We start from the raw sequence: 56,282 nt of genomic DNA on the forward strand, positions 1-56,282 counted from the left end.
CCCGGACGCGGGCCCGGCGCCGGACGGGCGCCCGGAGCCGACGCGGCCGCACGGGCGGCCGCGGCCTGGGCCTGCTGAGCCGCCTTCAGTTCGGCGGCGCGAGCCTGCTCGGCCTTGACTTCGATGTCCTGCGCGCTGGCCGTGCCCTGCGGGCGGGCCATCGACGCCGGAGACGGAATGTTACGGGGCGGCCGGGGGCCGCTGGGCGGACCGGGCTTGCGCCCTCCGCCATTGCCGCCGGATCCCGACGGCGAGGTGTATGCCTCCCGCAACCGACGCGCCACTGGCGCCTCGATCGTGGACGAGGCCGATTTCACGAATTCGCCGAGCTCTTTGAGCTTGTTCAGCACGTCCTTGCTGGGAATGCCGAGTTCCTTGGCGAGTTCGTGTACGCGGGCCTTGCCTGCCACTGCTCTCCTCTTCCGAGGCCGGGCGGCACGACCCGCTCGACCTACTAGTTACTCACGAAGCTTGCTCATCGCAGAGACTTCATCGCACGCTCATACCGGGAGACCTACTTTTCGTCCGTGGGTCCGGGCAGGGTGCCCAGTCCCGTCTCGAGCTGTGTCACATACTCACCGACCGCCTCGGCGTCGATGACACCGGGGACCCGGAGCGCACGCCCGAAAGCGCGGCGCCGTTCCGCTAGTACGAAACACGCTGGGTCGGGGTGCAGCCAAGCGCCCCTTCCCGGCAGCCGACGCGCCGGATCGGGAATCGTGACGCGGGTACCCCCACGTTCGATCGCGACGACGCGTAGCAGCTCAGTGGCTGCCGCTCGCTGCCGACATCCCACGCAGGTCCGCGTTGGGTAGCGGTCATGCGGGGACGGCGCCGGACGGGTGCGGCGAACCACAGGCCAGTCTACCCCGCGCTGCCTGGGACCGAAGCGTCCGGTTCCCCCACTGTTGCCGCAGTGGTCGCATCCGGCACATTCGCATCAGTCGTTTCGGCGTCGCTGTGGATGTCGATGCGCCAGCCGGTGAGGCGCGCGGCGAGGCGGGCGTTCTGGCCCTCCTTGCCGATCGCCAGCGACAGCTGGAAGTCCGGCACGGTCACCCGCGCCGAGCGGGCCTCCAGATCGACGACCTCGACCGACTTCACCTGCGCCGGCGACAGCGCCGCGGCGACGAAGCGCGCGGGGTCCTCGACCCAGTCGACGATGTCGATCTTCTCGCCGTGCAGCTCGCTCATGACCGCGCGGACCCGGGCCCCGAGCGGGCCGATGCAGGCACCCTTCGGGTTGACGCCGGCCACGGTGGCCCGTACCGCGATCTTCGAGCGGTGCCCGGCCTCCCTGGCCACCGCCGCGATCTCCACGGTGCCGTCGGCGATCTCCGGTACCTCCAGTGCGAACAGCTTGCGCACCAGGTTCGGGTGCGTCCGGCTCAACGTGACCTGCGGGCCACGCATTCCCTTCGCCACGTGGACGACGAGCGCCTTGATCCGCGCGCCGTGCTGGTAGGACTCCCCCGGCACCTGCTCGGCCGGCGGCAGCGTGGCCTCGATCTTGCCCAGGCTGACCGAGACGATGCCGCGCTCGGCCCGGGACTCGTGGGCCTGGATCACACCCGCGACGACCTCGCCCTCACGGGAGGCGAACTCGCCGAACGTCATCTCGTCCTGGGCGTCGCGCAGGCGCTGCAGGATGACCTGCTTGGCGGTCATCGTCGCGATCCGGCCGAAGTCGTCCGGGGTGTCGTCGAACTCGCGCTCGAGCGTGCCGTCCTCCGCGCGCTCGGCGGCCCACACCGTCGCCACGCCGGTCTTGCGGTCGACCTCGACGCGCGCGTCGGAATGGGCGTGACCGGTGTGCTTGTACGCGGTCAGCAGCGCGGTCTCGATCGCCTCGATGATCGTGTCGAAGGAGATCTCGCGCTCTCGCTCGACCGCGCGCAGGGCAGCGATGTCGATGTTCATCGGTCTCCTCCTTCTGTTTCGTCGTTCTTGGCCCGGCCGAACTCGACCTGGACCTTGCCCGGGCCGAGCTCGGTGAACGTGGCCGTGCGCTCGCCCTTGTCGTCGGTGAGGCGGACGCCCTGGTCGTCGACGGCGGTGATCCGCGCGGTGACGCTGCGGTCGCCGATGCGGACGGTGACCAGGCGCCCGACGTTGCGCCGCCAGTGGCGCGGGTCGGTCAGCGGCCGGTCGACGCCCGGCGAGGTGACCTCGAGGGTGTAGGGCCCGGTGCCGAACGAGTCGGTCTTGTCCAGGGCGGTGGAGACGTCCTTGGACACCGTCGCGATGTCGTCGAGCGTGATGCCCCCGTCGGTGTCGACCACGACACGCACCACCGTGCGGCGGCCGGCCTGGTTGACCGCGACCTCTTCCAGGTCGTACCCGGCGGCGCTGACCACGGGTTCGACCAACGCCACGATTCGGGAGCGCATCGCCTGCGGGGCTGGCATCCGACACCTCCGAACGGTGGTCACTGTGCAGTTGTTGGGGGTCCCCGAACACCTGGGAGACAGCCTAACGGTTCGTTCCGAGCGCCCCTCCATCCGGCACGCATGGGCTCGGCTGGGAAACTAACGGGCGTGCCCTTCGCAACGCGCCGTGTCGGCCCGCTCACTACGTTGAACAGACGCCAGGTGCTCGGGGGTCTGCTGGCCGCCGGTGCGGCCGGGTCGCTGGCGGGCTGCGGGCTGGTCGACCCGGGGCCGGCGGTACCGGCCGTGGCGGCCGACCCACTGGAGAAGCTGACCGTGGAGAAGCAGGGGCTGGTCGATCTGTACGACGCCACGATCAGCGCGCACTCCTCGCTCGCCGAGCGGCTGCGGCCGCTGCGTGAGGCCCACCGCGAACATCGGGACGCGCTGCTCGAGCTGCTGGACGCCCGGCGGCGGGCGGCGCTCGCGCGGGCCACTCCGGCGGTGCCGGGCCCGTCGGGGTCGGCGCCGAGCGCGCCGCGCGGCACGCCGGCCGGTGCGTCCCCGACCGCGGCGCTGACCGCGCTCCGGGCCGCGGAGAAGGCGGCGTCGGCGGCCTCGCGGGCGGCGTGCCTGGCCGAGACCGGAGGGAGCGAGCGGGTCACGGTGCTCGGAAGCATCTGCGCCGGGGAAGCGTCCCACGAGGTGGCCCTCGCATGACCGCACCCGAGGGTGGAGTCCGGACGGTGACCCGGGGTGGCTCGGCGTCGGGTGGCTCGGGCTGGGGCGGGAGGGTGGCATGAGCGGGGAAGCGGATCGGTTGCAGCTCGCGCTGGCCGCGGAGAACGCCAGCGTGTACGCCTACGGGGTGATCGGGGCCTGGCTGACCGGCGACGAGCTGGGCTGGGCCCGGGCGGGCGACCTCGCCCACCGCCGGCAACGCGACGCCGTCTCGGACCTGATCACCGCCTCCGGTGGCACACCGACACCGGCCGCGCCCGCCTACCAGCTGCCGAAGCCGGTGACCGGCCGGGCCGCAGCCGTGGTGCTCGCCGCGGAGATCGAGACCCGAGCGGCCGCGGTGTGGCGCTCGGCGCTCGGGTCGCTCACCGGTAACGGGCGCGAGGTGGCGCTGGACGCGCTCGTCGGCTCAGCCGTGCGAGCAGCCCAGTGGCGCACCGCCGCCAGCCCCGGCAAGCCCCCGGTCGTCCCCTGGCCCGGCGGATCGAGCTCGTAGTCCGCCGCCCGCGTTCTCAGCGGGCCGCCCGCCAGGAGTCGACCAGGGGCAGGAGTTCGGGGAGGCGCTGGATGACGGCGTCGGGGGTGCCTACGGTGTGGCCGACCTGGTGTGCCGGGACCGGGCTGTGGGGCACGTGGACCGCGCGCATCCCGGCGGCCTGGGCGCCGTAGATGTCGTCGAACAGGCGGTCCCCGACGAACACGCAGGACGCCGGGTCGTCGACGCCCACTGCTTCCATCGCGGCCCGGAACGCCTGCGGGTGCGGCTTGGTCCACGGGATCTCGCTGGTGTAGACGGCCCCGTCGAACAGGTCGAGCACACCGTCGCGTTCGAGGACGCGCTCGTGGTGATCACGCCCCCAGATCGTGTTCGACAGCAGCCCGACGCGCAGCCCGCGCTCGCGCAGCGCGGTGAGCATCGCGGCGGCCTCGGGATCGGTGTAGGTGTGCGGCGCCCAGTGCCGCTCGTGCGCGGTGAGCAGCTCGGCCGTGAGCGCGATGCCCGCGGCGGCGCACACGTCGGCCATCGTCGTCGACGTGTGCTCGTCGCGGGAGCGCTGCCAGGCCGCGTCCTCGGCGGCGAGCATCGCGTCGACCAGCTGTTCGGGGGTGGCCGCGCCCTCGAGCGCGGCCATTCCGCACTCGTCGGCGATCGTGCGCCAGAGGGCGCGGGCGTCGATCGTGTGCCAGGGGGTGAGCGTGCCGCCCCAATCGAAGAGAACCGCCTTCACCATGCCGACACTGTGCCACCACCCACCGACACTTTCCGGCCGGTCAGTCCAACGCGCGCAGCGGACGCAGCGCCGCCGCCGAGGCACCCAGTACGAGCAGCCCTCCGGCCAGGTAGGCCACGCCGTCGGAGCCCACCGCCACCGCCGCGAGGCTCAGCGCCAGCACACCGACGCCCTCCAGGAACACGTTCGACGCGATCATCGTCGCCTCGAGCTGCCCCATCCGGCCGGGCGGAGCGAGCCGCGCGAACGTCGCCTGGGCTCCGACCGTCCACCCGGTCGCGCCTCCGATGACCAGGTTCACCAGCACGAGCAGCAGCGGGTGCCCGCCGGCGAACAGCACCAGCGCGCCGACGACGAGCGCGATCCCGAGAACCGCGGACGTCCGCGCCTGGTTGAGCGGCCGCTCCAGGAACACGGTCCGGCCGGCCACGAACGTGAACGCCGCCCCGCCGAGCGCCGACGCCGCCATCACGGCCGGTATCCAGCCCTTCGGCGCGTTCGTCGCCACCGTCTCGGGCAGCACGCTGCACACCAGCGTGGCCCAGGTGAGCAGCGCGAGCACCCGCAGCGTCGGCTGGCGCCAGATCAGGACGAACCCCGCCCCGGGTGGCAGCCGGTCGCGCCGGGTGCGTTCCTCGGCGATCGGCAGCACGGCGAGGATCGCCGCGGCCAGGACGAACGACGCCAGGTCGACCAGGAGCGCCACCCGCGGCCCGAGCGCGATCGTCAGGGCGGAGCCGGCCGCGATGCCACCGACCTGCACGAGCAGGTTGATCACCGCGGCGAGGCCGAAGTACGGCAGCTGGATGTCGCGCTCGACCGACTCGGCGACGACCGCCGTCGTCACCGCCAGGTAGGCCGCACGCACCGCGCCGAGCAGCGCGGAGGCGGCCAGTGCCGTGGACGCCGACGGGAACGCCGACGGCAGGGCCAGCGCGCCGGCGCCGGCGAGCGCGAGCAGGCTCAGCGTCGGGCGGCGCGGTGGGACGTCGAGCCAACCGCCGAGCAGCGTGGCGACCAGGATCGCCGGCAGGGCCCGCGCGGTGTAGACCGCCGCCGCGCCCACCAGCGAACCGGTCTGCTGGTAGCCCAGCAGTAGGAGCGCGGCGAGCCCGACGAAGTCACCGAGCTCGGAGATCGCCTTGACGCCGATCAGACGCCCGGCGACCGGATGCCGAAGAACCGTGCGGTATCCGCGCCGCACGTCGGTGCGGGTCGCCCCGGATCCCGTCATAGTCCCCATATAGTGGGCACAATCGGTCGGGAACTCAAGCGGAACCCGAAACGGCCTCATATTTCGCCGAAGGGCGGTGAGGTGCTCCCGCGGAACAGGGGACACGGCAGGATATCGCTGTGGCCTCTCCCCACACCTCTGAGCAGGAGTCCCGCGCCGAACTCGCCGCCGATCTCGCCCGACGCGTCCGTCGTCGCTGGCGCGCCGACGTGGTGGCGATCGGTGCGACCGGCGCGCTGGCGCACGAGGACGACCGGCACGGCACCGGCGTCGAGATCGTCGTCGCGACGTACCGGCCGGGCGGTGGTCCCGCGCCGACCCGTCGCCGGCTGCGTGGGCACGTCGTCGATCTCACGGTCGCGTCGCAGCAGGACCTGCTGACCCGGGCCCGCGCGCTCACCCCGGACTGGCCGCTGCGTGCCGACGGCCACCTGCACGTCCGTCCGCTCGACGACGACAGCGGCTGGCTCGCCACGCTGCGCGACGCCCACCGCGCGCGGCTGGCGGAGGCCACCCTGCGCGAGTTCAGCGCGCTGGCCCAGGAGGCGTGGTGCGAGGCCTGGTCACTGCTCGACGCGGCCGCGCGCTCCGGTCAGTGGCACGACGACGACGGCGCGATCCTGCTGCTCGCCCGGGCCCGGCTGGCCACGGCCGTCACCGACGGTCTGCTCACCCGCACGTACTTCCGCGGCCCCGTCGACGCCGCCCGCCGCGCCGGCACCGTCGGGCTGGACCTGGTCGAGCTCCGCGCCCGGCTCACGCAACAGGCGACCGAACTGGAGAAACGCGGCTGCCCGGTGGACACGGAACCGTTCTAGGCCACGCCCGAGCCGATCACGGAGCCGACGCCGAACGTGATGGCGGCCGCGGCGGCGCCGAGCACCAGCTGCCGGAACCCGCCGAGCCACCAGCGCCCGGCGGTCGCGCGCGTCGCCAGCGCACCGGCGGCGAACAGACCGACACCACCGATCGCGAGGCCGAGCCAGAGCTGGTCGGAGCCGAGCAGGAACGAGAGCAGCGGGATCAGCGCACCGACCGAGAAGCAGACGAACGACGACACGGCCGCCGTCCAGGGCGACGGTTTCTCCTCCGGGATGACGCCGAGCTCGGTCAACGCGTGCAGCCGCAGCTGCAGGTCGGGTTTCTCGGCGGCCTCGGCCGCGATCCGCTCGGAGAGGTCCGGGGAGAGCCCGGCGCGCTGCAGCATCAGGACGAGCTCGCGCCGCTCGGCGGTGCCGTGCAGGGTCAGCTCGCGCCGTTCCTTCGCCACCTCGGCGTCGAGCTGTTCGTTCGCCGTCCGTACCGAGCTGTACTCGCCGAGCGCCATCGAGACCGCGCCGGCGACGAGGCCGGCCACGCCGGTCAGCACGATCGCCTGCCGCCCGACCCCTCCGCCGCCGACGCCGGCGATCAGCGAGATGTTCGTGACGAGCCCGTCCATCGCCCCGAACACCGCGGCCCGCAGCCAGCCGCCCGACACGTCACCGTGGTGCGTCACCAGCAGGAGTTCGTCGTCGTCCACGCCAGTAGTCTCGCTCCATGCCGCGCGCCACCCCGGAGAAGGCTCCCCTCACCCTGCTGCTGCCCCCGTCGGAGACGAAGCGGCCCGGCGGCGACGGACCGGCGCTCGATCTGTCCACGTTGGCCTTTCCACCGTTGCGCGACGTCCGGGAGCGCCTCCTGGACGCGCTGGTCCAGCTCGCCGGCGGTGACGAGGAGGCCGCGCGGAAAGCCCTCGGCCTCTCCCCCGGCCAACGCGACCAGCTCGACCTCGACGCCGCCCTGCGTACCGCGCCGACCGGTCCGGCGCTGACCCGCTACACCGGGGTGCTCTACGACGCGTTCGACGTCGCGGGGCTCACCCCGGCGCAGCGCAAACGGGCGGCCGACCGGGTCGTGATCGCGTCGGCGCTGTTCGGGGCGGTGCGTGGCGGGGATCTCATCCCGGCGTACCGGTTCTCGGCCGGTGCCCGGCTGCCCGGGTTCGGCACGCTCGGCGCGCTCTGGAAGCCGGTGCTCGGCCCGGTGCTGGCCGCGTTGCCCGGGCTGGTCGTCGACCTGCGTTCCGGGGCGTACGCGCAGCTGGCCCCGGTGCCGGGCGCGGTCACGGTCCGGGTGCTCTACGTCGCGCCCGACGGCGGCCGCTCGGTGGTCAGCCACTTCAACAAGCACGCCAAGGGCCTGCTCACCCGGGCGCTGGCCACCACGACCGCGAACGTGACCGACCCGGCCGGCGTGGTGCGGGTGGCCGCGAAGGCCGGCCTCGCGGCCGAACGTCACGGCCCCCACGGCGTTGACGTCCTGCTCTACGAACCCCCGGCGGGAACGCCGGCGGCGGCTAGGGCAGCGTCAAAATCTCCGCGCCCGTCTCGGTGACGACGAGGGTGTGCTCGAACTGGGCGGTCCACTTGCGGTCCTTGGTGAGGACCGTCCAGCGGTCGGGCCACATGTCCCACTGGTAGGTGCCGAGCGTGATCATCGGCTCGATCGTGAACGTCATCCCGGGCACGATCTCGACGTCCAGGTCGGGGTCGTCGAAGTGCGGCACGTGCAGGCCGGAGTGGAACGTCTCGCCGATGCCGTGCCCGGTGAAGTCACGCACGACGCCGTAGCCGAACCGCCGCGCGTAGGACTCGATGACCCGCCCGACGACGTTGAGCTGCCGCCCGGGCTTGACCGCGTTGATCGCCCGGCGGGTGGCCTCCTCGGTGCGCTCGACCAGCAGCCGCACCTCCTCGGCCGGCTCTCCGGCGAAGAACGTGGCGTTGCAGTCGCCGTGCACGCCCCCGATGAACGCGGTGACGTCGATGTTGACGATGTCGCCGTCCTCGATCACCGTGCTGTCGGGGATGCCGTGGCAGATCACCTCGTTCAGCGAGGTGCAGCACGACTTCGGGAACCCGCGGTAGCCGAGCGTCGAGGGGTACGCGTCGTGCTCGATCAGGAACTCGTGGACGACCCGGTCGATCTCGTCGGTGGTGACGCCCGGCGCGACGTGCTTGCCGCCCCACTGCAGCGCCTGGGCGGCGATCCGCCCGGCCACCCGCATCTTCTCGATCGTCTCGGGGGTCTGCACGTCCGAACCGGTCCACCGCTGCGGCGCGGGCTTCCCGACGTACTCGGGACGCGGGATCGACGCCGGGACCTCACGCCGAGGGGACTGCCGGCCGGGAACCAGGGGTGCACGCATGGGCCCAAGGTTAGGTCAGGACACGCCGGGCCGGGCGGGCCACGGCAACACCCCGGGCGTTAGCCGCGCGACACATCCGCCGGGTGCGTGTGCGGCTGCTGGAGCTGCCCGACCCTTTTCTCCCGCCCTGGCCACGGTGACCGGTATTGGCAGGTGTCGCAGTTCATCAGCACCGAGCGGCCGACCGCTTCGGTGTAGCGCTCGAGGATCAACCGGGCCACCGACGGGTGCGCGCCGAGCACCTCGGCCACCCGCGCCCCGGCGGCCAGCGCGTCCCGCCGCACCGCGCCCGGCAACCGTCCCGGCGCCAGGAAGTACGGCACGACGAGCACGTCGTCGTGGCCGAGGCGGTGCAGGCGGTCCACGGCCTCGGTGACGCTCGGCCGGGTGGCTCCGGCGTACGCGACCTCCACGGGGGCCTCGGCCCGCCGGTACTCCCAGAACAGCCGGGCCGCACGCCAGATCTCGGCGTTCGCGTCCGGGTCGTCGGCGCCGGCCGACGCCAGCACGAGAGCGGTCGACGGCCCGGCGCCGGCCTCGCGGACCCGGTCGGTCAACGCGTCGAGCAGCAGCGGATCCGGTCCGAGCGGCCGCCCGTAGTCGACGACCAGCCCGGAGTCCCGGGCGATCCGCACCGCTCCCGCGATGTCGCCCTTGCTGTGCGAGGCCGCGGTGAGCAGCAGCGGCAGCGTCGCCACCGGTTTCCCCTCGTCGGCGAACCGGCGCAGCGCCCCGGTCACCGACGGCGGCTCGTGGTCGACGAACGCCAGCTCGACCAGCAGCTCCGGAGCCAGTTCGCGGACCTGTTCCATCAGCGCGTGCAGCGTCGCGACGCCGGGCGGGTGCGACGTGCCGTGCGCCACCGCCAGCAGTACCGGTGCGTTCATACCCCGGCGGGCTGCTCGACCATGCCGGCCGCCACGGTGGCGCCGGTCGCCTCGTCGATCAGCAGGAACGACCCGGTTCCCCGGGAGAGGACGTACGGGTCGACGGCAACCGGCTCGGCCAGGCGCAGCGTCACGTCGCCGATGTCGTTCAGCTCCAGGGCGTCGGCGTCCTCGCGTTTGAGGGTGGTGACGACGAGCCGGTCCGCGACCGCACCGACGATCGCCCGGACCTCACGGGTGCCCGCGCGCAGGCGGAACCGGTCGCCGGCCCGCACCTGACGTTCGGCCAGCACGCAGACCCGGCCGGTGAGCTCGCGCACCGGCGCGGGGGCGTCGGGGGCGGCGGCGATCAGGTCACCGCGGGAGACGTCGACGTCGTCGGCCAGCCGGACCGAGACCGACCGGCCGGTCCCGGCCTCGGAGAGTTCACCGTCGTGGGTGTCGATGCCGGCGATGCGCGTGCGCCGCCCGGACGGGAGGACCACGATCTCGTCGCCCACCCGGAGCGTGCCCGCCGCCACCCGGCCCGCGTAGGCCCGGTAGTCGGGGTGCTCGGCCGAGCGCGGCCGGATCACCAGCTGCACCGGGAGCCGGGCCCCGACCTGCCCTCCGCGCGGCGGCACCGGCACGGTCTCCAGGTGGTCGAGCAGGGTTTGACCGGCGTACCAGCCGAGGTTCGTCGACGGCTCGACGACGTTGTCGCCGTGCAGCGCGGACACCGGGATCGCGGTGAGCGACCGCAGGCCCAGCTCGGACGCCAGCACGTCGAAGTCGGCCACGATGCGGTCGTAGACCTCCTCGGAGAAGTCCACCAGGTCCATCTTGTTCACGGCCAGCACGACGTGGCCGACGCCGAGCAGCGCGGCGACCGCGGCGTGCCGGTGCGACTGCTCCACCAGCCCGTGGCGTGCGTCGACCAGCACGACCGCGACGTCGGCGGTGGACGCGCCGGTCACCATGTTGCGCGTGTACTGGACGTGCCCGGGGGTGTCGGCGAGCACGAACGTGCGCTTGGGCGTCGCGAAATACCGGTAGGCGACGTCGATCGTGATGCCCTGCTCCCGCTCGGCCCGCAGACCGTCGGTGAGCAGGGCCAGGTCGGCCGCGTCCAGACCGCGCCGCTTGGACGCGGCCTCGACGGCGTCGAACTGGTCGGCGAAGACGTTCTTGGAGTCGTGGAGCAGGCGCCCGATCAGCGTGCTCTTGCCGTCGTCCACCGAACCCGCGGTGGCGACCCGCAACAGGTCGGACATGGTTAGAAGTATCCCTCGCGCTTGCGGTCCTCCATGGCGGCCTCGCTCGCGCGGTCGTCGGCGCGGGTGGCGCCGCGCTCGGTGAGGCGGCTGGTCGCGGTCTCCGCGATCACCTCTTCCACCGTCGACGCGGTCGAGCGCACCGCACCGGTGCAGGTGGCGTCGCCCACCGTGCGGTAGCGCACGGTCTCGACCCGCACCTGCTCGCCGGCCCGCGGCGGGGTGAACGGCGTCACCGCCAGCACCATGCCGTCCCGGTCGAAGACCTCGCGCTCGTGGGCGTAGTAGATGCTCGGCACCTCGATGCCGTCGCGGGCGATGTAGCGCCAGATGTCCAGCTCGGTCCAGTTGCTGAGCGGGAAGATCCGGACGTGCTCGCCGGGGGCGATCCGGCCGTTGTACAGGTCCCACAGCTCCGGACGCTGGTTGCGCGGGTCCCACTGGCCGAACTCGTCGCGGATCGAGAACACCCGCTCCTTGGCCCGTGCCTTCTCCTCGTCGCGGCGCGCGCCGCCGAGCACCGCGTCGAACCGGTGGTCGGCGATCGCGTCGAGCAGCGGAACCGTCTGCAGCGGGTTGCGCGACTGGCCCGGGCGCTCGGAGACGCGGCCGCGGTCGATCGCGTCCTGCACCGAGGCGACGACCAGGTCGAGGCCCAGTTCGGCGGCGCGGCGGTCGCGGAACTCGATGACCTCACCGAAGTTGTGGCCGGTATCGACGTGCATCACCGGGAACGGGATCCGGCCGGGCGAGAACGCCTTCTCGGCCAGGCGCAGCATGACGATCGAGTCCTTGCCGCCGGAGAACAGCAGCACCGGCCGCTCGAAGCTGCCCACCACCTCGCGCAGGATGTGGATCGACTCGTCCTCCAACGCGGTGAGGGCGGCGTCGTGGGCGTCGGTCAGGTGCTCGAGGTGCAGGTCGGAGATGGTGGTCACAGCAGACCCCTTTCGGACAACGCGGCGAGCACCGCGTCCACGGACGCGTCGAGACTTTCGGGCTGGAGCACGAGTTCGGGCGCGGTCGGCGCTTCGTAGACGTCGTCGACGCCGGTCAGGCCGGAGATCTCGCCGGCGCGCTGGCGGGCGTAGAGGCCCTTCACGTCGCGGACGCTGCAGATCTCGACCGGGGTGGCGACGTGGACCTCGAGGAACGGAGTGCCGCTCGCGACGTGCCGGGCGCGCACGGCGTCGCGGGCGGCGGCGTACGGCGAGATGACGGCGGCGAGCACGAGGACGCCGTTGCGGGCCAGCAGCTCGGCGACGAACCCGATGCGGGCGACGTTGGTGTCCCGGTCCGCCCGGCTGAAGCCGAGGCCGGCCGAGAGGTGCTCGCGCACGGCGTCGCCGTCGAGCACCTCGACCCGGCGTCCCTGGGCACGAAGCCGCTCGGCGACCGCATTTGCGGTGGTGGTCTTCCCGGCGCTGGGAAGGCCGGTCAGCCAGACGGTGGCGCCGGTCACTGTGGGATGCGCCACATCCACCGTGTCGGACGGACCACTCTGCGTAGGAGTGGCAGGCGCGCCAGTGGTGGCGGCGGAAACGATCGGCATCGCGCGATCTCTCCTGACCTCGGGGAGGAACTTCACGTCACGGGAGGAATTGTCCCGCCGGAAGCTCGGTGACGGGGGCACGACAGTCGGTCAGGGGCTCGCCGATGAGCCGCTGATCAGCGGTGGTACCAGGGGGTCCGTCTGCGCGGGCCGGTCGTGGCCGGTGCGGATGAGAGGCCGACCGAGGGCTGGAGACAGCCGTCGTGGGACGCCGGAGCCGCGCTCAGAGAGCGCGACACACTGCGCTGGAGACGCGCAGCAGGTCGACGTGCCGACGCGAGGTCAGCATCGCCGAAGCGGGGCGGGTACGGCCGGTCATGGTTGCCGATGATGACACAGCAAAGGGGCGCAGCCAACCAGGATCAGATTACCTACTATTCCAGTAGGTGAGCACCGTTTCCCAACATCTGGCTGGCGCCGCATCGCTGTGCGATGCTTTTGGACGTGACGACGCGAGGCACCCTCTTGGTCGCCCGCCTGCATGTCGACCTGCAGCGGGTGATCAGCGCTGCCTGTCCTAGCTGACAGGTCCGCCGCGCCCCTCGTCCGTCTCTTGACCGTTTTCGGCCTCCAGCTCCCCGATGTCACCCGGGTGAGCGCCGCAGGCTGCGGTCCGACTCCCCTGTGAGGTAACCAGAGATGCCTGCCCGTACCGCCAGTGGTCGACCTCGGGGTCAGGGCCAGTGGGCCCTCGGCTACCGCGAGCCACTCAACAAGAACGAGCAGATGAAGAAGGACTCGGACGGCCTGACCGTCCGGGACCGCATCATCAACATCTACGCACACGGCGGCTTCGACTCGATCGACCCGCAGGACCTGCGTGGACGGATGCGCTGGTACGGCCTCTATACCCAGCGCGCACCCGGCATCCCCGGCGGCAAGACCGCGGTGCTGGAGCCCGAGGAGCTCGACGACCGCTACTTCATGCTGCGCGTACGCATCGACGGCGGCCGGATGACGTCCGAGCAGCTGCGCACGATCGCCGGCATCTCCACCGAGTTCGGCCGCGATGTGGCCGACGTCACCGACCGGCAGAACATCCAGCTGCACTGGATCGCGATCGAGGACGTGCCGGAGATCTGGCGGCGGCTCGAGGGTGTCGGTCTCTCCACCACCGAGGCCTGCGGCGACACGCCGCGCGTCATCCTCGGCTGCCCGCTGGCCGGCGAACTCGAGACCGACGTGCTGGACGCGACCGAGCCGCTGCGCCGCGTCGTCGACCGCTACATCGGCGATCCCGCGTTCTCGAACCTGCCGCGCAAGTTCAAGAGCTCGATCTCCGGGTGCGCCGAGCACTGCACCAACCACGAGATCAACGACGTCGGCTTCGTCGGGGTCGTGAACGCCGACGGCGAGCGCGGCTACGACCTGTGGGTCGGCGGCGGGCTCTCCACCAACCCGCGCTTCGCCGAGCGGCTCGGGGTCTTCGTCCGGCCCGACCAGGTCGAAGCGGCCTGGGCCGGTGTCGTCGGCATCTTCCGCGACTACGGCTACCGCCGCTCACGCACCCACGCCCGGCTGAAGTTCCTGCTGGCCGACTGGGGCCCGGAGAAGTTCCGCGAGGTGCTCGAGACCGAGTACCTGAAGGAGGCGCTGCCCGACGGCCCGCCGCCGGCGCAGCCGATCCAGGACCAGCGTGACCACGTCGGGCTCACCCCGATGCGCAACGGGAAGCTGGCGGTGGGCTTCGCCCCGCGCGCCGGGCGGCTCTCCGGCTCGATGCTGACCGCGGTGGCCGACCTGGCCGACCGGCTCGGCGACGGGCGCATCGCCGCCACCGCCCAGCAGAAGCTCGTCGTGCTCGGCGTCGGGAGCGCCGACGTGGACGAGCTCACCGACGAGCTGGCCACCCACGACCTGCTGGTCAAGCCGAGCGCGTTCCGGCGCGGCACGATGGCCTGCACCGGGCTGGAGTTCTGCAAGCTGGCGATCGTCGAGACCAAGGCCCGCGCCGACGTGCTCTACCGGGAGCTGGAGAAGCGCCTGCCGGAGTTCGACGAGCCGATCACGATCAACATCAACGGCTGCCCGAACTCGTGCGCCCGGTTCCAGACCGCCGACGTCGGCTTCAAGGGCTCGATGGTCCGGGACGACGACGGCGCCATGGTCGAGGGCTTCCAGGTGCACCTCGGCGGGCACTACGGCGCCGAGGCGGCGTTCGGGCGGAAGTTCCGTGGCCTCAAGGTCACCGCGGACGGCATGCCCGACTACGTCGAGCGGATCCTGCGGGGCTACCTGGAGCGGCGCGAGCCCGGCGAGCGGTTCGCGGCCTACGTGGCCCGGGCCGAGGAAGCCTGGCTCCTGTGAGCGAGCGGGCCGCGCCGTTCTACTGCCCCTACTGCGGTGACGAGGACATCCGTCCCGACGGTGAGCACCACGGCCAGTGGCGGTGCGGTGCCTGCACGCGCGTGTGGACGTTGAAGTACGTCGGCTTGGGCCGTCCGTCGTTAGACCAGGAGGTGGCGCGATGACCCTCGAGGTCACTGATCTGCGTGGGTTCGCCGATTCCGCGGCGGCCGAGCTGGAGGGTGCGCACCCGATCGAGGTGCTGCGCTGGGCCGGCGAGACGTTCGGCGAGCGGCTCTGCCTGACCTCGTCGATGGGTGACGCGGTGCTCGCGACCCTGGCCGCGGAGGCGGTGCCCGGCATCGACGTGGTGTTCCTGGACACCGGGTACCACTTCGCCGAGACGCTGCAGACGCGTGACCGCGTCGCCGCGACCCTGGACGTGAACGTGGTGACGGTGAAGCCGGAACTCACCGTCGCGCAGCAGAACATCCGGTACGGGCAGAGCCTGTACGCGCGTGATTCGGACGCCTGCTGCGGGATGCGCAAGGTCGAGCCGCTCGACCGCGGGCTGGCGCCGTACGACGCCTGGGCCTCCGGGCTGCGCCGGGACGAGTCGTACGCCCGACGCCACACGCCCGTGGTCGGCGTCGACGCCCGGCGCGACAAGATCAAGGTGAACCCGCTGGCGTGCTGGACGCAGGCCGACGTGGACCGGTTCGTCGCCGAGCGGAACGTGATCATCAACCCGCTGGTGGAGCGGGGATTCCTGTCGATCGGGTGCGCGCCCTGCACGCGTCCGGTGCAGCTCGGGGAGGACTCGCGGGCCGGTCGCTGGTCCGGGTCCGAGAAGACGGAGTGCGGGATCCACCTCTGAGTCATCCCTCAGGGAGGGCACAGGGAGCTCACAGTTTCGCGAGCGATCGTTGCAGACATGGACGAATCGCACCGCTCCCCCGCAGCCGGCGGTGACCAGGCCGGCACCCCGTCGACCCCCACCCCGGGGACTCCGCACTCGATCGGGACCCCGCGCCCCTCGGACGCGTCCTCCCCCTGGGCGGCTCCCCAGCCGCCCGCTTCTCCTGCTCCCCCCGTCGACGACACCGCGGCCGACGGGGCGACGCCCTCGGCTCCGGGCGAGCCGGCCGGGTACTACAGCGGGCCGGCGGCTTTCACGTCGGGGCCGCACCCCGGGACCGGCACCCACGCCGGTGCGGCGTACGACTCCGGCACACCGTGGTCCGGCGCCCACCCGACCGGGCCGCACCCGACCGGGCCGCACCAGACCGGGCCGTTTCCGGCCTGGAGCTCGGGGGGTGCGCACGGGCAGCCGGTCGGAACGGTGACGCCGCCGGCCCGGCGCCGGGGTCCGCTGGCCGTGGCGATCGCCGGTGGCGCGCTGGTCCTCGCGCTGGTCGCCGGCGGCACCGGGGCCGTGGTCGGCGTCGCGGTGAGCGACCACTCCGGCACCGGGGTCACGATCAACCAGGAGTCCGGCACCGCGGTGACGAAGGCCGGCGAGGCCGGCACCGTGGAGGCCGCCGCCGCGACCGCGCTCAAGAGCGTCGTCACGATCCTGGTGACCACCGACTCGGGTTCCGGCTCCGGCTCGGGTGTCGTCCTCGACACGTCCGGCCACATCCTCACGAACAACCACGTGGTCGAGGAAGCGGCCCAGGGCGGCACGATCACGGTCATGCTGCCGGGCGGCGAGACCCGTCCCGCGACGATCGTCGGCCGCGACCCCTCGTCGGACATCGCCGTGATCAAGATCGGCGACGCGAGCGGGATCGTCCCCGCGACGTTCGCGCAGTCCTCGACGCTCAAGACCGGCCAGACGGTGCTCGCCGTCGGTGCCCCGCTCGGTCTGTCGAACACCGTCACCGAGGGCATCGTCAGCGCCCTCAACCGCCCGGTGCGCACCGGCTCCTCGGCCGACCAGAACACCGTCCTCGACGCCGTGCAGACCGACGCCGCGATCAACCCGGGCAACTCCGGTGGCGCGCTCGTCGACCTGTCCGGCCGGGTGATCGGCATCAACTCGGCGATCGCCACCGTGAGCGGCTCGTCCGGCGGCGGGCAGGACGCCCAGTCCGGCAACATCGGCGTCGGGTTCGCGATCCCCTCCGACACCGCGCTGAACGTGGCCAAGCAGCTGATCCAGGACGGCACCGCCGAGCACGCGACGCTGGGCGTCAGCGCCCAGGACACGCAGAGCGGCACCGGCGCGCAGATCGCCCAGGTCAGCAGCGGCTCGGCGGCCGACAAGGCCGGGCTGAAGGCCGGCGACGTGGTCACCGCGATCGACGACCGGAAGGTGACCGACACCGACGGGCTGGTCGCGGCCGTCCGGGCGCACAACCCCGGCGACGCGGTGAAGGTGACCTACCAGCGGGGCGGCACCACCGCCACCGCCACCGTGACCCTGAACAGCAGCGCGACCTGACCCGGACCCCCGCGCTGCGAACCCGGCGGCGGCCCCCTCCGCCGCCCGCGCGTGCCCCACACCCCGGACCCGGGTGTGGGGCACGCGGCTTTTCGGGCCTACGACGGGTTTCCGGGGCTCTATCGGCAGCCGTAGGCCCGGGAACCCGTCGTAGGCCCGGTTACCCGCGCCCGGCCGCGCGGACGAGGGCCCAGCCCAGGCCGAGCGCCACCAGGCCGGCCCACGCGGTCACCGGCACGACCACCAGGTGCGCGGTCCGCTCGGCCAGCAGGCCGTTGAGCCCGGTCACCGCGACCACCAGCATCCCGAACGTCGCCAGCGCCACCCCGACGGCGGCCCCCACCCCGTCCAGCGCCCCCGAGCGCCCGCCCGGCCGCGCCCCGGAGCGCCCGCCGGGCCGCGCGGCCGCGGGCCGTTCGAAGCGGCGGAACACCAGCACCAGCGGGAGCAGCAGCGCGACCAGCACGGCGAGCCAGAGCGGCCGCGTCGCCCACCACAGCGCACCGCCGGCCGCCGGCGTCGGCAGCCCCACCGACACCGCCGCGGCCAGCGCGAACAACGCCGTCAGGTGCCACAGGAACACCGTCATGACCACGCCGTTCGCCGCGACGACCCCCGTCCACACCGACGGTCGCGCCAGCCACCGCGTCACCGGGCCCCGCGCCAGCACGACCAGGCCGGTGAGCCAGGCCCCGTGCGCCACCAGCGCGAGCGTCGGCGGGTTCATGTTCGAGACCGGCGCGCCGGGCAGCCCCACCATCGACACCGGGTACCAGCCCAGCACCACGGTGAGCAGCACGACACCGCCGAGCCCACCGGCCACCAGCCCGGCCCCCACCCGCCGGGTCAGCACGCCGTCGGCGTAGAGGAAGCCGAGCTGGTGCGCGGCCAGCCACACCAGCGCCACGTTCAGCGCCCCGATCGCCTCGACCCCACCGAGCAGCCGGACCCCGTCGACGATCCCGGACGCGGCCACCAGGACCACCGGCACCCAGACCCCCCAGCGCCGGTGGGCGGCGTGCAGGAGCGGCGCCAGCCCGACGACCCCGAGGTACACCCCGAGGAACCACAGCGGCTGGACGATCGTGCGGGTCGCGAGACGCAGCACCTCGTGCGACTGCAGCCCGGCCAGTTCGGTCGCGGCCGCCACCGTCGCCCAGACGCCCAGGAACACCGCGGTGGGCGCGAGCAGACGCCGTAACCGGCCCGCGACGAAGGCCGCGTACGTGCGTCGCCGCGACGTCAGCGCCGCCGCGTGGGCGGCCCCGCCGACCAGGAAGAACAGCGGCATCACCTGGAAGATCCAGGTCAGCCACTGGGCCGCGGGCACCGAGGCGAGCACGTTCCCGGCACGCAGCTTCCCGTCGTCGACGGTGAGCGTGAGCATCAGCCAGTGACCGAGGACCACCACGCCGATCGAGACGACGCGCAGGGCGTCGACGTAGCGGTCGCGGGTCGCCGGGGTGGCCGCGGCGAGCTCGGCCGCCGACAGACTCGAGGTTGTCATGCGTCCACGGTCGCGGCTCGCCGACGCGCAACGCAGAGCAGAACTACTCGGAAACCGCGATGATGTCGGCCATGACCTCGACACCCACGACGTCCGAGCCCGTCCACCCGAACGTCGCGGCCGTCAACGCCGTCCTCGAGGCGTTCGGCTCGGCGAACCGCGTGCGGATCCTCCCGGACGCCGCACGCACCGCCGCCCAGGCGGCCGAGGCGCTCGGCGTGAGCGTGGGCCAGATCGCGAACTCGCTGATCTTCGAGGCCGACGGCGCGCCGCTGCTGGTGCTCGCGTCCGGCGCGCACCGGGTCGACACCGCGATGGTGGCCGCGCTGGTCGAGGTGGAGACGGTCCACCGGGCCACCCCGGAGTTCGTCCGCGACGCCACCGGCCAGGCCATCGGCGGCGTCGCCCCGGTCGGTCACCCGGCGCGCGTGCGCACGCTCGTCGACGTCGCGCTCGCGGCCTACGACACGGTGTGGGCCGCCGGTGGCGTCCCGCACGCCGTTTTCCCCACCACCTATGACGAACTGCTGCGAATCACCGGCGGTGTCGCGGCCGAGGTCGCCTGACGCTGCCGTTCGCCACGCTCACCCGTAGGCTGACGACATGCCATCCCCGGCGCTCGTCACCGTCCACGTGTGGAACGTGCCGAACCGCCGGGTCCCGGCCGCGCTCACCCGGATGGCCACCGACCGTCTGCGCCTGCGTCGGGTGCCGGGGCTGCGGTTCGCGCGCCTGCTGGGCACCGGCCGCGGCGACACGTTCACGGTGCGCGACGCCGACCCGAACCGCTGGGCGCTGCTGGCCACCTGGGGGTCGGAGGCGGAGGCCGCGGCGTTCGAGCGCGCGCCCACCGCGACCGGCTGGGACCGCCTGGCCGACGAGCGGTGGCGGGTGGAGCTGACGCCGCTGGCCTCGCACGGCCGCTGGTCGCGCCGCGAGCCGTTCGGCGCCCCCACCCCGCGCAGGTGGGACGGACCGGTGGCGGCGCTGACCCGCGCGCGCCTGACCGTGCGGAGAGCGGTGACGTTCTGGCGTGCGGTGCCGCCGGTGGCGTCGGCGTTGGACGAGCACCGCAAGGACGGCGGCCTACGGGCCGCGATCGGCGTCGGCGAGGCCCCGGCCGGCTGGCAGGGCACGCTGAGCGTCTGGCGGAGCGCGGACGACCTCCGCGCGTTCGCGTACCAGGGAGCCGCCCACGTGGCGGCGATCCGTAGAACTAAGGAGACCGGGTGGTACGCCGAGGAACTCTTCGCCCGTTTCGGCGTGGTGCGGGCGGACGGCTCGCTGGACGGCAGAGATCCGCTGACGTGACCCCGCTGACCCCGGTGCGCTGGTCCGCACGCGACGTCGTGGCCCACCTCGACGAGGTGCTGAGCGTCTACGGCACCGCGATGAACTACTCCCCGAGCCTGGTCGAAGGGCGGCGGGGCATCCTCGTGGCGCACACCAGGCGGCCGGAGTTCCGCGCGGTGGGCACGTTCGACGCCGACGGCAAGGTGGTCGGATTCGGGTACGGCTACCGGGGCGAGCCGGGCCAGTGGTGGCACGAGCACGTGCGCTCCCGCCTGGACCCGAACGGGTACCGGGCGTGGCTCTCGGACTGCTTCGAGGTCGTCGAGCTGCACGTGGCGCCGGGCGTCCAGGGTCAGGGCATCGGGGAGAAGCAGATCCGGTTGCTGCTCGACGGCGTGAACCGCCGCACCACGGCGCTGTCCACGCCGGAGGGCGGCGAGTCCAGGGCGTGGAAGCTCTACCGGCGCCTCGGGTTCCTCGACGTGCTGCGCGACGTGGTGTTCCCCGGCGACGACCGGCCGTTCGCGGTGCTCGGGCGGGGGCTCCCGCTCGACGACCCGACGCCGTGACCACCCGGCGGCTCCCGCTCGTCCTGGTCGGGCTGACCGTCCTGGCCCAGATCGCGTACCCGCTGGTGAGCGGCTCGGCCCGGAACACGTTGACGGTCGGAACGGTCGTGCTGGGGTTCGCCGCGGCGGTGACGCACGCGGTGCTGACCCGGGGCACGCGGGTCGCCGCCGTGCTGGTCGTGGTCACCGCGGGCGGCGGGCTGCTGGTGGAGGCGCTGGGCACCGCCACCGGCCTCCCGTTCGGCGAGTACGCGTACGCCGGCACGCTCGGGGGCAAGGTGCTCGGCGTCCCGTGGGTGATCCCGCTGGCCTGGACGATGATGGCGTGGCCGGCCTGGCTGGTGGCCGGGCGGCTGGCGTCGGGGTGGGCGCGGGTGCTGGTGTCGGGCTGGGCGCTCGCGTCCTGGGACCTGTTCCTCGACCCGCAGATGGTCGACGCCGGTCACTGGACCTGGTCCTCGCCGGGCGCCGGCCTGCCGGGGGTGCCCGGCATCCCGGTGTCGAACTACGTCGGGTGGGTGCTGGTGGCGGTGATCATGTCCGCGCTCCTGCACCTGCTGCTGCCCTCGTCGGACGCCGATCGCGCGGCCCCGATGCTCGGGTTCTACCTCTGGACCTACGCGTCCTCGGTGCTGGCCCACGCGGCGTTCTTCGGCCTGCCGGCGTCGGCCGCCTGGGGTGCGCTCGGCATGGGGCTGGTGGCGCTTCCGCTGGCGGTGCGCCTGGCCCGCACCACCCGCCCGGCGCCGCTGGCGAGCGCCCGATGAGCCGGCGGCGGCTCGCCACCGACCCGGTCGCCTGGGGCGCACTCGGGGCGGCCGCGCTCGCGGTGCACTCGGTGGTCAACGCCCGGCGGCTGCGGCGCCCGCCGGCGCACCCGCCGGTCGCCGACGTGCGGGTGTCGGTGCTGCTGCCGGTGCGCGACGAGGAGCAGCGGGTGGAACCGTGCCTGCGTGCGCTGCTGGCCCAGCGGGGCGTTCCGGCGTACGAGATCGTCGTGCTCGACGACGGCAGCACCGACCGCACCGCCGAGGTCGTCCGCCGGGTCGCCGACGGGGATCGGCGGGTGCGTCTGGTCACCGGCGGAGCACTCCCGGCCGGGTGGCTCGGCAAGCCGCACGCCTGCCAGCAGGCCGCCGACGCCGCCGACCCGGCGTCGGACGTGGTGGTCTTCGTCGACGCGGACGTGGTCCTCGCGCCGGACGCGGTCGCGGCGGCGCTCGCCGTCCTCGACGAGTCGGGCCTGGACCTCATCTCGCCGTACCCGCGCCAGGTGGCCGACTCACCCGCCGAGCGGCTGGTGCAACCGCTGCTGCAGTGGTCGTGGCTGACCACGCTCCCGCTCGGCCTGGCCGAACGGTCCCCGAAGCCATCGCTGACCGCCGCGAACGGACAGTTCCTCGTCGTGCGGCGCACGGCGTACGACGCCGCTGGCGGCCACGGTGCCGTCCGCGACGACGTCCTCGAGGACATCGGCCTGCTCCGCGCGCTGAAACGCACCGGCGGCCGTGGTGTGGTCACCGACGGCTCGACGCTCGCCGAGTGCCACATGTACGGCTCGTGGGCCGAGCTGCGGAACGGCTACGGCAAGTCGCTCTGGGCCGCGTTCGGGTCCCCCGTCGGCGCGGTCGCCACGGTCGGCGGGCTGTCGCTGCTCTACGTCGTGCCGGCCGTCGCCGCGCTGCGCGGGAGCCGCCTCGGTCTGCTCGGCTACGCGGCCGGCGTCACCAGCCGGGTGGTGGCCGCGCGGGCCAGCGGCGGTCGCGCCTGGCCGGACGCGCTCGCCCACCCGGCGTCGATCCTGGTGTTCGGATACCTGACCGCGCGGTCGTTGCGGGAACACCGCCGGGGCACGTTGACGTGGAAGGGCCGCACCGTCGACTGAGGGCGGTGCCACTTCGCCGATGTTCCTCCCGCGGACGGTCCGGACTCCCTAAGGTCACGGCCGTGCGCGGGTACTCCGGACCGGACCTGGCCATCGATTTCGGCTCGACCCACACGGTGGCGGCCTGGCGCGGTCGGGACGGCCGGGCGCAGCCGTTGATGTTCGACGGCAGCTTCCTGCTGCCCTCCGCGGTGCTGGTCTCCTCGGACGGCCGGGTGACGGTCGGGCGCGACGCGGAGCGGGCCGCGCGGCTCGAGCCGTCGCGCTTCGAGCCGACCCCGAAACGCCGGGTGGACGACGGCACCGTGCTGCTGGGATCGCAGCCGGTGCCGGTGGCGCGTCTGATCGGCGGCGTGCTGCGGCGGGTCGCCGACGAGGCCGCCCGGGTGGCGGGGAGCCTTCCCGCCCGGATCGTGCTCAGCCACCCCGCCCAGTGGGGTGCCCGGCGACGTCAGGTGCTGGTGGACGCCGCGGCCGACGCCGGGCTGCCCGAGGTGTCGCTGGTGGCGGAGCCGGTCGCGGCGGCCCGGTACTTCACGGGCGTGCTGGGGCACCGGGTGCCGGACGGGGCCGCGCTGCTGGTGTACGACTTCGGCGGCGGCACGTTCGACACCGCGGTGCTGCGTGCGACCGGTGACGGCTGGCGGGTGCCGGCGTCCGACGGGCTGCCCGACGTGGGCGGGCTGGATCTCGACGCGGCGATCGTCGAGCACCTGGCCACGACGGTCGGGGCGCGGTCGCCGGACGTCTGGGCCCGGCTGACGCAGCCGGCCGACGACGGCGCCCGCCGCCGGAACCGGATGTTCTGGGAGGACGTGCGGGCGGCGAAGGAACAGCTGTCGCGGACGTCGGTGGCGAACCTGCTGGTGCCGATGCTCGACGTCGACGTGCACCTGACGCGGCCGGAGTTCGAGCAGCTCGCCCGGCCGTACCTGGAGCGGACGGCGGACGTCGCGGCGGGGGCGTTGCAGCGCGCCGGGGTGCGTGCCGACCAGCTCGCCGGGGTGTTCCTGGTCGGCGGTTCGAGCCGGATCCCGCTGGTCGGCACGATCCTCCACCAGCGGATCGGGGTGGCGCCCACCGTCATCGAACAGCCCGAGCTGGTCGTGGCCCTGGGCGGCCTCGACGAGCCGGCCGCCACCGAGCCACCCCCGATCGCCGCACCGATCGCCGCACCCGCGACGGCAGCACCCGGTGGCGCCCCGAGCCCAGCCCCCAGCCCAGCCCCCAGCCCAGCCCCCAGCCCAGCCCCCAGCCCGGCGCCCGGCCCGGCGGCACGGCCGGTCGGGACCGGGGCGACGGCGGGGCGGTCGACGCGAAGACGGACGACCGCGGTCGCGGCCGGGATGCTCGCGCTGCTGCTCGTGGCCGGCGTCGTGGCCTGGACCACGTGGCCACGGGGCGGAACCGACCCCACCGACACCGACGGCCCCACCTCGGCCTCCCCCGGCGCCGACCACCAGGAACTCACGGTGAACAAGACCGCCTGGTACGGCCCGCTGAAGATCACCCTCGGCCGGTTCGTCTACGAGGCGGAGCGGCTCACCCTCGAGACCACGGTGGAGAACGAGGGGCCGGCCGCGTTCAGCCCCGACGTCACGATGACCGTCACGCTCGACGGCGTCGAGACCACGATGGACCCGGCGACGCTCGACCCGGTCCCGGGCGGACGCCGGACACGCATCACCTACACGTCCCGCGCGGTGGACGTCGGCGGAAGCATCGCCGACGGTGTCTTCACGATCGGCCGCGGCGACGAGGCCAGAGCCACGGTCCCGGTCGGCGAGCGGGGCGAACTCGTGTCCTACGAGCCGCGCGACGTGCTGCGGGAACCGGCGAAGCTGGCCCTGCGGGACCTCGCGGTCACCGTGCGGTCGTGCCGGCTCCGGGGCGGTTTCCTCGACTTCAACGGCCAGGCCGACGCCGGCTACCAGGCCCTGGTCTGCGTCCTGGACGTCCAGTACACCGGCGGCGCCGGCGCGGGCCACTACTTCGGCACCGATCAGATCGTCCTGGTGGCCCCGGACGGCACCGAGACCGGCTCGACGACGTCGGTGAACGAACCGCTCTACGGCCCGACGGTCCACCGCGGCGTCACCCCGGGTTTCCTGGTGACGTCCCCGTTCACCGGCCGGTACCGGCTCCGGCTGGTCGACGTCCACGCCGGCGAGACCCGCACCGCCGCGACGACGAGGGACCTCGAACTGACGCGGTGAGCCGCATCGACGACAATCGCGGTGTGGCCGAGGTCGTGGTGGTGGGAGCCGGAGTGGGCGGGCTGGCTACGGCCGCCCGGCTGGCGGCGGGTGGGCACCGGGTGACGGTGTGCGAACGGGCCGACGAGGTCGGCGGCAAGCTCGGGCTGCTGACGCGGGACGGGTTCCGCTTCGACACCGGGCCGAGCCTGGTCACGATGCCGCAGGTGTTCGCGGACTTCTTCCGGGAGACCGGCGATCCGCTCGAGTCGGTGCTCGACCTGGAGCCGCTCGACCCGATCGCGCACTACCGCTTCGGCGACGGCACCGAGCTGAAGTCCTGCGCCGACCCGTTCGAGTTCCGCCGCCGGATCGACGACGCGTTCGGCGGCGGCGCCGGCCGCGACTGGGCGGCGTTCTGGGCGCGCGCCGAACGCATCTGGGACGCCACCTACGAGCCGTTCCTGGCCTCGACGCTCGACGGCCCCCGCACGCTGGCGCGCTACGCGACCCGGCTGCGTGACCTCGGCACGATCGCACCGGGCCGGTCCCTGCGTGGCCTGGCCCGGGCCTACCTGCGCGACCCGCGGCTGCGTCAGTTCGTCGAGCGCTACGCGACCTACACCGGCTCCGATCCGCGCCGGGCGCCGGCCGCGCTGGCCTCGGTGCCGTTCGCCGAGCTCAAGTACGGCGGCTGGTACCTGCGCGGCGGCCTGCGCACGCTCGCCGACGCGCTGCTCGACCGCTGCACCGAGCACAAGGTCACGGTCCGCACCGGCACCGAGGTCACCCGCATCACCGCGAACGGCGCCGGGGTGACCGGCGTCGAACTGGCCGACGGCAGCTTCCTGCCGGCCGACGTGGTGGTGGCCAACGCGGACGCCGCGCACGTCTACTCGGACCTGATCCGGGTGCCCTCGGCGGCCCGGCGGCTGCGTCGCACCACCCCGTCGCTCTCGGGCGTCGTGTTGCTGCTCGGGGTGCGTGGGCGGACACCCGGCCTGGCCCACCACACCGTGCTGTTCCCGCCCGGTGAGCTGCCGGGCAGCTATGACGCCGAGTTCGACCACGTCTTCGGCGACCCGGGCCGGCCGGTGCCCGACCCGACGCTCTACCTCTCGGTGCCCGACGACCCCGGCGTGGCGCCGGACGGGCACGAGGCCTGGTTCGTGCTGGTGAACGCGGCGCGTCAGGGCGTCGGCACGGGAGCGGTGGACTGGCGGACGCCGGGCCTGGCCGAGCGGTACGCGGACCTGCTGGTGCGGCGTCTGGCCGAGCGCGGGCACGACCTGTCCGACCGCATCCGGTTCCGGGAGATCCGCACGCCCGCCGACCTCGAGGCGCAGACGCACGCGGTGGGCGGCGCGATCTACGGAACGTCGAGCAACGGCGCGAGCGCCGCGTTCCTGCGCCCGGGCAACCGCAGCCCGGTCCCCGGCCTGTTCCTGGTCGGCGGCAGCTCCCACCCCGGCGGGGGCCTTCCGCTGGTGACGCTCTCCGCCCAGACCGTGGCGGGCCTGATCGGCCCGGCCTAGGGCCTGTTTCAAAGGCCAGCAGCCCACCGTGGCCGAGGTCCAGGCGACGACCGGCCGCGTTGGAGGCCCTTCCGGATACAACAGCGGTATCCGGAAGACCCTCCGCCTTGCCGCTCGCCGCCTGGACCACGCCCACGGCGGCCTGAACCTTTGAAACAGGCCCTAGCGGACCGCGACCGACGCCGGGGCCAGGTTCGCCCAGACCTCGCGGGTGGAGGCCGAGCGGTTCAACGTGATGAAGTGGATGCCCGGTGCGCCCTCGGCGAGCAGCTTGGCCGAGAGCTCGGTCGCCACCTCGACGCCGATCGCCCGCACGGCCAGCGGGTCGTCCGCGACCGCACGCAGCCGCGCGGCGAGGTCGGCCGGGAACTCCGCCCCGGACAGCACGGCCATCCGCTCGATCTGCGACACGTTCGTCACCGGCATGACGCCCGGCACGATCGGCACGTCGCACCCGGACGCCTCCACGGCGTCGCGCAGCCGCGCCCAGTCCTCCCAGTTGAAGAAGAACTGCGTGATCGCGAAGTCGGCTCCCGCGCGGCACTTCTCGACGAAGAACCGCACGTCGGATTCGAGGTCCGGCGAGCGGGGGTGCTTCTCCGGGAACGCGGCGACCCCGACGCAGAACTCACCCGAGTTACGCACCAGCCGCACCAGGTCGCTGGCGTACTCGAAGCCGGACGGGTGCGCCACCCAGTCGGCCTGCGGATCGCCCGGCGGGTCACCGCGCAGCACCAGCACGTCGTGCACGCCGGCCGCGGCGTAGTGCCCGATCACGTTGCGCAGCTCGGCCACCGAGTGGTCGACGGCGGTGAGGTGCGCCATCGGCAGCAACGTCGTCTCGGACGCGATGCGCTCGGTGATCGACACGGTGCGGTCGCGGCTGGACCCGCCGGCCCCGTAGGTGATCGACACGAACGACGGTTGCAGCGCCTCGAGCTCGCGGATCGCCTGCCAGAGCTGCCGCTCCCCCGCGTCGGTCTTGGGCGGGAAGAACTCGAACGAGAACGTCGGTGCCTCGTTCCGGACGAGGTCACCCACTGACGTCCGCCGAACGGAGACACCGGTTGCCATGTGCCAAGACTGTAGTCCTGTCGACCAGCTACCTTGACATGAACCCGTCAAAGAAGGAGTCCCGCGTGCCCGTCTCCCCGCTCGACCGGGCCGACCTGCGCACCCGCGTCAGCGCGTCGCTCCGCGCCCAGCTCCACCGCCAGCGTGGGCACCTCGCACTGGTCGGCCCGGAGCTCGGCCCGGTCGCCGACGCCCTGGTGGACTTCCTCGACGGCGGCAAACGCCTCCGACCGGCGTTCGGGTACTGGGGGTTCCGGGCGGCCGGTGGCCAGGACTCGGACGCCGTGGTCCGCGCGGTCGCCGCCTGCGAGTTCGTCCAGGCGTGCGCGCTCATCCACGACGACGTCATGGACGGCTCGGACACCCGGCGCGGAAAGCCCGCCGTGCACAAGCGGTTCGAGGCGCTGCACCGGGCCGAGGGGTACCAGGGCGACGCCGGGAAGTTCGGCACCGCGGCCGCGATCCTGCTCGGTGACACCTGCCTGATCTGGGGCGACGAGATGCTCGACCGCTCCGGCCTGCCCGACGACGCGTTGAAGCGCGCCCGCCCGGTGTGGGACGAGATGCGTACCGAGATCATGGCCGGTCAGTACCTCGACGTGCTGGCCCAGGCGCAGGGCGACCACTCGGTGGACCGGGCGATGCGTGTCGTGCGCTACAAGTCGGCGAAGTACACGGTCGAGCGCCCGCTGCACCTGGGTGCCGCGCTGGCCGGGGCCGGTGCGGAGCTCACCGAGTCGCTCAGCCGCTACGGCCTGCCGGTCGGCGAGGCGTTCCAGCTGCGTGACGACGTGCTCGGGGTGTTCGGCGACCCGGCCGAGACCGGCAAACCCGCCGGCGACGACCTGCGTGAGGGCAAGCGCACGCTGCTGCTCGCCTACGCGGCCGAGCGGGCCAGCGCCGCGCAGAGCGAGCTGATCGACCGCCACCTCGGCGATCCCGGGCTGACCGACGAGGGTGTCGACGCGCTGCGCGGGGTGCTGGTCGAGACCGGTGCGTTGGCGCGCACCGAGGAGCGGATCGGCGCGCTGGCCGCCCGCGCGGTGGAGGTGCTCAAGACCGCGCCGTTCGACGCCGAGGCCGCCGACGCGCTGGGCGAGCTCGCCGCCGCCGCCACGGCCAGGACGGCGTGACCCTCGGCGTGTCGACGCCGATTGCAACCGGGCCCGGGCCCAATGAACACTGTGATCAGTCGACGGGGAGTGCTCGCCGGTAGCGCCGCGCTGTTCGGCCTGACCGCGGTGGGCGTCGGGGCCGGCCGGGCCGCGGCCGCCAACCATCCGGCGCTGCGGGCCGGCTACCGGTTCCTCGACACCGCGATGGACGTGCACTACCCGGCCTACGGCGAGCTGCGGCTGCCGCAGTCCTACACCGACGAGGCGGGGTTCTACGCCTCCGCGTACACGGCCGACGCCGCGCTGGCCGCGCTGGCCTATCTGGCCGACGGCACCGACGCCTCGGTGGCACGGGCGAAGACGATCGGCGACTCGCTGCGGTACGCGCAGGAGCACGACCCGGCGTACCGGGACGGCCGGCTGCGCGAGTCGTACACGGTCGGGCCGTACGACAACAAGAACGGCGTCGTGCAGGCCAACGGGTTCGTGCAGCCGGACGGGCTGGTGAACGCCGGCAACGTCTTCGACCACAGCGGCAGCGTCACCGGCGACCAGGCACTGGCCGGGCTGGCCCTGCTCGCGCTGGCGCGCCGGGGGCTCGGCGCGGCGTACGGCACCGCGGCCGTCGCGCTCGGCGACTGGGTCGTCGCGAACTGCTCGTCGGACTCGCGGCTGGGCGGCTTCCGGGCCGGCGTCGACCGGGCCGGGGCCGCGCTGACCCGCACCGACACCGCCCACAACGCGGTGCTGGCGGCGTTCTTCGGCCAGCTGGCCGCGTTCACCGGCGCGAAGGTGTGGACCGAGCGCCGGGACAAGGCCACCGCGTTCGTGACCGCGATGTGGCAGGGCACGTTCTACGCGTCCGGCTCGTACGACGGCGTGCTGGCCGCGGCGTTCCCGGTGACCACCGAGGCCCAGACCGTGCCGGTGCTCGCGCTGCGCTCGACCGCGCGGACCGCCGGGCTGGACTACGTGACCTCGGCGCTGACGACCACCGACGCGTCCGCCAGCCCGAACAGCGTGCTGACCGCCGGCCAGACCGCGACCGGCGTCACGTTCAGCGACTGGAGCCGCCAGGCCGACCCCGACCAGCCGATCGAGCCGGGCCTGAGCCGGCCCGACCCGGACGCGGTCTGGTACGCGGGCTCCGCGCAGCTGGCCGCCGCGCTGCTCAGCCGGGGCGGCACCGGCGACCGCACGGCCGCGTTCACCCACCTCACCGCGCTCGTCGACGTGCAGGCGCGGTTCGTCGGCGGCCGGACCGCCGGGGCGAAGCCGGCGCCGACCGGCGAGGGCCTGATCGCGGCGTCCGGCCCGCTGCACACCGGCGTGGCCGAGTCCGGCTACTACCCGTACCGGCACGTCGGCACGACCGCCTGGTTCCTCCTCGCGGCGAGCGGCCGCAACCCGTACGCGCTCGACCGGAAACCCCCGGTGTAGCTCCCGAAATGCCGATCACACCGGCGTGCCATACGGTTTCGGGCGTGCGTACGGTTCAGGGGCCAACAGACCATGTCGTCGTCGTGGGGGCCGGCCTCGCCGGGCTCTCGTGTGCGCTGAGACTTCTCGGCGCCGGACGGCAGGTGACGATCGTCGAACGCGAGGACGTTCCGGGCGGCCGGGCCGGTCGCCTGTCCGTCGACGGCTACCAGTTCGATACCGGCCCGACCGTCCTGACGATGCCGAACCTGATCGAGGACGCGTTCGGCGCGGTCGGCGAGCGGATGGACGACTGGCTGACGCTCGATCCGGTCAGCCCGCTCTACCGGGCGTTCTACCCGGACGGCTCGACGCTCGACGTCCACCCGGAGACCGAGCGGATGGCCGCGGAGATCGCGCGGGTCTGCGGCGGGAAGGAAGCGGACGGGTACCGCAGGTTCGTCGGCTTCGTCTCCGAGCTCTACCGCCTGGAGATGGACGAGTTCATCGACCGCAACCTCGACTCCCCGCTCGACCTGGTGGGCCCCGGTATCGCCCGGCTGCTCGCGCTGGGCGGCTTCCGTCGCCTCGCGCCCAAGGTCGGCCAGTACCTGAAGGACCCGCGGACCCAGCGGATCTTCAGCTTCCAGGCCATGTACGCCGGCGTCTCGCCGTTCCAGGCGCTCGCGATCTACGCGGTGATCGCCTACATGGACTCGGTCGCCGGTGTCTTCTTCCCGCGCGGCGGCATCCACGCGGTGCCGGCGGCGCTGGCCGCGGCCGCGGAGAAGCACGGCGCGCGGATCCGCTACGGCACGACCGTGACGCAGGTGGAGACCCGCAACGGTCGCGCGACCGGGGTGCGCACCAGCGACGGCGAGCGCATCGCGGCCGACGTCGTCGTGCTCAACCCGGACCTCCCGGTGGCCTACCGCGACCTGCTCCCGTCGTCGGTGGCTCCGCGTCGGCTGCGGTCGCTGCGTTACTCGCCGTCCTGCTTCCTGCTGCACGTCGGTTCCACCGCGACGTACTCGAAGACCGTGCACCACAACATCCACTTCGGACGCGCCTGGAAGCGGACGTTCACCGAGCTGATCGACCGCCAGGAGCTGATGAGCGACCCGTCGTTGCTGGTGTGCAACCCGACCCGGTCGGACCCGACGCTGGCCCCGGACGGGCGGCAGACGTACTACGTGCTCGCGCCGACACCGCACACCGGTGCGCCGATCGACTGGTCGGTGGTCGGGCCGCGCTACCGCGACGAGATCGTGTCGGTGCTCGAGCAGCGGGGCTACGTCGGGTTCGGCGACGGCATCGAGGTGGAGCGCGTCGTGACGCCCGCGGACTGGCAGGCGTCCGGGCTGGCGATGGGTGCGCCGTTCGCGGCCGCGCACACGTTCTTCCAGACCGGGCCGTTCCGGCCGACGAACCTCGCCCGCGGGCTGGAGAACGTGGTGTTCACCGGGTCGGGCACGCAGCCGGGCGTCGGGGTGCCGATGGTGCTGGTGTCGGGTCGGCTCGCGGCCGAGCGGATCACCGGTCAGTAGGGCTGAGACGATGGTGGCCGTGTCTGCTGAGGTCGCCGTGGAGTCCGATCGGCTGACCCCGCTGCGATGGCTGGGGTTCGCGGGGTCCGCGCTGGTGGCGGTGGGCGGGCTGGGAGCCGGGGCGCTGCCGCGTCCCGATCCGCTCTCCGACGCTCCGGTGCTGCGGTTGCTGCGCCACGGCGCCGGGCCGGGCATCTGCATCGCGGTGGCCGCCGTCGGCATGGCGCTGCTCGTGCTGGCCTGGTGGCGGGTCCGCCCGGCCGGTTCGCGCTGGCTCACGCGCACCGCCGCGCTCTGGGCGGTGCCGCTCGCGCTGACCCCGCCGCTGTTCAGCCGGGACCTGTACATCTACGGTGCCCAGGGGCTGCTGCTGGCGCGGGGCTACGACCCGTACCAGGTGGGGCCGGCCGCGATGACCAGCGGGCCGGGCGTGGACTGGCTCACCTCGATCTCGCCGACCTGGGCCGACACGCCGGCGCCCTACGGCCCGCTGTTCCTGTTCTTCAGCAGCCGCATCGCCGCCGCCGCCCAGGGCGACCTGATTGCCGCCGTGTTCGGGCTGCGAGTGCTGGCGGTGCTCGGTGTGGTCGCGCTGGCCCTGCTCGTGCCCCGGCTGGCCACCGCGTTCGGCGCCCCGCCGGACCGCGCCCAGTGGCTGGTGGTCGCGAACCCGCTGCTGCTGACCGCGCTGGTGGCCGGTGGGCACAACGAGGCCGTGATGCTCCCGTTCCTCGCCGCCGCCCTGCTGGTGGCCGCCCGGGCCGGCGAGCGGGTGTGGGTGGCGGCCGCGGGTGCCGGCGTGCTGATCGGGTTCGCCGTCGCCACGAAGGTGTCGGCGGTCGTCGCGCTGCCGTTCGTGGTGCTGGTGATCGCGGCCGGAACGCCCGCCGCGACCGGGTGGCACTGGTGGGTCCGCCGGATCCGGGTGGGGGCCGTGGTGCTCGGCGCGGCGCTGGGAACGCTCGCGCTCGTGTGCCTCGCGGCCGGTCTGGACGCCGGGTTCGTCCACGCGCTCGCGGTCACGAACGGGATGAGCACGCAGTGGACCTCGATCCCGACCGGCTGGGGCCTGGCCGCCGGATGGTTCACCAGCGCCGACGACACCGTCCTGGACGCCGCCAGGGCGCTCGGCACGCTCGTCACCGCGGTGCTGCTCGTCGTCCTCTGGTGGCGGGTGCGGCACGCGGAGCCCGGGCGGGTCGCGGGGGCGTGCGCGGCGGCGCTCGTCGTGCTGGCGTTCCTCGGTGCGTCGTTCCACCCGTGGTACCTGGTGTGGGCGCTGGTGCCGCTGGCCGCCGCGACCGACACGTGGCCCCGGCTCACGCACGCGGTCGCGATCGTCAGCACCGCGCTCTGCTTCCTGGTGCTCCCGGACGGCTACAACCTCGCCCGCGCCACCGAAGTGCCCGGCATCATCTTCGACCTCCTCCTCACCGCGGCCGCGGTGGGCTACGTCAGCTGGAAGGCAACGAGCCATGAGCGAGCGTGAACTGGACGCCGCCGCGATCACCGATCCGAAACTCCGGGCCTCGTACGCGGAGTGCCGCGAACTGCTCGCCGAGCACGGCAAGACCTACCACCTGGCGACGCTGCTGCTGCCGCCGGCGAAGCGCCCGTACGTCCAGGCGCTCTACGGCTTCGCCCGCTACGCCGACGAGATCGTCGACGACCTGAGCTCCACCCTCTCCGACGCCGAGAAGGCCGCGACCCTGGACGCGTTCGCGGCCGAGGTCCGCGCCGACCTCGACCGCGGCTCGTCCGACCACCCGATCACCCGGGCGCTCGTCGACACCGTCACCCGCTGGGACATCGACCGGCGCTACCTCGACGCGTTCCTCGACTCGATGCGGATGGACCTCACCGTCACCGAGTACGCCACGTACGACGACCTGATGACCTACGTCTACGGGTCGGCCGCGGTGATCGGACTGCAGATGGTGCCGATCCTGGAGCACCCGGGCGTTCCGCGCGAGGTCGTCGAGCCGTACGCCGCCGACCTCGGGGTCGCGTTCCAGCTGGCGAACTTCATCCGCGACGTCGGCGAGGACCTGCGCCGGGGGCGGATCTACCTGCCGATGGAGGACCTGGCGCTGTTCGGCGTCGACCGCGAGCACCTGGAGCGCGGCGTGGTGGACGGTCCGGTCCGGCGGCTGCTGGCGTTCGAGGTGGCCCGCTGCCGGGAGGTCTACCGCGCGGCCTGGCCCGGGCTGCGGTTGCTGCACCCGGCCAGCCAGGAGTGCATGAAGACCGCGTTCCGGCTCTACGGCGGCATCCTCGACGCGGTCGAGCGCGCCGACTACCAGGTGCTCGACCGGCGGGTCGCGGTGAGCAACACCCGTCGTGCCGCGGTCGCGCTCCCGGCCCTGGTCCGAGCCGTCCGCGCCCGCCGGGTGTCGTGAGCGCGCACCCGGTCCGGCATCTGCAGAAGGCCAGGGACCTGGCCGACGTCCGCTACGCCGAGCCGATCACGGTCGGTGATCTGGCGCGTGCCGCCGGGCTCTCGCCGGCGCACTTCAGCCGCGAGTTCCGCCGGGTGTTCGGTGAGGCACCGCACCAGTACCTGCTCACCCGGCGCCTGGAACGCGCCGCGGCGCTGCTGCGCGACACCGACTGGACGGTGGCCCGCATCTGCCACGCCGTGGGGCTGACCAGCGTCGGGTCGTTCACGACCGCGTTCGGGCGGGTGTTCGGGCGCACCCCGACCGCCTACCGGGCGTCGTTCCCGCCGGCCACCAGGCACATCCGGATCCCGCTGTGCGTCGCACGCAGCTACGCGCGACCGGCATACCGCACGTTTCGAGAAGACGGGCCGACGTCACCGTCCGTAGATTCGCCCGCATGACAACAAAGATCGTGAACGCGCAGTTCTGGGTGCACGACCAGGACGAAGCGCTGGCCTTCTACGTGGACAGACTCGGGTGGGAGGTGCGCTCCGACGTCACGATGCCGGAGTGGGCGTTCCGCTGGCTGGTCGTCGGGCCGGTCGGGCAGCCCGACGTCGGGCTGGTGCTGATGCCGGTTCCCGGCCCGCCCCTGCTCGACGAGGCCGACTCCGCGAAGATGGGCGAGTTCGTCGCCCGCGGCGCCGGCGGCACGCTGTTCCTGGAGACCGACGACTGCCAGGCCACCTACGACGAGCTCTCCGCGCGTGGCGTCGTGTTCAACGATCCGCCGACCCCGCAGGCCTACGGCATCGACACGTCGTTCCGCGACCCGTCGGGCAACAACGTGCGGCTCACCGAGATGCGCGAGTTCGTCCCAGCCGCACCCACGTCGACACCGTGAGCAGCACCATCGCGAACCCGAACAGCAGGTCCTCCACCGGCGCGTAGACGATCCGCACGCCCAGGATGTCGTCCGGGTTGTACAGGACGATCCCGCGCCCGGTGAGGAACCCGTTCGTCATCAACTGGAAGAACACGACGATCGCGTAGGAGACCCACCAGACCCGGCGGGTGAGCAGCCGGGTGCGCCAGACGAAGAAGTCGACGGCGATCGCGGCGAGCACCCCGAGGACGGCGGCCTGGGTGTAGGTCACTCGTCACCCGCCCGCCAGCCGGTGACCTTCCGGACCGCCTCGAACGACAGGATCGCCGCGACCGGCACCACCAGGAAGAACAGCAGTTCCTCGAGGGGCAGCGGCCCGAACGTGATGCCCGTCATCTGCGCCGGGTCGAACGTCCAGTGGTCGGCCGCGATCGCGGCCAGGTCCCAGGCGACGAAGATCACGACGGTGGGCGCCAGCGCCAGCAGCAGCCGCCTCCACCGCCGGTACACCCGGACGCGCAGGAACACCTCGAGCCAGCCGGACCCGATCACCACGAAGACGAGTACGGCCAGGTAACTGAGGTGCCTCAAAAGCCCAGCGCCTGCGCTCGGCGCTTGACCTCGGTGGGCCGCTCGCTCAGCGCGGCCGCCGGTGTGCCCTCGGGCAGCGTCGAGTCGGGCGTGTAGAGCCAGGCCAGCGCTTCCTCGGCCTGGTAACCGGCGTCGTGCAGCACGGTGAGCACCCCGGCCAGGTGACGCGCCAGGTTGGACTTCTGCCCCGCCTCCGAGCGCAGGTCGGGCACGAGCTCGGCGGGCAGCTTGAGGACGCCGTCCCGGCGGACCGCGAGCAGCGTGTTGCTCTTCACCATCTGGTGCACCCGCGTCACCCGGACGTCGAGCCGTTCGGCGGCTTCGGGGACGGTCAGCCATTCACTCGGTTCCACGCCCACCACGATCCCACGACGTCTCGGTTGAGCGACGAAGGGCGTCCACGGCGAACCATTTGTCGTCGCAGTCCGTGTGCTCGGACATGAAACTCCGTGGTCATATCATGACCAAAGGTCACCAACGCGCCCGGGGGACGACGATCTGGAGACCGGGATGGCAGGTCGCCTGTCTCGTCGACAGTCTCTCCGTACACTGATGCCCGTGGACAGGACGCTGGCCGACCCCATGGTGGGTTCCGTGCTCGAGGGGCGCTACCGAATTCGGGGGCGGATCGCGCGCGGCGGCATGGCGACCGTGTACGACGCCGTCGACGAACGTCTGGAACGCACCGTCGCGGTCAAGATCATGCACCCGGGGTACGCCTCCGACCCGGCGTTCGTCCACCGTTTCATCCAGGAAGCCCGCTCGGCCGCCGCGCTGAGCCACCCGCACGTCGTCGCGGTGTACGACCAGGGTGTGCACGAGGGCCTCGCGTTCCTCGTCATGGAGCAGGTCCAGGGCCGCACGCTGCGCGACGTGCTCACCGCGCGGGGCCGGCTGCCCGCGTCGGACGCGCTCGCGATCCTCGACCCGGTACTCGACGCGCTGGCCGCCGCGCACCGCGCCGGCATGGTCCACCGCGACGTGAAGCCGGAGAACGTCCTGATCGGCTCGGACGGCCGTGCGGTGAAGGTCGCCGACTTCGGGCTGGCTCGCGCGGTCGCGTCGGTGGGCCCGACGTCCACCCGCGGTGTCGTGATGGGCACTGTGGCCTATGTCTCACCGGAGCAGATCACCTACGGCCAGGCGAGCACGCGCAGTGACGTCTACTCGGCCGGGATCATGCTGTTCGAGATGCTCACCGGTTCGGTGCCCTACGGCGGCGACTCGTCGGTGAACATCGCGTTCCAGCACGTCCACGCCGACGTGCCGCCGCCGTCGTCGCGCGCACCGCTGGTGCCGCCGGCGATCGACGAACTCGCGATGCGCGCCACCCGGCGCGACCCGAACGCGCGCCCGGCCGACGCCGGCGCGTTCCTCGACGAACTGCGCATCGTGCGTGACGAGATCGACGGCCGCAGCACGCGCAGCGTGTCGGGCACCGGCATCCTGCAGGGTCTGAACCAGCCGAGCGGGCCGCCGACGATCACCGCGTCCGCCGCCGTGCCGGTGCCGCAGTCCCCCGGCCAGCACACCCAGGTCGTGCCGCGCGGCCACGAGGCGCGTGGCACCGCGATGATGCCGAACGTCGCGCCGCTCGGTGGCGGTCACCGGGCCGGTGGGCCCTCGCTGCCGGGCCCGCTCAACCGGCTCAACCCGCAGCAGCGCCGGCTCGCGCTGATCGCCTCGATCGTTGTGTTCGCGCTGATCGCCGCGAGCACCGGCTGGTATCTGGGCGTCGGCCGGTACACGTCCACCCCGTCGTTCGAGGGCCTCAACCGGCAGGACGCGACCAGCCGCGCGAAGACGCAGGGCCTGCAGATCGAGTTCCTGGAGAAGAACGACGACAAGGCGCTCAACGGCCGGGTCTTCGACCAGTCACCGGACGCCGACGGCCGCATCCGCAAGGGCGGCACCGTCACGGTGACGATCTCCAAGGGCCCGAACGTCATCACGATCCCGGCCACCTTGGCCAAGAAGAGCAAGGGCGAGGCCAGGGCCACCCTGGAGAAGGCCGGCTTCAAAGTCACCGAGGACTACGACTTCAGCGACGACATCGAGTCGAACAAGCTGATCTCGACGACGCCGGCGCTGGGCACCAAGGCCAAGTACGGCTCCACCGTGCTGATGCTGATCAGCCGCGGCAAGGGCGTCGAGCTGCCGAACCTGGAGGGCCGGTCCCGCGAGGAGGCCGAGCAGCGCCTCCAGGAGCTCAACCTGCAGTTCACGATCGAGATCGTCGAGTCGGACAACCCCGACCAGGCCGGCAAGGTGATCGACCAGGATCCGCGCTCCGGCCAGGTCAGCGGCGACACCACGGTGAAGCTGAAAGTGGCGCAGGGCCAGGCCCAGGTCGAGGTGCCCGACGTCGTCGGCAAGCGGTTCAACGAGGCCAGGGAGATCCTGGAAGAGGCCGGGTTGCGTGCCGATCGCCAGGGCGGCGGCCGCGGCGACAACGAAGCGCGGGTGTTCTTCCAGGTGCCGTCGGCCGGGGACAGCGTCGCGGGCAACAGCGAGGTCCGGCTGTTCGTCGGCTGATCCCGGTGGGGTTAAGCTCGGCTATCGTGTCTCCCATCCTCGGCGCGCACGTGCCCGCCTCCGGAGGGCTCGCCAAGCGCGCGATCCCCTACGTCGAACGCGTCCGGGCCGACACGCTGCAGGTGTTCGTGTCGAACCCGCGGGGTTGGGCACTGGCACCCGGGGTTCCGGCCCAGGACGTGAAGTTCGCCGCCTGGGCCTCCGAGCAGGGCGTTCCGGTCTTCATCCACGCGACGTTCCTGGTCAACCTGGGCTCGAACGTCGAGGCGACGGTCGAGAAGTCGGTCGCGTCACTGCGTCACGCGGTGGCCCGCGGGCGCGTGATCGGTGCCCGGGGCGTCGTGTTCCACGCTGGTTCGTCGCTGGCCACCGAGCGTCGCGCCGAGGCGTACGCGCAACTGCGCGCGCACCTGCTGCCGCTGCTCGACGAGCTGACGCCGGAGGACCCCGACCTGCTGGTCGAGCCCACCGCCGGCGGGGGTTTCGCGCTGGCGTCCCGGGTCGAGGACCTCGCCGAGTACTTCGCGGCGGTCGACGGCCACCCCCGGCTGCGGGTGTGCCTCGACACGTGCCACGCCCACGCGGCCGGGCACGACCTGTCCGAACCCGGCGGCCTGGCCACGGTGCTCGACACGCTCGTCGACACCGTCGGTACGGGCCGGTTGGCGCTGGTGCACGCGAACGACTCCCGGGATCCCGCGGGCTCGCTGCGTGACCGGCACGAGACGCTCGGCCGGGGCACGATCGGCGCCGAGGCGTTCGGGGCGCTGTTCACCCATCCGGCCGCGGCCGGGGTGCCGATCGTCGTCGAGACCCCGTCCGAGGACGACGGGATCGGGCACGCCGCCGACATCGGTCTGCTCCGCGGGATGGCTACTACCCGACAGCACGTCTCGCGCATGATCGGTTAGGCTTCGCGTCATGCAGCAGCGCTTCTACTTTTGGTATGGCTACCGCCCGGGCTCTCCCCGGCGGCTAGTCGCGCTGCACTAGAGCGTCACGCCGCTAAGGAACATCCGCCCCGGGCCCCAGGCCCGGGGCTCTTTCGTTTTCCTAGGAGAAACACCGCAATGGTCATCGTGATGAGTCCCGACGCTTCGGAGAGCGCCCTCTCCACTGTCGTGTCGACGGTCGAGGAGGCCGGCGGCTCCGCGTTCGTCTCCCGCGGCGTCACCCGCACGATCGTCGGTGTGGTCGCCGGCGAACCCGTACTGGCCTCGCTGGAGGTGCAGGGACTGCCCGGCGTCGCCGAGGTCGTCCGGATCACTTCGCCCTACAAGCTGGTCAGCAGCGAGAACCATCCGCGGACGTCGACAGTGCACGTGCGTGGCGTCCCGATCGGCCCGGACAGCGTCACGCTGATCGCCGGCCCGTGTGCGGTGGAGACCCCGGAGCAGACGCTCGAGGCCGCCCGGATGGCGCGGGGCGCCGGTGCCGCCCTGCTGCGTGGCGGCGCCTACAAGCCGCGCACGTCGCCGTACGCGTTCCAGGGGCTGGGCGTCGAAGGCCTGAAGATCCTCGCCGACGTGCGCACCGAGACCGGCCTGCCGGTCGTGACCGAGGTCGTCGACCCGGCCGACGTCGACGTGGTCGCCGAGTACGCCGACATGCTGCAGATCGGCACCCGCAACATGCAGAACTTCCCGCTGCTGCAGGCGGTGGGGGCGATCGGCAAGCCGGTGCTGCTCAAGCGAGGGCTCACCGCGACGTACGAGGAGTGGCTGATGGCCGCCGAGTACATCGCGCAGCGGGGCAACCTCGACATCGTGCTGTGCGAGCGCGGGGTGCGCTCGTTCGAGTCGGCGATCCGGAACATGCTCGACGTGTCGGCGGTGCCGATGATGCACCAGCTCTCGCACCTGCCGATCCTGATCGATCCGTCACACGCGGCCGGGCGTCGTGAGCTCGTCGTGCCGCTGTCGCGGGCGGCGATCGGCGTCGGCGCCGATGGGCTGCTGATCGACGTGCACCCGCACCCGGAGACGGCCAAGTGCGACGGGCCGCAGGCGCTGCACGGCGCTGACCTGGCCGAACTGGAGACCGCGGTCCGGACGATCCCGCCGGCGCTCGGCAAGACCCTCACTCCTGCCCCCTGAGTCGAGCACTCCTGCCCCCTGAGTCGAACGAGGCGCCGCCGGACGGCGGCGCCTCGTTTCGTTCGGGAGCGAATCACGGCAACTACTTGCATCCGGCGCCCCTTTAGGTAAACCTTACTGAGCCAAGCCTTACCAATGGCCCAGCCGACCTCGGGGGTGAGCTCATGTACGTCTGCATCTGCGCGCGAGTTCGCGAATCCGAGGTGCGGTCGGCGATCTCCGCCGGCGCCCGCGACGAGTTCGACGTCGGCGAGGCCTGCGGTGCGGGCACCGGGTGCGGATCCTGTGTCGAGCGGATCTGCGGCTTAATTCAGGACGGAAAATCGCCGCTGGCCCGAGCTTCCTGACGGCAGGACCGCACACCCCGATCGTAGGCGCGAACAGGTCTACGGTCGGCGAGTCATGTCCGGCAACAGGAAAAACCTCCGTTTCGGCGATAGAGTGGTTGTTCCACACCCGAACGGAGGGCCTCCGGCATGCAAGGCGACGCGAGGACCATCGAGTTCCTCAACGAGCAGCTCACCGCCGAGCTGACCGCGATCAACCAGTACTTCCTGCACGCGAAGATGCAGGAGAACTGGGGCTACACGACTCTGGCTTCGCACACCAAGGCCGAGTCCATCGACGAGATGCGCCACGCCGAGGTGCTCACCGACCGGATCCTGTTCCTCGAGGGGCTTCCGAACTACCAGAAGCTGCTGGCCCTGCGTATCGGCGAGACCGTTCCGGAGATGTTCCGGTGCGACATGCTGATCGAGCAGGAGGCCGTCACCCGGCTGCGCGAGGGCATCGCCCACATGCGGTCGGTCGGCGACCACACGTCGGCGAACCTCTTCGAGGCGATCCTCAAGGACGAGGAACACCACATCGACTACCTCGAGACCCAGCTCGATCTGATCGAGAAGCTCGGCGAGCCGCTGTACCTGTCCCGGTTGGCCGAACACCCGTCATCCTGAGCGCTTCCGGTCGAGGCCCGCTCCGGCAACCGCCGAGGTGGGCCTCGATTGTTTCACACCGAGTATTCGCCTGATCACTGTGCGACGATGAAGTCGTGCGATTCCGTGCCCTGGCCGTGGTGTTGATGGTCGTTCTCAGCGCGCTGACGGCGCCGTCCGCGGTCGCCGCCGCGCCCCGGCCCGCCGTGGTCGGCCTGGGCGACAGTTTCGTCTCCGGCGAAGGCGCCGGGAACTACCTGCCGGGCACCAACCGCCGCGGCAACTTCTGTCACCGCTCCCGGTCCGCCGCGATCGAGCACACCGCGCTGCCGGGGGTGCGCCGCCCGGTCCGGGTGAACCTGGCCTGCGCCGGGGCGAGCACGGCCGACGTCCGGCTCGGCGGGCACCACCGCTACGGCGAGGCCCCGCAGGCCGAGCAGCTGCGTTCGGTGGCGCGGCGGTACGACGTGCGGCTGATCGTGCTGACCGTCGGCGTCAACGACATCGGGTACGCCAACCTGGCCTACGACTGCATCGTCGCGTACCTGCGGCTCGGCCCGCGGTGTCAGGACGCGTGGACACCGATCGTGCGCAAGCGGTTGGGTGCGGCGGTGCCGCGCATCGCCCAGAACGTCCGGGACGTGCGGTCGGTGATGCGTGCGGCCGGGTACGGCCGCGACGACTACGCGCTGGTCCTGCAGTCGTACGCGTCGCCGGTGACCGGCGACATCCGGTACGGCAGCGCGAGCCGGGGCGTGTTCGGCTGCCCGGTGCGCGACGACGACGGCAACTGGGCCAAGAACTGGGTGGCCGGCCAGATCAGTGCGGCGTTCGCCCGGATCGCGGCGGCGCAGGGGGTCCGCTACCTCGATCTGTCTCCGGCGCTGCGTGGCCGGGAGGCGTGCGCCCGCGGCATCAGCCGGTTCCAGGAGTGGTCGCGCGGGGTGTCGGTCGATCTGGCCGGGGTGCGCCACGGGCTGGGCATGAACATGCTGCAGCAGTCCGCCCACCCGAACGCCCGTGGCCACGCCCAGTTCGCGGGCTGCCTGAGCGCGTTCGTCGCCCGCGACCTCCGGAGCGCGAAGTGCAGCCGCCAGGCCGACGGTCACCTGGCCCCGGTCGCGGCACCCGCCGCCGCCTGACGACGCGCGTCAGCCCGGGATGCCGTGGCGGGAACGGCGGTGGCGGCGGGGTTCCACGGCGGCGTGGCGTGCGGGCTCGGAGCTCCGGCGGCGACGCTGGTCGAGCACCGACCGGGCGTCGGCACGCAGGCCGTCCGCACCGTGCCAGCGCGCGATACCGGCGGTCGCGGCGTCGCCGAGCGTGGCGTCGGCCGCGGCCGGCTCCCCCGACTCGACCGACATCCCGTCGAGCACACGCACGAACGCGTCCGCGACCAACGCGGCCACCGGATCACCCTCGGTGTGCACCACCGACGCCCGGCGGAACACCGGGTCGGCCGTGGTCACCCCCTCCAGCACGGCCGTGTAGCGCACGATGCGCACCGGGTCGGCGGCCTGCGCCAGCGCCTCCAGCTCCGCGCTCGTGGCCGGCCCGAGCCGGTCCGCGTCGCCTTCCCGGACGACCGCGGGCAGCCCGTCGGCGAGGTCCTGCCAGCGGTCCTGGTCGGCGGCCAGGCGGCTGACCAGGCGCCCCAGGTCCTCACCGGCCGGCACGCTCCAGAACGCGACCTCCCGCCGGGCCCGCGCGTCGGCGAACCGCTCCTCCATCGCGAGCAGGTACTCCGGGCTCGACCCCCACTCCGGCGCGCTCATCCGGGTGCGCCGGATCACCAGCATCGGCCCCTCCGCCGAGGCCACCCAGAACACGTCGACGTAGACCGCGAGCCGGTCGGGCCCGCCGCCGAGCTGCGTCCGCCACCGCTCGACCCGTTTGCGCCCGCGTTCCTGGGCCGCCCGACGCCCCCGGAACCGCGCCAGGTCGTCACGCGCGGACGAGCCGTTGCGCTCGGTGGAGGGCCGGAACAACACGGTGTTGGTGACCGGGGACTCGGCCCGCGGCCACCGGGTGAGAAGCGACAACACGGTCTCCAAGCGGTTCACCCGATCGGTGAGCTCGGCCACTTCACGGCGCGCCTCCTCGCCGACCCGCACGCGCCCGCGCACCTCACGCAGCTCGGCGTCGGCCCGGTCGCTGCGCTGGGTGAGGTCGGCCAGGCCGTTCCCGGACGTCAGCTGGACCTCGACGACGTCGCGCAGCGTCAGCAGGACGACGAGCACCAGCGCGCCGAAGCCGAGCGCGACCACCACCGGGAAGAACGGCTCGAGCAACCATTCGGCGAAGAGCAGGGTCAGCGTGGTGCCGAACGTCCACGCGAGGATCAGCGGTTGCTCACCGACAACCCGGCGTAAGGTGCGCATGACGCATCGTTGCGTCATGCGTCACCAAAAAGAAAGTCTCCGTTCGGAGGGTTCCGAGGTCAGCCACCCAGCACTGAGGACAGCACCCGAATCGCCTGATCGAGGCCTTCGTCGTCCACGTCCAGGTGGGTGATCATCCGCACCGTGCGCGGCCCGAACAGCGACACGAGCACACCCTGCTCGGCCGCGGCCGTCACCACCGCGGCCGGGTCGTCGACGGTGAGCAGCACCAGGTTGGTCGGCGGGGCGTCGGCTCCGAGCGCTTCGGCCAGGCGTGCGGCCCGCGCGTGGTCGTCGGCCAGCCGGTCGACGTGGTGCTCCAGCGCGTACCGTCCGGCCGCGGCCAGGATGCCGGCCTGACGCATCGCGCCGCCGAGCTGGTGCCGCCGCGCCCGGGCCCGCGCGATGCGCTCGGCGGTCGAGACGACGAGCGAACCGACCGGCGCCCCGAGCCCCTTGGACAGGCAGACCGAGAGCGTGTCGAACAGGGCCCCGTACTGCGCGAACGTCACCCCGGACGCGACGCTCGCGTTCCAGATGCGCGCCCCGTCGCAGTGGAGCGCCGGAACGCCCGCGCGCAGCCGCACCAGGTCGTCGTACGGCAGCACCGCGCCGCCGCCACGCATGTTCGTGTTCTCGACCGCGACCGCGGTGGTCGGCAGCCCCGGGTACCCGGGCAACCGCACCTGCGCCAGCCACGCGTCGACGTCGAGCGCACCCGGCGTCGGGCCGACCACCGTGCGGGTGCTGATCCCGCCGATCGCGCCGGCCGCGCCGCCCTCGTACGTGACGATGTGCGCGTCGGCGTCGCAGAGCAGTTCGGCGCCCGGGTGCAGCAGCGTGGTGAGCGCCAGCTGGTTGGCCATCGTGCCGGACGGCACGAACAGCGCGGCCTCGTGCCCGAACAGCTCGGCGACCTCGGTCTCCAGCGCGGTGACCGTGGGGTCCTCGCCGTAGACGTCGTCCCCGACCTCGGCCTCGGCGATGGCCTTCCGCATCCCGTCCGTGGGCCGGGTGACGGTGTCGGATCGAAGATCGATCACCCGCGCAGCATCTCCGCGATCAGGAAGGCGAGCTCCAGCGACTGCTGGCTGTTCAGCCGGGGGTCGCACGCGGTCTCGTACCGGTTGGCGAGGTCGGCGTCGAGGAGGTCCTGCGCGCCGCCCAGGCACTCGGTGACGTCCTCGCCGGTCAGCTCGACGTGGACGCCGCCGGGGTGGGTGCCGAGCGCGCGGTGCACCTCGAAGAAGCCGAGCACCTCGTCGACGATGCGGTCGAAGTGGCGGGTCTTGTAGCCGTTGGAGGCCTCGTGGGTGTTGCCGTGCATCGGGTCGCACTCCCAGACGACCAGGTGCCCGGTGGACCGGAGCTTCTCGACCAGCGGCGGCAGCGCGTCGCGGACCTTGTGGTTGCCCATCCGCGAGATCAGCGTGAGGCGGCCGGGGACGCGCTCCGGGTCGAGGCGCTCGGCCAACTCGACGACGTACTCGGGCGAGGTCGTCGGCCCGAGCTTGACGCCGATCGGGTTCGCGATCCGGGAGACGAAGTCCAGGTGGGCGCCGCCGGCCTGCCGGGTGCGCTCGCCGATCCAGATCATGTGCGCCGACAGGTCGTACGCGACGCCGTTCTCGTCCCGCCGGGTGAGCGGGCGCTCGTAGTCGAGGATCAGGGCCTCGTGCGAGGCGTACAGGTCGGTCGCGCGCAGCGCCGGGTCGTTGACGCCGGCGGCCTGCATGAACTTCAGCGCCCGGTCGATCTCGGCGGCGATCGTCTCGTACCGCTCGCCGGCCGGGGAGTTCTTCACGAACTCCTTGTTCCAGTCGTGCACGGCGTGCAGGTCGGCCATGCCACCGCGGCTGAACGCACGCAGCATGTTCATCGCGGCGGCCGCGTTGGCGTACGCGCGGACCATCCGGTTCGGGTCGGGGATGCGCAGCTCGGGGTCGGGCGTGAACGCGTTGACCATGTCGCCGCGGTAGGACGGCAGGCCGAGCGCGTCGATGTCGGACGAGCGGGGCTTCGCGTACTGGCCGGCCACCCGGCCGATCTTGACGACCGGCATCGACGCGCCGTACGTCAGCACGACCGCCATCTGCAGCAGCACCCGGGTGAGCGCGCGCAGGTGCGGTTCGGTGTTGTCGTCGAACGTCTCGGCGCAGTCACCGCCGCGGAGCACGAACGCGCGGCCCTGGGCCACCTCGGCCAGGCGGTCACGCAGAGCGTCGACCTCGTAGGGGGCGACGATCGGCGGAACCGTGGACAGCGTGCGGCCGACCTCGGCCAGCGTGTCGGGATTCGGCCAGGTCGGTTGCTGTGCGGCGGGCAGAGAGCGCCAGATATCCAAGTCGTCGACGACGGTGTCCATCACGTCCCCCAGGGTAGTGCGTGACTGGCGCCACGTGGTTTGGAGAGGTATGAGCGCCCAGACGCTGTCTGAGTCGGTCGGTTCGTTCGGCCGGACCGCAGTGCCCGCCGGTCGCGCGGACACATCGCTTCGGGTCGCGATCGCGGGCCGCCGACCGGTGCGCCGGGTGGTGCGGGTGGCCCGGGTCGTGCTCGGGCTGACCGCAGTGGTCGGCTTCGCCGCGTGGCCGCTGACCGACCACGCTCCGTGGACGTTGTACGTCGCGTTCGGCTCGCCGGCCGCGATCGCGCTGGGTGGGCTGACGTCGTGGCCGCTCGAATCGTACGGCGGATGGAGCCTGCGGTCCGAACGCGCCCGGGTGATCGGCGACTGGTTACAGGCGGTCACGCTGGCCCTCGGGTGTCTCGGGCCGATGGTGGCGCTGCTCAACCCCGAGTCGTCGTGGGCGGTCGTCGGCGGCGTCGGCGGGGTGCTGGGCCTGACGCTCGGCTGGCTGTGGCCGCCGACCGTGGGGCTCGTCCTGGGCGACGACGAACGGCCCCGGCTCGAACGGTACGAACGGCTGGCCCAGCGGGACGAGATCCGGGCGCAGGTCGCGCGGGAGCCGCAGCGCTTCCCGGCGCTGCCGACGCCGGTGGTCCTGCGCCCCGAGGTGGACGAGCCGGTCACGCTCACCTACGACGAGAACCTCGGCCCGGACGACTTCGACGACCCGATCGAGTACGCGGAGTTCCTCGCCGAGGACCCCCTGCTCACCGTGCGGGCCGATCGCCGGTCGATCGTGCTGGGCGACGACGGCGGCAACCGGCGCACGCTGACGATCGGCACCCGGGCCGTGCCCGACCTCGACGGCCCCGGCGGCCCGGTGGCCTCGATGGTCGTGCTGGTGGCGGCCGGGCTCTCGACCACCACCACCGAGCCGGTGTTCGACGCCGACACCGAGGCCGCGCTGAAGCGGCTCGTCGGTGACGTCGACCGGGTCGCGCTGCTCGACGCGGCCGGGCGCCGGGTGGCCGACCTGCCGGAGCTCGCGTGGTCACTCCGCGCGCTGGTCCGGCTCGCCGGCGCCGCCGGAGTGCCGTGCGTCGCCTACCGGGTGGACGAGGACGTGCTGGACCGGGCCGAGGGCTCGACGCCGACCGGAGTGACGTTCGACCTGCTGGCCGCCCATCACCCGGCGGCGCCGGACCTCCTCGACCTCACGGATTGACTGGTACTCGTCTGCCAGGATCGACAGCTGTGAAGCTCATAATCACGGTGCTCGTCACCGCGGTGGCGCTGCTGGCGTCGACGTACGTCGTCGACGGCATCGACGTCACCGAGACAACCTGGCCGGCCAAGGTCGGCACGCTGCTCGTCGTCGCGGCGATCTTCGGTCTGGTCAACGCGATCGTGAAACCGCTCGTGAAGACGATCGGCTGCGGGATCTACGTGCTGACGCTCGGGCTCTTCGGGCTGATCGTGAACGCGCTCCTGTTCCTGCTCGTCGGCTGGTTCGCCGAGCAGTTCGGGCTCGGTTTCGAGGTCGACGGCTTCTGGGCCGGTTTCTGGGGCGCGATCGTGGTCTGGGTCGTCAGCTTCGTCCTGAACCTGGCTCTGGACCTGGCCGGCCGCGAGGACGACTAGGCCCTGTCCGGTAAGTCTCGCTCGCAGCGAGGCACCGCTCAGGCGTCGTCAGGCAAGGCGGAGGCCTTTCCCGATACCGCTGTTGTATCGGGGAAGGCCTCCAACGCGGCCTGGCGGCGGCTGAGCGGAGCCGCAGCCGAGCATGGACTTGCCGGGCAGGGCCTAGCCGAAGAACACTTCGGCTTCGGCGTAGCGGGACAGGGGAACGGTCTTCAGTTCGCGGGTGGCCTCTTCGATCGGCACGCGGACGATGTCGGTGCCCTGGAGGGCGACCATCTTGCCCCAGTCCCGCTCGTGGGCGGCGTCGATCGCGTGCAGGCCGAACCGGGTGGCCAGCACGCGGTCGAACGGCGTCGGCGACCCACCGCGCTGCACGTGCCCGAGCACCACCGCGCGCGACTCCTTGCCGGTGCGCTCCTCGATGCGCTCGGCCAGCCACTGCCCGATGCCGCCGAGCCGGACGTGCCCGAACGCGTCGAGCTCGCCGCTCTTGAGCACCTCGGCGCCCTCCTGCGGCACCGCGCCCTCGGCGACCACGAGGATCGGCGAGTAGTGCTGCGTCGCGAACCGCGATTCGACGTGCTTGATCACGTCGTCGAGGCTGAACGGCAGTTCGGGCACGAGGATGACGTTGGCGCCGCCGGCCAGCCCGGAGTGCAGCGCGATCCACCCGGCGTGCCGGCCCATCACCTCGACGACCAGCGCGCGGTGGTGCGACTCGGCGGTGGTGTGCAGCCGGTCGATCGCCTCGACCGCGACCGTCACCGCGGTGTCGAAGCCGAACGTGTAGTCGGTCGCGCCGAGGTCGTTGTCGATCGTCTTGGGCACGCCGACCACCGGGATGCCCTCGTCGGTGAGCTTCTTCGCGACGCCGAGCGTGTCCTCGCCGCCGATCGCGATCAGCGACTCGATGTTGCGCCGCTCCAGCGTCTCGCGGATCTTCTCGACGCCGTACTCCACTTTGTACGGGTTGGTGCGCGACGAACCCAGGATCGTGCCGCCCCGGGGCAGGATGCCGCGGACCTGCTCGATGCCCAGCGGCCGCGCGTCGTCCTCCACCGGACCACGCCAGCCGTCCCGGAAACCGGAGAACTCGTGCCCGTACACACTCACGCCCTTGCGGACGATGGCCCGGATGACGGCGTTGAGGCCGGGGCAGTCTCCCCCGCCGGTGAGCACGCCGATGTGCATGGTGCGGTCCTTTCGTAGCACGCGGGCGGCGGAAGGGAACCGCGTCACGGTGCTACGAGGGGTGTCGATCCGACGCGGTAGCCGCCTCGATGCACACGGTAGTCGTCAGACCGATCCGATGCGGACACCTTCCGGTCCGGAAACGCGTGCCTTCTCCATCGCCCGCCAGCGCGCCAGGTTGTGCCGGGCGTCGGCGACCGCGTCGTGCTGGTCGACGCCGGCCGGGGGCAACTCGGGGCGGCCCAGATCGTCCCAGCGCTGACGCAGGTCCTTGGTGAAGCGCGGGATCGCCCGGGGCAGCGCGGGCATCGGGCCCCAGAGCTGGCAGAGCGCTACGTGGTCGTAGGCGGCGTACCAGGCCCACAGCTCGACCGAGCCGCGCGCCGGCACCCCGGCGGTGAGGAACTCCAAGAGTTCAACTTTGATTCGCTCCCGGGACATCCACGCCTTCGACGATGGGCCGGGCAGCTTGTCGAGGACGTTCTTGCGCACCCAGGGAATCGCGCGGGTGTCGTCGAACTCGGTGGAAACGGCGTAAAACTCGTTGCCGTCCTCGTCGACCGCTCCGATCGAGACCAGGTCGATGGTGTGCCCGTCCTCGATGAACTCGGTGTCGTAGAAGATGCGACGAAGCGGTGCCATCCCTTCATTCTGCCGTGCCACGTTCCCGGCACAAATCCCCGTATTAAAACGATCCAGAAGGGGTACGCACGGGGCCGGGCGCGCTGCTCCCCAAACCCGGTCACAGTCGGTCACTTGAGTGACCACAGGACGAAACTCGCAAGAAACTATTGTCCGACAGCGTGGTTGTTCTCACCCGTCACACTGGGCTGGCTATCCCACAGCTCGGTCCTGACCGGAAGGGGTCGCCGATGAGAGCCGATACCCGTAGTTGGTTCTCCCGCCGGACCTCCACCGCGAGCGACTGGCCCGTCGAGGCTCTTGCCGACCGCAAGGGCTCGACGAGCGTCGCCGTGGTGCTGCCGGCGCTCAACGAGGAAGAAACCGTCGGCACGATCGTCGAACGCATCGTGCAACTGGCGGCGCAGACCAACCTCATCGACGACATCGTGGTCGTCGACTCGGGTTCCACCGACCGAACCGCCGAGCGCGCTCTGGCCGCGGGGGCGCGCGTCGCCCACCGCGACGAGATCGTCCCCGACCTGCCCAGTCGCCCGGGCAAGGGCGAGGTGCTCTGGCGGTCACTGCACGCGACCACCGCGGACATCGTGGTCTACGTCGACGCCGACCTGACCGATTTCCGTCCGCACTACGTCACCGGCCTGCTCGGCCCGATCCTCAGCGATCCGGCCGTCCAGCTGGTGAAAGCGTTCTACGACCGGCCGCTGGCCGGTGTCTCACCGGTCGGCGGCGGTCGGGTCACCGAACTCACCGCACGACCGCTGCTCAACGCGTTCCTGCCCGAGCTGGCCGGTGTCGTCCAGCCTCTGGCCGGGGAGTACGCCGGACGGCGCTCCCTGCTCGAACGTCTGCCGTTCGCACCCGGCTACGGGGTGGAGACCGGCATCCTCATCGACACGGTGCTCGCCCACGGCATCGACGCCGTCGCCCAGGTGGACCTGGGCGAACGCGGGCACGGCCACCAGGACACCGCCGCACTGGGGCGGATGGCGGCCACGATCATCCAGACGCTGACCGCACGGATCGGCCCGAGCCGGCCCGAGGGTCACGAGCTGGTCCAATTCAGCCGGGTGGAAGGCGAAGTCGTCCCGGTGACGTGGGACATCCCGTGGGAGGAGCGGCCACCGATGATCTCCCTCCCGTCCTACCAGGCCACGCGTAACGCCTCCACGCTGAGCTGACCTCCGCGTTACAGCGAGGGCCCCGGACCACTGGTTCGGGGCCCTCGTTGGGTCCGGGGCCTTTCGGGAACACCCGCGAGCCTTTAGCCTGATTTGGGGCAAAAGCCTCATTACTGATGCTCTGTGCATCTTTCGGACTGAAACGCACGCGACCCTGGAGGCCGCGCCATGCCCATGCCCGAAAAACTCTCCACGCTGCTCCGCCACGACCTACCGGCCTCACTGGTGGTCTTCCTGGTCGCGGTTCCGCTCTCCCTCGGCATCGCCGCCGCGTCCGACGCCCCGATTCTGGCCGGGCTGATCGCCGCCGCCGTCGGAGGCATCGTCGCCGGCCTGCTCGGCGGAGCTCCACTGCAGGTCAGCGGCCCTGCGGCCGGCCTGACCGTGATCGTCGCCGAACTCGTCGCCCAGTTCGGCTGGGCCACCACCTGCGCGATCACCGTCATCGCCGGGCTGGTGCAGATCCTGCTCGGCCTGAGCCGCGTCGCCCGGACCGCGATGGCCCTCTCCCCCGCCGTCGTGCACGGCATGCTGGCCGGCATCGGGCTGACGATCGCCCTCGGCCAGCTGCACGTGGTGCTCGGCGCCGACAGCCCCGGCAACGGCTGGGACAACCTGATCGAACTGCCCGGCCAACTCCTGACGCCGCACGGCCCGGCGACCTCGGTGGGCCTGATCGCGATCGGCGTCATGGTCGGCTGGCGCTGGATGCCGGCCGCGGTCCGCCGCGTCCCGGCCCCGCTGGCCGCCGTCGGCTGCGCGACGCTGCTCTCGATGGCCCTGGCGCTGCCGGTCGACCGCGTCGACCTCCCCGGCGACCTGTTCCGCGGGCACGTGCTGCCCGCGTTCCCGGACGGCGAGTGGGCCGCCTTCGCCGTCGGAGTCCTCACCGTGGCCCTGGTCGCCAGCGTCGAGAGCCTGCTCTCCGCGATGGCCGTCGACGGGATGCACCGCGGTCCCCGCGCGTCGCTCAACCGCGAACTGGTCGGCCAGGGCGTCGCCAACACGCTCTCCGGCGGGCTCGGTGGCCTACCGGTGACCGGGGTCATCGTCCGCAGCACGGCGAACGTGACCGCCGGGGCCCGCACCCGGGCGTCCGCGGTGCTGCACGGCGTCTGGGTCGTCGTCATCACGCTGTTCCTCACCGCGGCGATCGAGGAGGTGCCGCTGGCCGCACTGGCCGGCCTGCTCGTCGTCATCGGTGTGCGGCTGGTCGACCTGCGCCACGTCCGCGCGGTCCGTCGGCACGGCGACCTCTCGGTGTACGTCGTCACCGCCGGTGGGGTCGTGTTCCTCAACCTGCTCGAGGGAGTGCTGGCCGGGCTGGCCCTGGCGATCGCGCTCACGCTGCGCCGCGTGCTGTGGGCCGGCATCCACGCCTCGGAGTCCGGCGGACGGCACCGGGTGATCGTGGAAGGCACGTTGAGCTTCCTGGCCGTGCCGCGCCTCTCCCGGGTGCTCGGCTCGATCCCGGAGGGCAGCGACGTCGTCGTCGAACTCGTCGTCGACTTCCTCGACCACGCCGCCTACGACCATCTGAGCCTGTGGATCGACCGGCACCGGGCCGGCGGCGGAACCGTCGTCGTCGAAGAGGTGGGGCAGCCCGCGCTCGAGGGTGACCCGGGCGCCCGCAGCCGCACCGGTCCCGCGGTCACCCTGCCCCGGTGGTTCTCCCCCTGGGCCGAGTGGCAGGCCGGCGAGCCGGGCGACCGGGTGCTGATCGGCGCGCGTGAGTACCAGCGCCGGGCGAGGCCCCTGGTGCAGCCGTTCCTCGCCGAACTCTCCGACCACCAGGCCCCGACGGCGCTGTTCATCACCTGCGCCGACGCCCGCGTGGTGCCCAACCTCATCACGACCAGCGGCCCCGGCGACCTGTTCACGGTGCGCAACGTCGGCAACCTCGTGCCGCCGTACTCCGCGGGCGGCGAGCCCTCGGACCCGGACGTGTCGGTGGCCGCCGCGGTGGAGTACGCCGTCGACGTCCTGCACGTCCCGACGATCGTCGTGTGCGGTCACTCGGGGTGCGGCGCGATGAACGCCCTGCGCAGCGGCGGTGACCGGGGCCGGGGCGCGCTGGCCTCGTGGCTGCGCACCGCACGCGCGAGCCGCCAACGGTGTGAACGCGACGAACGCGCGGGAACGTTGGACCCGCAGTTCGATCCGCTCGACCGGTTGGTACAGGCGAACGTGCGGCAGCAGCTGGACCACCTGGCGACCCATCCGTCGGTGGCGAGGGCGCTGGGTGAGGGAAGGGTGCGGTTGATCGGCATGTTCTTCGATATCGGCGCGGCCGAGGTTTATGTCGATTCGAAGGGGCAGTTCGCTCCGGTCGAGGAGGCGGCTGTGCTGGGGACGCCGGCCTGAGGTGTTGTGCGCCTGGGGGGGTCGGGGTGTGGTCTGCTTCCCAGGCTGGTTGGTCGCTGGGTGTCCCGGCGGGGCCGGAGCGGTCCCTTGGGGGTGCGCCCTGCTTCCCTCGCTGGGTGTCCCGACGGGGCCGGAGGGTTCCTTCAGGGGTGCGCTCTAGAGGCCCGGAAGGGCTTTTTCGGGGGTGCGCCTCGGGCGCCCGAAGGGCTTCTTCGGGGTGCGCCCTGGGGGTTATCCGCTTCCTAGGATCCTGCGCCCTCCAGGCGGGGCGTTCGGCGAGCGGTGCGGCGGCGAGCCGAAGCGGTCCCGGTTTGGCGCGGCGTAGCTCGCCAGAACGGGACCGCTTCGCTGGGCACCTGACCCTCGGCTAGAGCCGCTCGTCGGGGGCCGTGGTGGACCCGAAGCGGCCCCTCTTCGACGCGCGAAGTGGTCCCTCTTCGACGCGCCCCGGCCGGCTGGAAGGGGACCGCTTACTGGGGATCCCGGCTCCTCCGTGCGGGGCCGTTCAGCGGGCGCTGCGGCGAGCCGAAACGGTCCCAGTTTGGCGCGGTGTAGCTCGCCAGAACGGGACCACTTCGCAGGGCACCTGACCCTCGGCTAGAGCCGCTCGTCCGGTGCCGTGGAGGGCCCGAAGCGGCCCCACTTTGGTGCGCCCCGCCCGGCCGGAAGGGGACCGCTTACCGGGCTCCCCGGCTCCTCCGAGCGGGCCGTCCAGCGGGCGCTGCAGCGAACCAAAGCGGTCCCAGTTTGGCGCGGCGTAGCTCGCCAGAACGGGACCACTTCGCTGGGCACCTGGCCCTCGGCTAGAGCAGCTCGTGGGCGCCGTGGAGGACCCGAAGCGGCCCCGCTTTGGTGCGCCCCGGCTGGCCGGAAGGGGACCGCTTATCGGACACGCCGGCTCCTCCGGGCGGGGCCGTTCGGCGAGCGCCCTAGTGGCCCGAAGCGGCCCCAGTTCGACGCGCCCCAGTCCGCTGAAACGGGACCGCTTACCCGGCATCCCGGCTCCTCGGGCAGGGCCGTTCGGCGGGCACCGTAGGGGCCCTCACTTCGACCCGCCCCAGCCGGCCGGAAGGGGTCCGCTTACCGCAGATTCCGGCTCCTGCGGGTGGGGTCGTTCGGCGGGCGCCGTGGTGAGCCAGAGCGTTCCCGTTCGGCGCGCTCGAAGGGAACGCTTCGCAGGGCATTGAGCAGCCTCGGGAAGATCCGCTCAGTGAGCGTTGCGCAGACCAAGCGGCTCTCTTTGACGCTCACCTGCCGACTGGAACGGACCGCTTCGCGGGCATAACGCCATCAGATGGAACACCTGGCGGCGCTGCGGTGGCGCCGGAGTGGCCACATCTCGGCGCACCCGGCGCGCTCGAAGCGAACCGCTTCGCAGGTGCCAAGGGTGAGACCTAGAACGGCCCCTTTCCGGCACACCTGAGCGCGCTCTAATGGGGCCACATTGCCGGGTGCCACCGTGGAGCCGAAACGGTCCCCTCCCGGCCCACTTGAGCCCGCACTAATAAGACACTTCGCCGGATGCCCCGTGAAGCCGAAACGGTCCCATTCGCGCTCGCCCCAGCAAGCTCGAAGGGACCGCTTCGTGGGTGGCAGAGGATGAGGCCGAAGCGGTCCCCGCTCGGCGCGTGCAAGCTCGCTCGAACGGGACCCGTTCCGCGGCGCCACCGTGGAGCCAAACCGGCCATCCCTCCGGAAATACCCGCCCGCTGGAGCGAACCAGCCGAACGGGTCCCCCTCCGGCGCACCTAAGCCCGTTCGAATGGGACCGCTTCGCAGGACACCGCTTCGCAAGGCACCGCCCCGCAGAGCACCACCCCGCGAAGCACCGCCGCCTTGGAGCCGCGCTAGCCCTCTTCGGCGCGCCCGCACGGGACCAGTGGCAGGCCCCGACACGGCGATGGCCGCCCCGGGTTAGCGGAGCGGCCATCGCCTTGACCAGGCTTTCAGCCCACTGTTGCCGGCTTGCGGGTGCGCTTGGGGCGCTGGGCCGCCACGCTCGCTCGCAACGCTGCCGCTCCGGCGCCCTCGCCACGCAACAAAGGCTCCAGGAAACGGCCCGTGTGGCTCGCCTCCACCTGCACCACCTGCTCGGGGGTGCCTTCGGCGACCACCGTGCCGCCCTTGTTGCCGCCCTCCGGGCCCATGTCGATGATCCAGTCGGCGGTTTTGATCACGTCGAGGTTGTGCTCGATCACGATCACCGTGTTGCCCTGGTCGACCAGGCGCTCGAGCACTCCGAGCAGCTTGCGGATGTCCTCGAAGTGCAGACCGGTGGTCGGCTCGTCGAGCACGTAGATCGTGCGGCCGGTGGAGCGCTTCTGCAGCTCGGTGGCGAGCTTCACTCGCTGGGCCTCGCCACCGGAGAGGGTGGGCGCGGGCTGGCCGAGGCGGACGTACCCGAGCCCCACGTCGACGAGCGTCGACAGGTAGCGCTTGATCGCGGTGATCGGGGCGAAGAACTCCGCGGCCTCCTCGATCGGCATCTCGAGGACCTCGGCGATCGACTTGCCCTTGTAGTGCACCTCGAGCGTCTCCCGGTTGTACCGGGCGCCCTTGCACACCTCGCACGGGACGTAGACGTCGGGCAGGAAGTTCATCTCGATCTTGATCGTGCCGTCACCGGTGCAGGCCTCGCAGCGCCCGCCCTTGACGTTGAACGAGAACCGGCCGGGGCCGTAGCCGCGCACCTTCGCCTCGGTGGTCTCGGCGAACAGCTTCCGGATCCGGTCGAACACGCCGGTGTAGGTGGCCGCGTTCGACCGCGGCGTACGGCCGATCGGCGACTGGTCGACCCCGACGACCTTGTCGACCTGATCGAGCCCGGTGACCCGCTGGTGGCGACCGGGCACCAGCCGCGCGCCGTTGATGGTGTTCGCCAGCACCGAGTACAGGATGTCGTTGACCAGCGTCGACTTGCCCGACCCGGAGACGCCGGTGACCGCGGTGAGCGTGCCCAGCGGGAACGCCACGTCGAGACCGCGCAGGTTGTGCTCGCGCGCGCCCTTCACGACGAGGCGGCGTTTCGGGTCGACCGGGCGACGCACGACCGGCACCGGGATGCTCTCCCGCCCGGACAGGTACGCACCGGTCAGCGACTTCTCGCTGGCCAGCAGCTCGGGCACGGTGCCGGAGACGACGACGTGGCCGCCGTGCTCACCGGCGCCGGGGCCGATGTCGACGACCCAGTCGGCGGCGGCGATCGTGTCCTCGTCGTGCTCGACGACGATCAGCGTGTTGCCCAGCGCCTTCAGCCGCAGCAGCGTCTCGATCAGCCGCCGGTTGTCGCGCTGGTGCAGGCCGATCGACGGTTCGTCGAGCACGTACAGGACGCCGACCAGCCCGGACCCGATCTGGGTGGCGAGCCGGATGCGCTGGGCCTCGCCACCGGACAGCGTGCCGGCCGGCCGGTCCAGCGAGAGGTAGTCCAGCCCGACGTCGAGCAGGAAGCGCAGGCGCTCGTTGATCTCCTTGAGCACCTGACCGGCGATCATCCGCTGCCGGTTGTCGAGCTGCAGATCGGCCAGGAACGCCGCGCACTCGTCGATGGCCAGCGACGAGACCTGGGCGATGTTCTTGCCCGACAGCCGGACGGCGAGCACCTCGGGCTTGAGCCGCGTGCCCCGGCAGACCGGGCACGGGACGTCACGCATGTAGCCCTCGTACCGGTCCTTGCTCCACTCGGACTCGGTCTCGGCGTGCCGCCGCTCGAGGAACGGCATGACGCCCTCGAAGCTGGCGTAGTACGAGCGCTTGCGGCCGTACCGGTTGGTGTACTG

At 72.5% G+C, this 56,282-nt stretch carries 56 protein-coding genes (1 of these 56 running past the window's edge); 32 read left to right on the plus strand and 24 right to left on the minus strand.

Annotation, left to right across the window (positions count from 1 at the left end):
• The 4 genes from ABD437_RS00005 to rimP all read right to left on the minus strand — a co-directional run.
• On the minus strand, positions 1-410 hold a 410-nt coding region (locus ABD437_RS00005; RefSeq protein WP_344646598.1), incomplete at its 3' end, for a translation initiation factor IF-2 N-terminal domain-containing protein.
• A 104-nt stretch (positions 411-514) separates the two neighbouring features.
• Entirely contained in the window at positions 515-856 is a 342-nt protein-coding gene (locus ABD437_RS00010) for a YlxR family protein (RefSeq protein ID WP_344646599.1), read from the minus strand.
• Between the two features lie 8 nt (positions 857-864).
• Positions 865-1,920: a transcription termination factor NusA gene (gene nusA / locus ABD437_RS00015; RefSeq protein ID WP_344646600.1), complete on the minus strand. Its 1,056-nt coding sequence runs from the start codon at positions 1,918-1,920 to the stop codon at positions 865-867.
• Positions 1,917-2,408 (minus strand): ribosome maturation factor RimP, encoded by a 492-nt coding sequence (gene rimP / locus ABD437_RS00020; protein WP_344646601.1) that lies wholly within the window; start codon positions 2,406-2,408, stop codon positions 1,917-1,919. The genes nusA and rimP overlap by 4 nt, the downstream gene beginning before the upstream one ends.
• A 168-nt stretch (positions 2,409-2,576) precedes the next feature.
• Here rimP and ABD437_RS00025 point away from each other — a divergent pair, with 168 nt between their 5' ends.
• Together ABD437_RS00025 and ABD437_RS00030 are read left to right on the plus strand one after the other, a co-directional pair.
• Positions 2,577-3,089, plus strand: coding sequence for a hypothetical protein (locus tag ABD437_RS00025; protein WP_344646602.1), 513 nt, complete (start codon positions 2,577-2,579; stop codon positions 3,087-3,089).
• A gap of 79 nt (positions 3,090-3,168) precedes the next feature.
• On the plus strand, positions 3,169-3,606 hold the full coding sequence (locus ABD437_RS00030; protein ID WP_344646603.1) for a ferritin-like domain-containing protein: 438 nt from the start codon (positions 3,169-3,171) through the stop codon (positions 3,604-3,606).
• Positions 3,607-3,622: 16 nt separating this feature from the next.
• Here ABD437_RS00030 and ABD437_RS00035 read toward each other — a convergent pair whose 3' ends face one another.
• Positions 3,623-4,342, minus strand: a complete 720-nt coding sequence (locus tag ABD437_RS00035; protein WP_344646604.1) for an HAD family hydrolase — start codon at positions 4,340-4,342, stop codon at positions 3,623-3,625.
• Between the two features lie 40 nt (positions 4,343-4,382).
• Entirely contained in the window at positions 4,383-5,576 is a 1,194-nt protein-coding gene (locus ABD437_RS00040) for an MFS transporter (RefSeq protein ID WP_344646605.1), read from the minus strand.
• Positions 5,577-5,695: 119 nt separating this feature from the next.
• On the opposite strand from ABD437_RS00040, the gene ABD437_RS00045 reads away from it, so the two are divergent.
• On the plus strand, positions 5,696-6,394 hold the full coding sequence (locus tag ABD437_RS00045) for a nucleotidyltransferase domain-containing protein (protein WP_344646606.1): 699 nt from the start codon (positions 5,696-5,698) through the stop codon (positions 6,392-6,394).
• On the opposite strand, the gene ABD437_RS00050 is transcribed toward ABD437_RS00045, so the two are convergent.
• On the minus strand, positions 6,391-7,098 hold the full coding sequence (locus ABD437_RS00050; protein ID WP_344646607.1) for a VIT1/CCC1 transporter family protein: 708 nt from the start codon (positions 7,096-7,098) through the stop codon (positions 6,391-6,393). The genes ABD437_RS00045 and ABD437_RS00050 overlap by 4 nt on opposite strands.
• Positions 7,099-7,115: 17 nt before the next feature.
• On the opposite strand from ABD437_RS00050, the gene ABD437_RS00055 reads away from it, so the two are divergent.
• Entirely contained in the window at positions 7,116-7,952 is an 837-nt protein-coding gene (locus ABD437_RS00055; RefSeq protein ID WP_344646608.1) for a YaaA family protein, read from the plus strand.
• On the opposite strand, the gene map is transcribed toward ABD437_RS00055, so the two are convergent.
• The 6 genes from map to ABD437_RS00085 all read right to left on the minus strand — a co-directional run bounded on the left by map (position 7,915) and on the right by ABD437_RS00085 (position 12,777).
• Positions 7,915-8,766: a type I methionyl aminopeptidase gene (gene map, locus ABD437_RS00060; protein WP_344646609.1), complete on the minus strand. Its 852-nt coding sequence runs from the start codon at positions 8,764-8,766 to the stop codon at positions 7,915-7,917. The two genes, ABD437_RS00055 and map, sit on opposite strands and share 38 nt — an antisense overlap.
• A 59-nt stretch (positions 8,767-8,825) precedes the next feature.
• On the minus strand, positions 8,826-9,653 hold the full coding sequence (locus ABD437_RS00065) for a sirohydrochlorin chelatase (protein ID WP_344646610.1): 828 nt from the start codon (positions 9,651-9,653) through the stop codon (positions 8,826-8,828).
• The gene (locus tag ABD437_RS00070; RefSeq protein WP_344646611.1) at positions 9,650-10,906 is read right to left on the minus strand and encodes a sulfate adenylyltransferase subunit 1; all 1,257 of its coding nucleotides are present in this window, start codon (positions 10,904-10,906) and stop codon (positions 9,650-9,652) included. Before ABD437_RS00070 ends, ABD437_RS00065 begins: the two co-directional genes overlap by 4 nt.
• Before the next feature lie 2 nt (positions 10,907-10,908).
• Entirely contained in the window at positions 10,909-11,835 is a 927-nt protein-coding gene (gene cysD / locus ABD437_RS00075; protein ID WP_344646799.1) for a sulfate adenylyltransferase subunit CysD, read from the minus strand.
• A 5-nt stretch (positions 11,836-11,840) separates the two neighbouring features.
• On the minus strand, positions 11,841-12,458 hold the full coding sequence (gene cysC / locus ABD437_RS00080; RefSeq protein WP_425558057.1) for an adenylyl-sulfate kinase: 618 nt from the start codon (positions 12,456-12,458) through the stop codon (positions 11,841-11,843).
• A gap of 223 nt (positions 12,459-12,681) precedes the next feature.
• A complete protein-coding gene (locus ABD437_RS00085; RefSeq protein WP_344646613.1) occupies positions 12,682-12,777 on the minus strand; it encodes a putative leader peptide in 96 nt (31 codons plus the stop codon).
• 113 nt (positions 12,778-12,890) lie between these two features.
• Between ABD437_RS00085 and ABD437_RS00090 the strand changes: the two genes are divergently transcribed.
• From ABD437_RS00090 to ABD437_RS00105, 4 genes are all read left to right on the plus strand, one after another.
• Positions 12,891-12,983: a putative leader peptide gene (locus ABD437_RS00090; protein ID WP_342673838.1), complete on the plus strand. Its 93-nt coding sequence runs from the start codon at positions 12,891-12,893 to the stop codon at positions 12,981-12,983.
• 114 nt (positions 12,984-13,097) lie between these two features.
• Positions 13,098-14,765 carry a nitrite/sulfite reductase gene (locus ABD437_RS00095; protein ID WP_344646614.1) on the plus strand — a complete coding sequence of 556 codons (1,668 nt, stop codon included), beginning with the start codon at positions 13,098-13,100 and terminating at the stop codon, positions 14,763-14,765.
• 160 nt (positions 14,766-14,925) lie between these two features.
• Positions 14,926-15,621 (plus strand): phosphoadenylyl-sulfate reductase, encoded by a 696-nt coding sequence (locus ABD437_RS00100; protein ID WP_344646615.1) that lies wholly within the window; start codon positions 14,926-14,928, stop codon positions 15,619-15,621.
• Between the two features lie 57 nt (positions 15,622-15,678).
• A complete protein-coding gene (locus ABD437_RS00105; protein WP_344646616.1) occupies positions 15,679-17,190 on the plus strand; it encodes a S1C family serine protease in 1,512 nt (503 codons plus the stop codon).
• Between the two features lie 160 nt (positions 17,191-17,350).
• Here the strand turns inward: ABD437_RS00105 and ABD437_RS00110 are convergent, their stop codons facing one another.
• Positions 17,351-18,697, minus strand: a complete 1,347-nt coding sequence (locus ABD437_RS00110) for an acyltransferase family protein (RefSeq protein ID WP_344646617.1) — start codon at positions 18,695-18,697, stop codon at positions 17,351-17,353.
• A gap of 71 nt (positions 18,698-18,768) precedes the next feature.
• Here ABD437_RS00110 and ABD437_RS00115 point away from each other — a divergent pair, with 71 nt between their 5' ends.
• From ABD437_RS00115 to ABD437_RS00145, 7 genes are all read left to right on the plus strand, one after another.
• A complete protein-coding gene (locus ABD437_RS00115; RefSeq protein ID WP_344646618.1) occupies positions 18,769-19,263 on the plus strand; it encodes a YbaK/EbsC family protein in 495 nt (164 codons plus the stop codon).
• A gap of 37 nt (positions 19,264-19,300) precedes the next feature.
• Positions 19,301-20,008, plus strand: a complete 708-nt coding sequence (locus ABD437_RS00120; protein WP_344646619.1) for a monooxygenase — start codon at positions 19,301-19,303, stop codon at positions 20,006-20,008.
• Positions 20,009-20,013: 5 nt separating this feature from the next.
• On the plus strand, positions 20,014-20,559 hold the full coding sequence (locus ABD437_RS00125; protein WP_344646800.1) for a GNAT family N-acetyltransferase: 546 nt from the start codon (positions 20,014-20,016) through the stop codon (positions 20,557-20,559).
• The gene (locus tag ABD437_RS00130) at positions 20,556-21,326 is read left to right on the plus strand and encodes a carotenoid biosynthesis protein (RefSeq protein ID WP_344646620.1); all 771 of its coding nucleotides are present in this window, start codon (positions 20,556-20,558) and stop codon (positions 21,324-21,326) included. Before ABD437_RS00125 ends, ABD437_RS00130 begins: the two co-directional genes overlap by 4 nt.
• Entirely contained in the window at positions 21,323-22,444 is a 1,122-nt protein-coding gene (locus ABD437_RS00135; RefSeq protein WP_344646621.1) for a glycosyltransferase family 2 protein, read from the plus strand. The genes ABD437_RS00130 and ABD437_RS00135 overlap by 4 nt, the downstream gene beginning before the upstream one ends.
• 62 nt (positions 22,445-22,506) lie before the next feature.
• Entirely contained in the window at positions 22,507-24,660 is a 2,154-nt protein-coding gene (locus ABD437_RS00140; RefSeq protein ID WP_344646622.1) for an Hsp70 family protein, read from the plus strand.
• 23 nt (positions 24,661-24,683) lie between these two features.
• Positions 24,684-26,174: a phytoene desaturase family protein gene (locus tag ABD437_RS00145; RefSeq protein ID WP_344646623.1), complete on the plus strand. Its 1,491-nt coding sequence runs from the start codon at positions 24,684-24,686 to the stop codon at positions 26,172-26,174.
• A gap of 162 nt (positions 26,175-26,336) precedes the next feature.
• On the opposite strand, the gene metF is transcribed toward ABD437_RS00145, so the two are convergent.
• Positions 26,337-27,248 carry a methylenetetrahydrofolate reductase [NAD(P)H] gene (gene metF, locus ABD437_RS00150; RefSeq protein WP_344646624.1) on the minus strand — a complete coding sequence of 304 codons (912 nt, stop codon included), beginning with the start codon at positions 27,246-27,248 and terminating at the stop codon, positions 26,337-26,339.
• A 38-nt stretch (positions 27,249-27,286) separates the two neighbouring features.
• Between metF and ABD437_RS00155 the strand changes: the two genes are divergently transcribed.
• Genes ABD437_RS00155 through ABD437_RS00185 form a run of 7 tightly spaced genes read left to right on the plus strand, consistent with a single transcriptional unit; the run spans position 27,287 to position 34,614 of the window.
• Positions 27,287-28,381, plus strand: a complete 1,095-nt coding sequence (locus ABD437_RS00155) for a polyprenyl synthetase family protein (protein WP_425558058.1) — start codon at positions 27,287-27,289, stop codon at positions 28,379-28,381.
• Between the two features lie 51 nt (positions 28,382-28,432).
• Positions 28,433-29,803: a Tat pathway signal sequence domain protein gene (locus tag ABD437_RS00160; RefSeq protein WP_344646626.1), complete on the plus strand. Its 1,371-nt coding sequence runs from the start codon at positions 28,433-28,435 to the stop codon at positions 29,801-29,803.
• Between the two features lie 8 nt (positions 29,804-29,811).
• Positions 29,812-31,329, plus strand: coding sequence for a phytoene desaturase family protein (crtI, locus tag ABD437_RS00165; RefSeq protein ID WP_344646627.1), 1,518 nt, complete (start codon positions 29,812-29,814; stop codon positions 31,327-31,329).
• A gap of 19 nt (positions 31,330-31,348) precedes the next feature.
• The gene (gene mptB / locus ABD437_RS00170; protein ID WP_344646628.1) at positions 31,349-32,818 is read left to right on the plus strand and encodes a polyprenol phosphomannose-dependent alpha 1,6 mannosyltransferase MptB; all 1,470 of its coding nucleotides are present in this window, start codon (positions 31,349-31,351) and stop codon (positions 32,816-32,818) included.
• On the plus strand, positions 32,805-33,728 hold the full coding sequence (locus ABD437_RS00175) for a phytoene/squalene synthase family protein (RefSeq protein WP_344646629.1): 924 nt from the start codon (positions 32,805-32,807) through the stop codon (positions 33,726-33,728). The genes mptB and ABD437_RS00175 overlap by 14 nt, the downstream gene beginning before the upstream one ends.
• Positions 33,725-34,171, plus strand: a complete 447-nt coding sequence (locus ABD437_RS00180; RefSeq protein WP_344646630.1) for a helix-turn-helix domain-containing protein — start codon at positions 33,725-33,727, stop codon at positions 34,169-34,171. Before ABD437_RS00175 ends, ABD437_RS00180 begins: the two co-directional genes overlap by 4 nt.
• On the plus strand, positions 34,168-34,614 hold the full coding sequence (locus tag ABD437_RS00185) for a VOC family protein (protein WP_344646631.1): 447 nt from the start codon (positions 34,168-34,170) through the stop codon (positions 34,612-34,614). Before ABD437_RS00180 ends, ABD437_RS00185 begins: the two co-directional genes overlap by 4 nt.
• Here the strand turns inward: ABD437_RS00185 and ABD437_RS00190 are convergent.
• From ABD437_RS00190 to ABD437_RS00200, 3 genes are read right to left on the minus strand one after another with little or no spacing between them, the layout of a single operon-like run.
• Positions 34,565-34,867, minus strand: a complete 303-nt coding sequence (locus ABD437_RS00190; RefSeq protein ID WP_344646632.1) for a lycopene cyclase domain-containing protein — start codon at positions 34,865-34,867, stop codon at positions 34,565-34,567. The two genes, ABD437_RS00185 and ABD437_RS00190, sit on opposite strands and share 50 nt — an antisense overlap.
• Positions 34,864-35,187: a lycopene cyclase domain-containing protein gene (locus tag ABD437_RS00195; RefSeq protein WP_344646633.1), complete on the minus strand. Its 324-nt coding sequence runs from the start codon at positions 35,185-35,187 to the stop codon at positions 34,864-34,866. The genes ABD437_RS00190 and ABD437_RS00195 overlap by 4 nt, the downstream gene beginning before the upstream one ends.
• Positions 35,184-35,540 carry an Rv2175c family DNA-binding protein gene (locus ABD437_RS00200; protein ID WP_344646634.1) on the minus strand — a complete coding sequence of 119 codons (357 nt, stop codon included), beginning with the start codon at positions 35,538-35,540 and terminating at the stop codon, positions 35,184-35,186. Before ABD437_RS00200 ends, ABD437_RS00195 begins: the two co-directional genes overlap by 4 nt.
• Positions 35,541-35,745: 205 nt before the next feature.
• On the opposite strand from ABD437_RS00200, the gene pknB reads away from it, so the two are divergent.
• The 6 genes from pknB (at position 35,746) to ABD437_RS00230 (ending at position 41,895) form a co-directional block, all read left to right on the plus strand.
• Positions 35,746-37,722 (plus strand): Stk1 family PASTA domain-containing Ser/Thr kinase, encoded by a 1,977-nt coding sequence (pknB, locus tag ABD437_RS00205; protein WP_344646635.1) that lies wholly within the window; start codon positions 35,746-35,748, stop codon positions 37,720-37,722.
• Between the two features lie 26 nt (positions 37,723-37,748).
• Positions 37,749-38,633 carry a deoxyribonuclease IV gene (locus ABD437_RS00210; RefSeq protein ID WP_344646636.1) on the plus strand — a complete coding sequence of 295 codons (885 nt, stop codon included), beginning with the start codon at positions 37,749-37,751 and terminating at the stop codon, positions 38,631-38,633.
• A gap of 159 nt (positions 38,634-38,792) precedes the next feature.
• Positions 38,793-39,818, plus strand: a complete 1,026-nt coding sequence (gene aroF, locus ABD437_RS00215) for a 3-deoxy-7-phosphoheptulonate synthase (RefSeq protein ID WP_344646637.1) — start codon at positions 38,793-38,795, stop codon at positions 39,816-39,818.
• Positions 39,819-39,982: 164 nt separating this feature from the next.
• Positions 39,983-40,165, plus strand: a complete 183-nt coding sequence (locus tag ABD437_RS00220; protein ID WP_344646638.1) for a (2Fe-2S)-binding protein — start codon at positions 39,983-39,985, stop codon at positions 40,163-40,165.
• Between the two features lie 129 nt (positions 40,166-40,294).
• Entirely contained in the window at positions 40,295-40,774 is a 480-nt protein-coding gene (gene bfr, locus ABD437_RS00225; RefSeq protein ID WP_344646639.1) for a bacterioferritin, read from the plus strand.
• 95 nt (positions 40,775-40,869) lie between these two features.
• Complete coding sequence (locus tag ABD437_RS00230) at positions 40,870-41,895, plus strand: GDSL-type esterase/lipase family protein (protein ID WP_344646640.1); 1,026 nt, start codon at positions 40,870-40,872, stop codon at positions 41,893-41,895.
• A gap of 9 nt (positions 41,896-41,904) precedes the next feature.
• Here ABD437_RS00230 and ABD437_RS00235 read toward each other — a convergent pair whose 3' ends face one another.
• The 3 genes from ABD437_RS00235 to ABD437_RS00245 are packed head-to-tail and all read right to left on the minus strand — an operon-like array spanning position 41,905 to position 45,499.
• The gene (locus ABD437_RS00235) at positions 41,905-43,134 is read right to left on the minus strand and encodes a hypothetical protein (RefSeq protein WP_344646641.1); all 1,230 of its coding nucleotides are present in this window, start codon (positions 43,132-43,134) and stop codon (positions 41,905-41,907) included.
• A 59-nt stretch (positions 43,135-43,193) separates the two neighbouring features.
• Complete coding sequence (locus ABD437_RS00240) at positions 43,194-44,132, minus strand: threonine aldolase family protein (protein WP_344646801.1); 939 nt, start codon at positions 44,130-44,132, stop codon at positions 43,194-43,196.
• Positions 44,133-44,173: 41 nt separating this feature from the next.
• The gene (locus tag ABD437_RS00245; protein ID WP_344646802.1) at positions 44,174-45,499 is read right to left on the minus strand and encodes a class II 3-deoxy-7-phosphoheptulonate synthase; all 1,326 of its coding nucleotides are present in this window, start codon (positions 45,497-45,499) and stop codon (positions 44,174-44,176) included.
• Between the two features lie 166 nt (positions 45,500-45,665).
• On the opposite strand from ABD437_RS00245, the gene ABD437_RS00250 reads away from it, so the two are divergent.
• Complete coding sequence (locus ABD437_RS00250) at positions 45,666-46,709, plus strand: hypothetical protein (protein ID WP_344646642.1); 1,044 nt, start codon at positions 45,666-45,668, stop codon at positions 46,707-46,709.
• 29 nt (positions 46,710-46,738) lie between these two features.
• Positions 46,739-47,125, plus strand: a complete 387-nt coding sequence (locus ABD437_RS00255; RefSeq protein WP_344646643.1) for a phage holin family protein — start codon at positions 46,739-46,741, stop codon at positions 47,123-47,125.
• A gap of 162 nt (positions 47,126-47,287) precedes the next feature.
• On the opposite strand, the gene ABD437_RS00260 is transcribed toward ABD437_RS00255, so the two are convergent.
• Together ABD437_RS00260 and ABD437_RS00265 are read right to left on the minus strand one after the other, a co-directional pair.
• Positions 47,288-48,316: a 6-phosphofructokinase gene (locus ABD437_RS00260; protein ID WP_344646644.1), complete on the minus strand. Its 1,029-nt coding sequence runs from the start codon at positions 48,314-48,316 to the stop codon at positions 47,288-47,290.
• Positions 48,317-48,421: 105 nt separating this feature from the next.
• On the minus strand, positions 48,422-48,958 hold the full coding sequence (locus ABD437_RS00265; protein WP_344646645.1) for a polyadenylate-specific 3'-exoribonuclease AS: 537 nt from the start codon (positions 48,956-48,958) through the stop codon (positions 48,422-48,424).
• A 230-nt stretch (positions 48,959-49,188) separates the two neighbouring features.
• On the opposite strand from ABD437_RS00265, the gene ABD437_RS00270 reads away from it, so the two are divergent.
• Together ABD437_RS00270 and ABD437_RS00275 are read left to right on the plus strand one after the other, a co-directional pair.
• The gene (locus ABD437_RS00270; RefSeq protein WP_344646646.1) at positions 49,189-50,139 is read left to right on the plus strand and encodes a glucosyl-3-phosphoglycerate synthase; all 951 of its coding nucleotides are present in this window, start codon (positions 49,189-49,191) and stop codon (positions 50,137-50,139) included.
• Positions 50,140-50,307: 168 nt separating this feature from the next.
• Positions 50,308-52,503, plus strand: a complete 2,196-nt coding sequence (locus tag ABD437_RS00275) for a SulP family inorganic anion transporter (RefSeq protein WP_344646647.1) — start codon at positions 50,308-50,310, stop codon at positions 52,501-52,503.
• A 1,946-nt stretch (positions 52,504-54,449) separates the two neighbouring features.
• Here ABD437_RS00275 and uvrA read toward each other — a convergent pair.
• A protein-coding gene (gene uvrA, locus ABD437_RS00280; protein ID WP_344646648.1) for an excinuclease ABC subunit UvrA crosses the window boundary here: on the minus strand, positions 54,450-56,282 show its 3' portion. The gene runs 1,104 nt beyond the window's last position; only the last 1,833 of its 2,937 coding nucleotides appear in the window; its start codon lies off the right edge, out of view; it ends in the stop codon at positions 54,450-54,452.

Origin of the sequence: Cryptosporangium japonicum (assembly GCF_039524755.1) — a bacterium.
Taxonomy (GTDB): Bacteria; Actinomycetota; Actinomycetes; order Mycobacteriales; family Cryptosporangiaceae; genus Cryptosporangium; species Cryptosporangium japonicum.

Coding starts and splice junctions, on each gene's coding strand:
- ABD437_RS00090 (WP_342673838.1), top strand. CDS start 12,891: ATGCTTTTGGACGTGACGACGCGAGGCACCCTCTTGGTCGCCCGCCTG.
- ABD437_RS00135 (WP_344646621.1), top strand. CDS start 21,323: ATGAGCCGGCGGCGGCTCGCCACCGACCCGGTCGCCTGGGGCGCACTC.
- ABD437_RS00030 (WP_344646603.1), top strand. CDS start 3,169: ATGAGCGGGGAAGCGGATCGGTTGCAGCTCGCGCTGGCCGCGGAGAAC.
- cysC (WP_425558057.1), bottom strand. CDS start 12,458: ATGCCGATCGTTTCCGCCGCCACCACTGGCGCGCCTGCCACTCCTACG.
- ABD437_RS00110 (WP_344646617.1), bottom strand. CDS start 18,697: ATGACAACCTCGAGTCTGTCGGCGGCCGAGCTCGCCGCGGCCACCCCG.
- ABD437_RS00265 (WP_344646645.1), bottom strand. CDS start 48,958: ATGGCACCGCTTCGTCGCATCTTCTACGACACCGAGTTCATCGAGGAC.
- ABD437_RS00100 (WP_344646615.1), top strand. CDS start 14,926: ATGACCCTCGAGGTCACTGATCTGCGTGGGTTCGCCGATTCCGCGGCG.
- ABD437_RS00120 (WP_344646619.1), top strand. CDS start 19,301: ATGCCATCCCCGGCGCTCGTCACCGTCCACGTGTGGAACGTGCCGAAC.
- ABD437_RS00220 (WP_344646638.1), top strand. CDS start 39,983: ATGTACGTCTGCATCTGCGCGCGAGTTCGCGAATCCGAGGTGCGGTCG.
- ABD437_RS00245 (WP_344646802.1), bottom strand. CDS start 45,499: ATGGACACCGTCGTCGACGACTTGGATATCTGGCGCTCTCTGCCCGCC.
- metF (WP_344646624.1), bottom strand. CDS start 27,248: ATGGCAACCGGTGTCTCCGTTCGGCGGACGTCAGTGGGTGACCTCGTC.
- ABD437_RS00155 (WP_425558058.1), top strand. CDS start 27,287: ATGAACCCGTCAAAGAAGGAGTCCCGCGTGCCCGTCTCCCCGCTCGAC.
- ABD437_RS00035 (WP_344646604.1), bottom strand. CDS start 4,342: ATGGTGAAGGCGGTTCTCTTCGATTGGGGCGGCACGCTCACCCCCTGG.
- ABD437_RS00240 (WP_344646801.1), bottom strand. CDS start 44,132: ATGCGGAAGGCCATCGCCGAGGCCGAGGTCGGGGACGACGTCTACGGC.
- ABD437_RS00040 (WP_344646605.1), bottom strand. CDS start 5,576: ATGACGGGATCCGGGGCGACCCGCACCGACGTGCGGCGCGGATACCGC.
- ABD437_RS00175 (WP_344646629.1), top strand. CDS start 32,805: ATGAGCGAGCGTGAACTGGACGCCGCCGCGATCACCGATCCGAAACTC.
- ABD437_RS00235 (WP_344646641.1), bottom strand. CDS start 43,134: ATGCGCACCTTACGCCGGGTTGTCGGTGAGCAACCGCTGATCCTCGCG.
- ABD437_RS00270 (WP_344646646.1), top strand. CDS start 49,189: ATGAGAGCCGATACCCGTAGTTGGTTCTCCCGCCGGACCTCCACCGCG.
- nusA (WP_344646600.1), bottom strand. CDS start 1,920: ATGAACATCGACATCGCTGCCCTGCGCGCGGTCGAGCGAGAGCGCGAG.
- ABD437_RS00065 (WP_344646610.1), bottom strand. CDS start 9,653: ATGAACGCACCGGTACTGCTGGCGGTGGCGCACGGCACGTCGCACCCG.
- ABD437_RS00055 (WP_344646608.1), top strand. CDS start 7,116: ATGCCGCGCGCCACCCCGGAGAAGGCTCCCCTCACCCTGCTGCTGCCC.
- ABD437_RS00095 (WP_344646614.1), top strand. CDS start 13,098: ATGCCTGCCCGTACCGCCAGTGGTCGACCTCGGGGTCAGGGCCAGTGG.
- ABD437_RS00260 (WP_344646644.1), bottom strand. CDS start 48,316: ATGCACATCGGCGTGCTCACCGGCGGGGGAGACTGCCCCGGCCTCAAC.
- ABD437_RS00085 (WP_344646613.1), bottom strand. CDS start 12,777: ATGACCGGCCGTACCCGCCCCGCTTCGGCGATGCTGACCTCGCGTCGG.
- ABD437_RS00105 (WP_344646616.1), top strand. CDS start 15,679: ATGGACGAATCGCACCGCTCCCCCGCAGCCGGCGGTGACCAGGCCGGC.
- map (WP_344646609.1), bottom strand. CDS start 8,766: ATGCGTGCACCCCTGGTTCCCGGCCGGCAGTCCCCTCGGCGTGAGGTC.
- rimP (WP_344646601.1), bottom strand. CDS start 2,408: ATGCCAGCCCCGCAGGCGATGCGCTCCCGAATCGTGGCGTTGGTCGAA.
- ABD437_RS00275 (WP_344646647.1), top strand. CDS start 50,308: ATGCCCATGCCCGAAAAACTCTCCACGCTGCTCCGCCACGACCTACCG.
- ABD437_RS00185 (WP_344646631.1), top strand. CDS start 34,168: ATGACAACAAAGATCGTGAACGCGCAGTTCTGGGTGCACGACCAGGAC.
- crtI (WP_344646627.1), top strand. CDS start 29,812: ATGCCGATCACACCGGCGTGCCATACGGTTTCGGGCGTGCGTACGGTT.
- bfr (WP_344646639.1), top strand. CDS start 40,295: ATGCAAGGCGACGCGAGGACCATCGAGTTCCTCAACGAGCAGCTCACC.
- aroF (WP_344646637.1), top strand. CDS start 38,793: ATGGTCATCGTGATGAGTCCCGACGCTTCGGAGAGCGCCCTCTCCACT.
- ABD437_RS00115 (WP_344646618.1), top strand. CDS start 18,769: ATGACCTCGACACCCACGACGTCCGAGCCCGTCCACCCGAACGTCGCG.
- ABD437_RS00070 (WP_344646611.1), bottom strand. CDS start 10,906: ATGTCCGACCTGTTGCGGGTCGCCACCGCGGGTTCGGTGGACGACGGC.